This is a genomic window from Saccharothrix sabaoui, from assembly GCF_051756985.1.
Lineage (GTDB): Bacteria > Actinomycetota > Actinomycetes > Mycobacteriales > Pseudonocardiaceae > Actinosynnema.
Map to the genome: position 1 here is coordinate 1 of NZ_JBPKJK010000077.1, position 41,315 is coordinate 41,315.

Genomic DNA, 41,315 nt, shown 5'->3' on the forward strand with positions numbered 1-41,315 from the left:
CCCGCGAACCCCGGTGCGAAGATCGCACCGGCGTACTCCTGGGGCGTGCGCACGTCGAGGATGTTCCCGGTGCCGATCGCGGCCAGCACGTCGTCGCGCGTGGCCCGGACCGACGGGTCGGGGACGCGCACCCGGTACTCGGTGGCCGGTCGCCCGGTGACCTCGGGGGACAGCGGGCGGTCCTCCGACTCCCACTTGCGGCGACCGCCGTCGAGCAGCCGCACCGACCGGTGCCCGTGCAGGGTGAAGTACCAGTAGGCGAGCGCGGCCAGCAGGCCGGCCGACGCCGAGCAGAGGACGACGGTGTCGTCCTCGCCGATGCCCTTGGCGGACATCAGCCCGGCGAACTCGTCCGGACCGACGACACCCAGTCGCACGTCGTCCTGGAACTCGTCCCACCCGATCCACACCGCGCCGGGCAGGTGCCCCTTCCGGTATTCGGTGTCCTCGTTGCCGGTTTCGACGAACACCACCCCGGGCGTGTCCAGGTTGCGCTCCGCCCAGTCGCCGTCCACCAGTGCCGTTTCACCGGTCATCGATCCTCCCAAGTGTCGTCATGCCGCGGGGACTTGCGAATCTCCGGCGCGCACGTCGGTGCGGTCGCGGTACCAGGCGAAGCAGCTCACGAGGATGCCCAGGCCGGTGACGGCGGCGGCGACGAGGTACACCTCGCGCAGCCCGACCCCGACGATGACGCGGCCGCCCAGCCACCCGGCGAAGGCGGCCGCGAGCTGGTAGGCGGACGCGTTCACGGCGATGGCCAGCGTCGGCGCCGTGCTGGCGGTCCGCAGGACCCGCGCCTGCATGCCGGGGACCACCGAGAAGCCCAGTGCCCCGACCACGAACACCATGATCCCGACGAACACGGTGCTGGAGCCGACCACCCACATCAGCACCAGCGCCCCCGCGAGCAGCGCGAGCAGCCCCACCTGGGACGGCATGAGCGCCCGGTCCGACAGCCAACCGCCCAGCAGGTTGCCGACCGTGGCGCCCACGCCGTACACCAGCAGCAGACCGGCGACCGTGCCCGCGGAGAAGCCCGCGACGTCGGTGACCAGCGGGGCGAAGTAGGTGAACACCATCAGCAAGCCGGCGTTGCCGATCGCCGTCACCAGGATCGCCAGTTGCACGTCCCTCCTGCGGAAGACCTTGAGCTCCGCCACGGCCGACGTGCCCGTGTTCGCGACCGCCGGCACCAGCTTCAGCACCATCAGCAGACCGACCGCGCAGATCACCCCGATGAGGATGAACGTGGCCCGCCAGCCGAAGTTGTTGCCCACGAACGTCCCCATCGGCGCGCCCAGGATCATCGCGATGTTCATGCCGAAGACCAGCTTGGACACCGTGGAACCCTGCTTTTCCGGCGGCACCGTCGAGGTCGCGATGACGATGGCGTTGGCGAAGAACGTGGACGTCACCAGCGCGGTCACCACCCGGGCGGGGAAGAGCACCTCGTAGGCCGGCGCGAACGCCGACGCGACGTTGCCGGCGACCGCCACCAGCAGCAGGATCAGGATGAGCGGTTTGCGCGGGAAGCGGGTGGTCATCGCGGTCAGCACCGGACCACCGATGATCATGCCGATGGCGTACGCGGTGACCAGCAGACCGGCCGCGGGGATGGAGACGCCCAGGTCGGTGGCGACGTCCGGCAGGATGCCGGCGATGACGAACTCGCCGGTGGTGATGCCGAAGACGCACACCATCAAGGCGATGAGTCTGAGACGCATGTTGTTCCTCGTTGAGCTGGGTGCTGTTTCTACGGGGTGGGGGCGGGCCCGGCGTAGCCGTAGCCGTACTCGCCACCGAGTTCGATGAGCCGGTCCAGGTCGGGACCGGCTTCCGGACCGAGGTCCTCGGTCGGTAGCGTGAGCGCCTTGGCGCGAGGGATCTCCGCGGCCAGGAACCGGTCGAACTGCGGGCGTTCACCCGGTGTGGGGGTCGAGTGGATCGTCAGGAACCTGATGTCCGGTGACACCGCGACGAACCCGTGCGGAACCGCCTTGGGGATGATCATCGTCGTGCCCGCCTCGGCGATGAGCTCACGGCCGCCGGACACCATCCGCAGCCGGCCGTCCAGCACGATGAACACCTCGTCCTCGATCGTGTGGTAGTGCAGCGGCGTGGTGTAGCCGCGCTTTCCCGTGTGCTGCACGACGGTGAAGCTGTCCCTGGTCACCTCACCGGGTACGAGGACCTGGGCGAGCCCGCCGAGGAGCCACACCGCCGTCTGGTCCGCCTCGGGGATCAGCACGCCCCGTGCGTCGATGTCGATTCCCAGGTTCGTCATCGGGCTCCTTCGAGGAAGTCTGCGAGGAAGGACCTCACGCCGTCGGGACCGTTCAGGGTCCGCCACATGGCGACGGGGTCGTGGAACATGTTCACGAAGGCGTCCGCGATCCGCTTGTCCTCGGCCGCCTTCCCCAACAGCTCCACGACGTGCGGAGGCGGCGGGGCCAGGAACGCGTTGCTCCACTCGACCACGTGCCGCGCGTGCTCCCAGAGCCGCTCGGCGGCCCTCCCGCAGAACTCCTCGTCCAGGCGCCCGGACGCGCCGGCGATCAGCCCGGCGAGCGCGAAGGCCGAGTGGGAGCCGAGGTTGGCCCCCTGCGCGGTCAAGGGGTCATTGGTGATCCACGCGTCGCCGATGGCGATCGCGCACCTGCCGCCGTCCAACCGCGTCCACTGCCGGCGCACGACCGGGGTGACGCCGCCCTGTGCCACCTCGCCCGGGCCGATGAGCCCGAAGTCGCCCACGTCGACGCGGTCGCGGAGGTCCGGCGCGAACTCGGCCACCAGGGCGAGCACATCGCGGTGGAACGTCGCCGGGTCGCCATCGGCGTCGACGTGGCTGACGGCTTCGAGCGGACCACCCGGCACGGCCTCGAAGGCGAGCACGTCGGCGCGGCCCCGGGGCGACAGGAAGGGGATGCGGAAGATCTCGCCGATCCCCGGCAGGAAGTACAGGTCCAAGGAGTGCGGTACGTCCTCGCGGATGCCGTGGTACAGACCGCTGCACAGGATGCGCTGCGGCTCCCGGTACGGGCTGCGCGCGTCGTCGCGGGGAAACAGCTCGCGCACGGAGCGGTCGCCGTTCGCCACCACCACCAGGTCGTGCCGCCGCGCGACGTCGTCGACCCGGCTCGGCCCGAACCGCACGTCGCCGCCTCGCTCGACGAAGACCTCCAGCAGGTGGGGCAGGTAGACCCGGAAGTCCACCACGCTGGACGGCGGGTCCAGGTCGGCCAGGAACCGCTGGGGCGGTCCGTCGACGCCGATGGCGACCGACCAGGCGCGCACCTGCGCGTCCGCCGACCGCCAGGCCACCGTGCCGAGCTGCTCCTCCCGCCGCTGGGTGGGACCGAACCTCGCCGGGAAGTTGCGCGGGCGACCCGAGGCCAGTTCTGTCGCGGACTGCGCGGAGTACACCGTCGCCGGCAGGCCCAACTGCTGCAGCCGCAGTGCGAGCTGCAGGCCGGAGATGCCGGAGCCGACGATGCCGATGCCGGTCACGCCGTCACGCTCCCGGCAGGCGCTCCCGCGCGCAGCTCGGCGCTGAGCCAGGCCAGCGACTCGACGGTGAACCGCGCGGCTTCCGGTGACGCCAGCGCGGACACCGGGATCAGCACCGGGTGCCTCATACCGGCGTCGACCAGGTCGCCGATCCGGTCCAGGACGGTCTGCCTGCTGCCGACGAGGGCCTGCGCGGCCACCACGTCGTCGGGCACCGCCGCCAGCGCACGCGTCACCTCCTCGCGGGTGAGCCGGTGGGGCAGCAGTTCCTTGAGGCCCCGGTACCCCTCGCCGAACGGGTGGACCGCGCCGTGCTCCCGCCACGCCGCCGCGCTCGCGTGCAGCGCGGTGAAGCGGATGGCGTCGGCGCGCAGCAGTTCGCGCGCCTCCGCGTCGGTGTCGGCCACGACGATCGGCACGCCACCGGCGGCGACGATCGCGTCGGGGTCCCGGCCGGCCTCCGCGGCAGCCGTTCGCACCACGGCCAGTCGCCGCGCGTACTCGGCGGCCGGCACCAGCTCCGACGGCACCCACCCGTCCGCGTACCGGCCGGTGAGGGTGAGCATCCGCGAGCGGTTCGCGCCCACCCAGATCTCGGGTGCGCGCCCCTCGGGCGCCCGGAGCCCCATGAGGGCCTTGTCCAGAGAGAAGAACCTCCCGCTGAAGTCGTGCGGCCCGGGGCCGCCGAAGAGCAGCCGCAGCACCTGCAGCGCTTCCTCGACCCGGTCGACCTGGCGGTCGTGGGCCACGCCGTACGGCTGGAGGTTCTCCAGCGCGCCGGCGCCGATGCCGAGCACCGGGGGCCGCTCGGTCAGCTGCGCCAGGGTCAGCGCGGTCTGGGCGAGCACCGCGGGGTGCCGCCGGTTCGGGTCGGTGACGCCGATGACCAACTGCACCGGTCCGGCCTGCGGGGCGAAGTTGCCGAGGACCGTGGCGAAGTCCAGGCACTGGTCCGGTGTGGGCAGCACGGTCGCCAGGTAGCTGAAGTCCGCGTCCCACGCCTGCGTCGGGAAGACGTTGATCAGGTGGTCGAAGACCAGGAAGGCGTCCATGCCGGCGGCGCGCGCCAGGGCGAGCAGGTCACGGCCGCCGTCGATCGGGCCGACCGCGTCCCAGGCCAGTCCCACCTTCACCCTCATGCCCCACCCCCGGTGGAACGCGCCGCGGTGATGAACCGCTCGGTGTCCTCAGGTCGCTCGATGCTGTGCCACATCCGGTCCGGGCGGTCGAGGTTGGCGATGAACGCGTCCGCGACGCGCTGGTCCTCGGCCGCGGCGGTCAACAGGGACAGCACCTGCGGCGGGGGTTGTCCGAGGAAGGTGTTCGTCCAGTCGACCACGGGGCGCGCCTCGGACCACAACCGCTCCGAGAGCTGTCGGCAGAACTCCCCGTCATGGGGGCCGGTGTGCTCCGACAGCGCGTCGGCCACCTGGAACGCCTGCCGGGAGCCGAGGTTGGCCCCCTGCGCGGTGAGCGGGTCGTTGGTGATCCAGGCATCCCCGATCGCCAGGGCGAACCGCCCGTCGGCCAGTTCCGCCCAGCCCCGCCGGACCGTCGGCACGACCGCCCCCTGGAGCACGTCGTCGGGTCGGACGAGTTGGAACTCCCGCTCGTCCACGCGTTCCCTCAACGAGGGCGCGTGTTCGGTGATCAGGCCCAGGACCTGTTTGGCCACGAGGTGGGGATCACCCCGGTGGTCGCCGCGGGTCACCGCCTCGAACGGACCGCCGGGCACGCCCTCCACCAGCACCGCGTGCACCCGGCCGCCGAACGAGTGGTAGGTCGGCGCGTGGATCTCGCCCACCCCGGCGATCATGTCCATGGTCATCCCGGGAGGGTCCGGCGGGCGGATGCCGTGGAACAGCCCGCCCAGCAACGCCCTCGGCGCCTCGCGGTACGGCGAGCGCGCCTCGTCGCGCGGGAAGACGTCGGCCAACTCGCCCCGCCCGGCCGCGACGACCAGCAGGTCGTGCCGCTCCGCCAGCCGGGCGAGCTGCGCCCGGTCGGCCGGTCGGTGCCGCACCACCGTCCCGCCGCGGGCGTTCAGCTCCTCCAGCAGCGACGCCAGGTACATCCGGAAGTCGACCGAACTGGCCGGGCTCGGCAGCCGCCCCCGGAAGGACAGCCCCTCCCCGCCCTCCAGGCGCATGTGCATCCAGCTGTTGTCGAACTCGCCCGACAGCCACCGGGTGACGCCGAGCTCGCGCTCCCGCTCCCTGGTCGAGGCGAAGCGGGTCACCAGGTTGACCAGGGGGCCGCTCCGGATCTCCTCCGGGTCGCCGGGCGTGTACAGCGTGCAGTCGATCCCGCGCTGGTGCAGCCGCAGCGCCAGGTGCAGGCCCGAGATGCCTGCACCGACGATGCCGATCCCCGCCCCCATCAAATGACCTCGACCCGCTGCAGGTGGCGCGTGGTGGGGCCGGTGAAGGCGTTGCGCCCGTGGACCAGGGAGAAGTTGTCCGCGATCAGGATGTCACCGGCCTGCCACGGGTGGTCGTAGCAGTACTCGCGCCGGTGCAGCCGCTCGGCCATCGACCGCAGGAAGGTGTCGACCTGTCCCTGCTCGACGCCGTCCACCGTGACGTGCACCGGGTTCTTGTAGACCGCCGGGTCCAGCGGCTCGGCGAACCTGAGGACCGGGACACCGGTCGCCGGGTGCTGCGAGATCAGCCGCTCGGTCACCTGACCGCCGTAGTGCGCCAGCTTCTCCGTCTCGTAGGTGACGCTGATCCGCGACCACTGCTCGCGGGTCTCGGCCTCCGCGTCCCGGTACACCGCCGTGGTGTCGCAGAAGACCGTCTCGCCACCGGCTTCCTCGGCGGCGTCCAGGCACTGGAAGAAGAACCAGCGCGGGTCGGCCTCGACGAAGGCCCCGTCCCAGTGGAACGGCACGTCACCGCTGGCGAACAGGTAGTTCTTCGGGTCCTCCTGCACGACCAGGTCGACCACCTCGCCGGGCTCCCACTTGAGCACCTCGCCCCACTGGCGGCAGTAGTCGGCGAACTCCTGCTTCGCCATCAGGTCGAACCCGCGCAGCACCAGGACGCGGGACTCGATGGTCCAGGTGGCGAGCGTCTCCACCGGGATGTCGGCGACCCGCGCCCCACCGGGGGCCTGGACGATGCGGCCGAACGGGCGCAGCGGGGTGTGGATCAGCGTCTCTGCCGGTGATGTCATGTCGGAGCCCGCCCTTTCAGGAGTTGATGGTCAGGTGAGGGGCGACGAAGTGGCTGGGGCGGCCGTCCCGCCAGATGACCGAGGCGTCGACCTCCTCGGCTTCCCAGCGCTTGACCAGCGACAGGTTCGTGCCGTCGTCGAGCACCACGCCGTGCCACGGGGTCAACCACTGGTCGCGCGCCCGCATGAGGTTGATCCCGAACTTCTCCGAGTGCGGCGCCTGCGGGTGGATGGACAACCTCATGGCGTCCGGGAACTTCTCCGAGACGACCCTGCTCCACGCGTTGCTCCGGCGGATGGTCTGGTAGGCGCTGTCCTTCGACTCGGCGCGCAGCTTGGTCTTCGAGACCACGTCCTCCCTCATGCCCAGCGCGTCCTCGAACATGAAGCGGTGGATGCCGTTGAACAGCGAGCGCGTGGCGTCGTCCTCGCGGATCTTCCCCTTCAGCTGCGCGAGCGTGTCGGAGTAGTCGCGTTCGAGCACCGCCCGCAGCTTCGGGTAGCCCGCGTCGCCGAAGGCGTCGTCCAGGCCGAAGAGGTCGAGCGACGTCCAGCTCTCCCGCCTGATCATCTCTTCGAGGGCTTTGCGGTACGCCGTCACCGTGCCGTCGTCGACACCGATCACATCGCTGAAGACGTGCCCGTCCGAACAGATGGTGATGTGCGCTCCGGGCGCGTAGAAGTGGCGGACGTAATCGCAGAGCGACTGGAGGAAGTCCAGTGCGGCGTGCTCACCGAGGTCCGGCAGCGCGCCGAGCACCTTCTTCCGGTTCGGCGACTTGGCGGGGAAGGCCGGGATGACGAAGCGGATCGCCTTGTGGTGCTTCACGAACTTTTCAATCTTGGCCTGGAACGCCTCGAAGCAGGCAACGCAGCCCGAGTCGTCGAAGGATTGCTTCTTGTCCAACTGCACCGACGTGTCGACGCGCCGGTAACGGTAGAGGGTTTCCAATACTTTTCGCGACACTTCCGCTGGAGCTAAAGCATCAGTCGAGTTAGTACTCAACTTCTCCTCCTGGTGAAGTTGCGCCCCCACGCAGCCGGGACGGCAGACATTGGAAACCACCCCAGTTCTGAGATCAGTCTGCCAGCGACAGAACCGCGAGTGCAACCGGAGATCGATTAGTATCTGCGGTACACTGATAATTCAGGGATTATGGATCGGGGGAGGCGTATTCATGACCAACGGCGACGAGCCGACGGCCCAGCATCTGAGGCAACTGCTGGTGCTCGCCGAAGAGCTCCACTTCGGACGTGCGGCCAACCGGCTCTACCTGTCGCAACCGGCGCTCAGCCAGCGGGTGCGCGCACTGGAGTTGAAACTAGGGGTGCAACTGTTCGACCGGACGAGCAGACGGGTCGAACTGACCGCACAGGGGCAGGCACTGCTGCCGCTCGCCCGACGGGTGGTCGACTCCGTGGACGACCTGCTCAGGGCGGCGGAACGCGCTTCGAACGACACCCCCGTGCTGCGGTTGGGGGTGTGCGAGAGCTTCGCCGCGCTCGACGCCACCAGGGGGGTGATCTCGATGCTCTCGACCGACCACCCGGAACTGGGCCCGGAGGTCCGGGTGGTCGACTCCTTCACCGAGCAGTTGGCCGAACTGCGCAAAGGCGAGATCGACGCGGCGTTCGTCCACCTTCCCGTGCCGGACGACCTGGGCGCACAGCCCTTGGTGACCGAGCCGCGGGTGGCGTGCATCGCCGCCCACGACCCGCTCGCCGAGCGCGACGTGATCCGCCTGTCGGACCTGGCCGATCACCCGGTGCTCGGCCTCAACCCGGAGGGCTTCCCGGAGGGGCGCCGGTTCTGGGCGGTGGACCCCCGGCCGGACGGGACCCGGGTCCGCCACGCCACGCACAAGGTCACGGGATTCGAGTCGCTTTTGTCCACAGTGGCGCTCGGCGGCGCGATCGCGTTCGTCCCGGTCACCGCGGCGCGGCTCTACGTGCGACCGGATGTCCGCTACCTGCAAGTCGCGGACCTGCCGGAGTGCGAGTTCGGCGTGATCTGGCAAGTAGCGGAAAAGGACAAACCGCACATCGAGGTCCTGCGGTCGGTGTGCCACCGGTTCACCTCCGCGCACGAAACCACGATGCCCTCCCTCACCTCCGCCTGAGGGATTCGGAACACCTCCTCGGGATTACCACCGACCGCGAATAACAACCCTTCCCGGCCGGTCCGGCGCGAAATCCAATCCATATTGAGTGGAATATCCGACAAAGCGTCGGACATCCGCTCGCGACGCGTGACCCGCGACCGGCCGACCAGCCCGTCACGCTTCGGCAAGCCGAAGCTCTCTCGCTTGCCGGAGCTGGCGGGCCGGCCATTGTTGACCACTCCGCGAGATCCCGTGCCGATTTTTCCACTGCGGGAAACTTCCCGGCGTGCCGAAATTCCTGCACAACAGCGGCTCACGGTCCGCGCGAGGAAATCGCGGCACGGACCAGGTGGCCCCGCGGGCCGCACGGGAATTCGACGCCACCGGGCGGACGAGAACGCGGTTCTCCACCGGCAACCGGCAGGCCCGCCACGGGACCGCGGACAGGTCCCCGTTCGCCGTTCCGCCCGGGGCGGCGGATCGTCGACTCAGCGTTGGCGCGGGAGGGCACCGGGACCAATCGTCCGCGAGGGCGGCGTTTCCCGCCCTCGCGGACGCTGTGGCGCTGGGCCGTCTGCCGCATCCTGGTGGTGTGATCCATCGAGGGGACGACAGGCTCGACCGCACCGGGCAACACCCCGGGCAGCGTGCGCGACCGTTGACGCCCCACGCTGCGGTGGGCTTGCACCAGGCGATCGGCAACGCGGCGTTCTCCCGCGTGGTCGCCGTGCAGCGCGTCGTCGACTCGGGGCTCGTCCAGGCGAGGACCCTCGCGGACCTCAAGCACATCGGCGCCGACGTGCCGGGGTTCTTCTCCATGTCGCAGAAGACCAAGAAGGAGAAGTTCGGCAACAACAAGAGGGAGTGGGCGGAGAAGCTGGCGGCCCACCAGGCCGCGCTGCAAGCCTGCCTGGTCGAGATGCTGAGCTCGGACGAGGTCTTCGCGGTCGGGCCGACCCCGGACAGCCTCAAGAACAAGGTCAGGGAGTACCAGCTCTACCGGCAGCAGGAGGAGCGGAGGACCAGCGCGGCCGGCACCCCGCCGAGGGAAGGTGAACTCTCCCCGGAGGTGGCCGGGCTGTACCACCTCCTGCGGACGAGCAACCGGGTGTTCCCGCTGGACGAGCTGGACCGCAAGGCCCGCAAGGCCGATGCCCCCGGCACCGGCTTCCTCTTCGAGCTCCGCCTCGCCGCCGCCGAGATCAAGCGCAACGAGCGCTCCCTGGTGCAGGTCGAGAAGCTCGGTCGAGTTCTCCTCACCGATCACCTGAAAGGCTCCCCGACCCGTTACGAGAAGCACCGCGACGGCCCGGTCGGCGCAGACCTCGTCTTCTGGCGACCCCGGGAAGAGGAGGACACCGGCGAGAAGGGGGCCGACCACGGGACCAGGGAGTACGACGGCGAGTTCGTGCAGGCCAAGTCCTTCAAGTTCAGCAACTTGGCGCACAACGTCGAAACCGCCACCAACCAGCTGGCGGGTCTCAACGCCTCCGGGCAGGGCAGAGTGGCGAAGGACCGCGAGATCTCCCTGCTCGGCAGCGGTCACCGGGGTGTCATCGCGCTGGAGATCTGGGACGGCATCGCCGACGAGCGGAGGTTGGCCGGCCAGGCGACGAAGGCGCTCAGTAGCGCCTTCGTTCACCTGGTACGAGCCGTCGACGGGCGGGACGGGCAGGTCTACGAGTACCGCAAGTGAGCCCGAGGCCACGTCGCGGCACCGGGGTCCACCGAGCGACGGACCCCGGTGACCGACGGGGTGACGCGGCTCAGGCGCGCGGGAGGGTGAAGATCAGACCTTGGCTGAAGGTCGACCGGATGCCCTGCACGTCCACGGTGACGACCTTCGCCCGGTGCTGCCTGTCGGGGGTCAGCCCGGTCAGCGTGACCTGCTCCTCGGTGACGAGGCCGGTGTTCCCGCCGTCCAGGTGCACCTCGTAGCCCCGGGTGGGGTTCCACCAGGAGTAGCCCTCCCAGGACAGCGTCACGGACGTCGGGGTCGTCGAGACCACCTGCAACCAGCTCGGGCGCGGGGGCCGCTCGAAGTGGGCCCCCTGCGACAGCACGGTGCCCAGCAGGTCGTCCTGCGCCGGGTCGTGCGAGCAGGACGCGGTGACCGTGCCGAGGGACGTGCCGTCGGCGCGCTCGGGGCGCAGGGTCAACGTCAGGTCGTCCACGCGCAGCTCGTAGGAGCCCGGCGTGCCCAGCCGCTGCACCGGGAAGGCGCCCGCGGCCCGCACCGCGGTCCTCTCGGTGGTCGTCAACCACGTGGGCGCGAGGGTGAACGCGGCCCGGGTGGTCCGCGTCCCGTCCGGGCCGACGATCCTCGCGTCGAGCGTCGCGGTGCTGTCGCCGTCCAGGCGAATCCCCTCGGCGAAGGACAGGGCCGGGCGCAGCTCGCGCAGGTCCAGGTCCACGTCGATGTGGGCGTAGTCGTGGCTGGCAACGGTGTTCAGGCCGGCCCCTTCGTCCGGCAGACCGCCGACGACCCACACGGTCAGCTCGACGCTCGGCCCGGGAGAGGTGGTGCAGGCATAACTCATCCGCACCGCGGTCGTCTGCGCCGACGCCGTACCCGCGGCCCCCGCCAGCGCCCCGGCGGCCACCACTGTCGAGACCAGGGACAACGCGGTGACGCGGAAGGCATTCCATTTCTTGCGCAACTTTGCGTCCTCTCCGTGTTCACTCGCCCACGGACAGTGTTCCGCAATTCCACGCGGGCGCGTGTAGACCATTCAGTCCCAGTGAGGTGGAACCGGGGTTGAGCCGTTCGACGCGTTCGCGCTGCTGCGCCCGGCGCGAGGTCGCGGGAAAATTACCGCGAATTCCTGTTCGACCGGAATGCCCTCGCCGGACCATTGGTCTTCGCACACTTCGTCCCCGAATCGCACGAAGCGCATCCGGCGACCGATGATCACCGCCGAAAAGCGGAATCGGATGACGGCACATCGTCCGGTCGAGTGGACCTGTACGACCGAACGAGCGACGGGTACGCGAAATGCGCGGAACCCGCCCACACCGGTCGGTAGAACCGAATCTCGTCGACGCAGTGCACGGTCCACTCCCGGGGGTTGAGATGGCGATACACGTTCGCGCGGTGCGGTACCCGCCACGACAAGGGGTCTGACGATGTAGCCGCACATTCCCGGACTCGGGGTCTCTGCTGATCGATCCGGAACAGGAAGGTCACGGGTGTGAGTGGGTACGGAGTCGAGATCGGTCAACTGCGGGCTGCGTCGAAAGCGGCGGCTTCAGCCGCGGACCAGGCCAGGGAGGTGCGCCCGGGCACCGACTTGGGCGCGATCGCGACGGCGATGCCGGGCGGGGAGTCGGCGAAGGGCGCGCCGGCCCTGGCCTCGGCGTTCGACGAACGCGCGGCGGGGTGGGCGGGCGAGATCGACCGGTGGAGCGAGTCGGTCCTGTCGTCCTCGAAGACCTACGCGGAGAACGAGGACGCCGCCGAAAGAGCTTTCGGGGGATGACCGCCGGCTACGACGACGTCCGCAAGTGGGACGCTGAGGCGCTCGACGCGTCGGCCACCAACCTGGGCGGCAGGCGGGACAGGCTCGTCGGGTTGCAGGACGAACTCGACGGCGCGAGGAAATTGCCCGACTGGCACGGCTCCGCCGGCGAACTCGCGCGCGGTTCGCTGGGGAGCACGCGGGACAAGGCCGAGATCATGATCGCGGAGCTGTCCGCGGTCAAACGCGCACTGCAGAGCGCGTCCGACGACGTTTCCTCTTTGCAGTCCCGGGTTTCCAACAACGATGCCCTTGCCGACGCCTACGGGTTCCACATCTCCCCCGACGGCACGATCGTGGACAACAGGCCCGTCGACAACAGCCCACCGGGATCGTCGCACGAGGCCGACGAACGCATCGCGGCCCAGCAGCACCGCGAGAACATCAAGAGGCAACTGGAACAGGAGACCAAGGCGATACTGGCCACGGCGAACAGCATCGACGCCACCCTCGCGCGCGTGCTGCGACTCGCGCAGGACGGCAAGATCAGCGACGACGGCGCGACCACCCTGGCTGCCGCCGGGCAATCGGGTGAGATCGACGCCCAGGTCGTCAGGATGGAGCAGTCGCTCCGGGACGCCGGGCTGCTGACCGGGCCACCCGCGTCCGGCCACTACCGGCAGTGGCTCGAGAACGCCGTGCGCCGCGGCGTACCGATCGACACGATCGAGAAGATCGCCGCCGAACACCACATCACGCCGGAGGACTTCAAGGTCCTCGACGGGATGGAGGAGATCCGGGAGGACGAGGACGGCGACGGGACGTCCAAGTCGTACTTCATGATGCCGACCGACATCAGCGGCGACGACGCCGCCAAGGCGGTGCGGATGACCTACGTCATGAACGCGGGCACCGACTACGGCACCGAAGGGGAGAAAACCGACTTCCCGCAGACCCCCTACGGCTCGGGAGAGCTCAACCGCATCATCGAGCGGCAACGGGCGAACGACTGGAGCTACGACGAAGACGTGGCGTTCGTGCACGGCAACGGCGGACGGCTGGTGACCACCCCGAACGGCATGATGATGGGCCTGGGCGGGAACCTGGTCCAGGACCAGTTCAGCCAGCAGGGCGGAACGGCCTGGGGCGACACGTTCATGCTGAACATCGACGACCCGGAGGACGCCGCGCAGCAGCTCCGGGAGGTGGCCGGGTCGGGCCACGTGTGGTACGACGGCGAGGGCGGACCTCAGCGGGGCGATCTCGACCTGGACCGACTGCTCCACCACGAGGAGCGCCACTCGCAGCAGTGGGCGCGGGAGGGCTACACGGGCTTCCTCGCCTCCTACGTGTGGGAGCAGGTCACAGGCGGCAACGAGACCGAGGAAGACGCGGGGCTTTCCGATGGCGGGTATCGCTGACCGGCGGCGCGTCGCCTGCGCCGTCCTCCTCGCGATGTCGGTGACCGCTGCGTGCGGGACCAAGGCCCCGTTCGAACCGTCGCTGCCCACGGCGACCGGGTTCCGCGTCGACGGCGACGTCCTGAAGCTGTGGACCGGAACCCCCTGCAACGGCGTCACCGGCGTGACGGTGACCTTCGACTCGGGCACCACCAGGAGCGCGGAGCAGGCGTGGTCCGCACCCCCGCCGGGGGTGCTGTTGGAGCGCATGGACCTGCTGAGGACCTCCGGGGAACCACCTCCGGACACCGCTGAACCGCTTCGGGTGCGGAAAACCCTGGTCGAGGGTTACGACTGGACCAAGTCGGACTCGATCAACTTTTCCGTCGACGGCCCGAGCGCGTACGGCGCCAGGGTCGACGTCGGACGGGTGCTGGACGAGTCGGCCCGGCACCCGTCCGACAGCTACCTCTTCGGCGGGCGCGGCTGGATGGACGCGGCGGACGTGGAGCGGGAGAACCAGAAGTCGTTCCTGACCGTCTGCACCCCCGACTCCGGCTGATGAAGAGGTCGGACCGAACCACCTGCGGAGCCGAACATGGACGCACCGGACGGCACCACACGCAAGAGCGCTCTGCGAACAGCGCTGAGGCGCATCGTCCTCGCCGTGTTCAGCTGCGCGGTGGCCCTGATCGCCCTGCTCATCGGCGTGGGGCTGCTCAGCGTGACCGGGTTGTCCACCGACCCGCACGGTTACGGGGTGTTCGCAGCGATCCTGTTCGCGGCGCTGCTCACCCCGATCACCCTGGTGCTGTGGCTGCTGTACCGGTTCCTGCGACGAGACGGCAGGTAGCCGGCGGTACGACGCCCGAACCCGCGGCCTGGCGGGGAGATCCCGGCGTCGCGGCACCCGGACGCACCCCACGGCGACCTGGTCGACCTCCCTCCGCCCACTGGCCGAAGCTCTGCCGGCCTGCGACGCGGGCAGCTCCGCGCGGTTCCTGATCCGCGACCGGGACGAGAAGTGCCCGACACCGTTCGACACCGTCCTCGTCGGTGTCCGGTTACCGCGGACAGGCACGGTCGTAAAGCTGGGCCGACCGGGTGCTGCAGGAGTTGCACGTCCTCGTCGAGCACCACCCGACCGACGAACTCCTGCTCCTCGGCGTCCGCGCCCTGTTCGAACCCGGGCGCCACATCGCCATTCCTGCCTGGGCCGACCGCCTCACCACCCTGATGCGCCAGGTCTACGGCGCCGAACCGTCCGCGGACGCACTCGCCCACGCCCGCCGCACGACCGCCACGACCCGCCGTCCCCCACCACCCGCGCCCCACAGCCGACCGACCCGAGTCCACCGGCCGTCGAGCCGTGGCCGACGTCGTCCACGGCTGTCCCGAGGTCGCGGTTCAGGGCCGCACCGCCACCCCCGTGCCGACGGGCCCCGGCGCGGGGCCGACGGCACGAAGGGCACCGCGAGTCCGCGCCACGACCGACCGGTCCCGGGAATCGACCCGGTCGCACTCGGCCCGCTGTCGCACTCGGCCCGCTGTCGTACCGGCTGCGGGCGAGGCCGGAACCGGCCCTCGCGCGGGTCGCCTGGACCGGCGACCTGGCCTGGGAAAACGGGGTTCCACCACGCGCAACAGTGGATCAACGTCCCCGGTCGTGCGCGGCGATTGACTCGTTCGGCCCACCCGGGCACCGGTAGTAGCGATCAGGGGTGCCGCAAAGGACGAGGTTAGGCCTGTGGGCGTAAAAAACTGCTCCACAGTTCGACAACGCGTCACGATCCACGCGTCGACGCATCCTTCATAGGTAGGGGATGCCGTCGAACCACTGCCACGACAGGCACGTCGAGGTCGGCAGGCATCTCGCCACCCCCCGGAAGGAGCACCACGTGGAATCACGTCCCCGCCACCTCGCGCCGCGACGCGACGCGCGTGCCGCCCCCGACGAGGAGACGGACACCCCCGCGACGCATGACGGCGTTCGACAACCGGTTCTCGTCGAATTCCTGCACGAGGTCCTCGGCACCTGGGGGACCACCACCCGCGCGATCGTGCTCCTGGTGACGGTCGCGGCCCTGGTCGTGGGTGCCCTGGTCGTGTTGCCCCTGTCGATCGACCTCGGCCCGGTGCGACTACGCCCCTGACCGGGGCCCGGCCGGCGGGGACCTCGTGGTGGGTCGGGACCGCCGCCGGCGCGCGTCAACGCGTTGACCAGTCCGGCGACGACCAGGAGCACGCCGGCGGTGTGGGGCACGACCCGGTGGACGGTCACGCGGAACCTTTCAGGCGGGCGGCCGTCACACCGGGCGGCTCACGCGGACCGGGGGTGGGCGCTGATCCGGGCGGTCACCCGGCCACCGGTGCCGGAACCCACTTCGGGATCGGGTCGTAGGCGTGGACGTCGTGGGCGGGGACGACGTGCACGCGGTCGGCCAGTGCGATGACGCGCAGGAGGGCGTCCCGCACCCGCTCGGGCTGGACGTCCGCCAGCACCCGGAGCACCTTCGGGCGCTCGGCTCGCAGGGTCACGCCCTCCGACTGCCACGTCAGGTCGCCGATGAAGGCGAAGCGGCGCTCGTCGGGGAGGGTGACGAACACGATGACGGACCCGTCGGTGTGGCCACCGGCCTCCACGATGACGACCGAGCCGTCGCCGTGGACGTCGTGGCTGCCGGGGAAACCGAGGTACGGGGGTCCGTCGAAGGTGTAGTGGTGGATTTCGCGCCCGCTCGCGATGTCGCGGAAGACCGTCGCGTCCTTGGCGCGGTCGACGTAGCGCTGTTCCGCCGGGTTCATCCAGATCGGCACGTCGAGTTCGTCCAGACCGCTGACGTGGTCCCAGTGGGCGTGGGTGATGACGACGCCCCGCAACCGTCGCAGGTCGTAGTTCCCCAGCTGCTCCCGGACCGTCGCGCCGAGTTCGTGCGGGGTGCGGCGGTAGGCCGGCATGGCGGCGATGTGCGCCTCCACGTTCGCGCCGAACCCGGCGTCGACGAGGAGGTCGCCCGAAGGGTGCTGGATCAGCACGGCGGTCGCGGCGAACTCGCGCAGGTCGGAGAACGAGCCGCCGCGGTAGGCCAGGGCGGCGCGGTTCTGGTAGGTGCCGGTCGGCAGTTGGTGGAGCGCCATGCCCTCCGGGGGCGACGCCTCCGGCAGCGGGCCCGTCCACGGGGCCGGTGCGGGCAGGGGCGCGGGCCGGAACGACCGGACGGCGAGGAACGAGGCGGCGAGGACTGCGAGCGCCACGCCGATCAGGGCGTAGGTCATGGGGTGCCGTGCCTTTCCGGGGTGCGGAAGAAGTGGTGGATCTCCTCGGCCGCCACCGACGTGCGCGCTTGGCCCACGTACAGGGACAGCAGAACGGTGAGGACTTCGAGGCCGGGCCGCCCGCGCCGAGGATGGCCTCCTCGGCGAACCGGCTGCCGACGCGGTCCTCGAACACGCCCGGCAGCTCGCTCGTGCCGACGCCGAAGGTCTCGGCGCAGACCGCTGTGCCGCGGGCGGTTCGGTCGTGCGGGGTTTCCCCGTCGTGGCTCACCCTTCGATTGGACCCCGCCCGCGGGTCGGGCGGCCAACACCCGATCCGGCGGAGCCATACCGTCGGGGTATGGTTCGGGAGTGGTGGACCTGCGCGTTCTCGGCTACTTCGTCGCGGTGGCGGAGGAGCTGAACGTCGGTCGGGCGGCGGCCCGGTTGCACATGTCCCAGCCGCCTTTGAGCAGGGCGGTCCAGCGGCTCGAACGTGATCTCGGCGCGGAGCTGTTCACGCGTTCCGTTCGCGGGATGACCTTGACCGAGGCGGGGCACGCGCTGCTGCCGGAGGCACGGGAGGTGCTCGCCCGGGTCGGGGCGCTGCCGTCCCTGGTGTCGCGGGCGGCCGATGCGCGCACCATCACCATCGGGACGCTGGCCGACAGCGTGGACCGCGCGGGCCGTGACCTGATCGACCTGTTCCGCGCCCGTCACCCGGGTGTGGAGATCCGCATCGTGGAGGGCGACCTCACCGATCCCACCGTGGGGGTCGCCCTCGGCAAGGTCGACGTGGCGCTCACCCGCGGCCCGTTCCAGGCCCCCGGGGTGGTGATCGCCGAGATCCGCCGTGATCCCGTCGGGGTCGTCGTCCGCACGACCGACCCGCTGGCGTCCCTCGACCGGGTCCACGTGGACGACTTGCGGGACCGGCGCTGGTTCCGCCTCCCCGACACCGCCGACCCGCACTGGCGGGACTACTGGGCCGGCGGTCGAACCCCGGCGAACGACGCCGACACCACCGTGCGGACCGTCCGCGAGTGCATCCAGGCGGTTCTCTGGTCGAACGCGATCGGTCTGGCCCCCCTCACGATCAGCGAGGCCCCCGGCATCACCGTCGTCCCGGTGGACGGTGTCGCCCCCAGCCCGCTCGTCATCGCCTGGCGCCGCCGCGATCGAAGCGCACTGGTCCACGGTTTCGTGGACATCACCAGAACCGTCGCGCGGCGCACGCGGGAGAACCGCGGTTGACCCTGGTCTGAGCGCACCTCGGTGTCGGCCACCGGGGCCCCGGCACGGCGACCGGTCCGGCGCGGGCCGCTACCAGGTAGCCGGCCGCGCCCGCGGCGGTGCCGAAGATCGCCGGCGACCCCGGCGCGCTCACCCACCTCGTGGAGCACCACGTGGTGCGGGTACAGGCCCGGGACTCGTCCGGCTGAACCCCGGTACGGGTCACCGGCGGACCCAACGCCCGTGGGCGCGCGGGTCGACGTTGCCGCCGCAGATGACGGTGACGACGTGGCGGTCGCGGAAGCGGTCGCGGTCCTCCAGCACGGCGGCGACACCGAGCGCGGCCGAGGGCTCGACGACCAGACCGGCGTGCTCCCAGAGCAACCGGATGCCCGCGATGATCGACGACTCCCGGACGAGGACCGCGTCGTCGGCCACGACGAGGAGGTCGTCCAGGACCTCGGGAACGGGGTACCGCCCGGCGACGCCGTCGGCGATGGTGTCGGTCGGCCCGGTGGTCACGACGCGGCGCTCGTGCCAGGAGCGGGTCATCGCCGGCGCGCCCGCGGGCTGCACGCAGATCACCTCGACGCCGGGGGCCAGGCTCTTGAGCACGTAGCCGATCCCGGTGGCCATCGCACCGCCGCCCAGGGCGATCAGGACGGTGTCGAACCCGGGCCGCGCGTCCACCAGTTCCAGCCCGATCGTCGCGGCGCCCTCGCAGGTCTCGACGTCCAGGCTGTCCTCCAGCAGCCGGACGCCGCGCTCCCGCGCGATGCCCGCCGCCCGCTCGCGGGCCGTTTCGATGTCGCCGTCCACCAGTTCCAGCTCCGCCCCCAGCGCACGGATGCGGTCCAGCTTGGCGACGGACGCGTGCCGCGATGCCACGACCGTCACGTCGAGACCACGCCGCCGACCCGACCAGGCGAGCGCCTGACCGAGGTTCCCGGCGCTGGCGCACACCACGGCGGCCCGTCCCTGCTCGCCCAGCAGGCTCGTCACCAACTCGGTCGCCCGCCCCTTGAAGCTGCGGACGGGGTTCGCCGTCTCCACCTTGACGCTCACCGCGCAGCCGAGACGGCGTCCCAGCGCCTCGCACGGGTCCAGGGGGGTGTCCAGGAAGACCGGGTCGACCACCCGGCGGGCCGCGTGGACCCGGTCGAGGTCGAGCCGCGTCCTGAGCACGCCGGGACGATACACACCGACGACGCCGGTCGAGCGGGCCGAGGTGCGGGAACGGCGCGACCCGGCGGGGTTCCCCACTGCCCGGGCACGGCGTCGCGCGTCGTCCCCCGGCCACGTGCGACGCGTGGACGCCCCGGGATGAAGGCGGCGACGACCAGGGCGAGCAGCGCCGCCGCGCCGGCCAGCAGGACGGTGGTGAACGCGGCGGGGTCCGGGACCGCGCGCCCGCTCACCGTCGTGGTGCCGGCGGCGAGGAGCAGTCCGGTCACGGCACCGGCGGCGGACGTGCCCAACGACCGGCAGAGGTTGTTCAGGCCGTTGGCCGCCGCGGTCTGACCGGCGGGGACCGCGTCCATGACGAGCGAGGGCATCGCCCCGTGGGCGAGCCCGGTGCCGGCCCCGACGAGGGCGGTGCGGACGAGCAACTGCCAGAGCCGGGCGTGCCACAGCGCCGCGAAGCCGTAGCTGCACGCGAGGACCAGGGCACCGGCCACGAGCGCCACCTTCGGCCCGAAGCGGGTGGTCATCCTGGCCGACACCGGTGACGTGGCGATCATGCACACCCCGCCCGGCGCCTGCAGGAGGCCGGCGACGAGCATCGACTCGCCGAACCCGTACCCCGCCGTCGCGGGCACCTGCAGGAGCTGGGTGAACACCAGCGAGTTCGTCAGCACGGCGAAGCCGAAGGCCACCGAGGCGGTGTTGGTGAGCAGGACCTGCGGCCGGCGGCTCACCCGCAGGTCGATCAACGGTTGCGGGGTGCGCAGCTCCCACGCGCCGAACAGGACCAGCAGCGCGGCAGCGCCCGCGAACGACCCGAGGGTGAGGCCGCTCGTCCACCCCCATCCACCGCCGCGGGAGACGGCGAGGAGGAGGCAGACCAGCGCTCCCGAGAGCAGCAACGCCCCCAGCGGGTCGAACCGGCCGTCCCGCGGCCGCGACGCGCGGGGCACGACGAGCAGGACGAGGACACCCACCGCGGCGGCCGGCCCGCCCGCGGTCCAGAACAGGACCCGCCAGTCGGTGCACTGCGCGAGCAACGCCGACAGCGGGATGCCCGGTGACGCCCCGACGCCGAGCGACGTGCCCATCACCGACGTCGCGGAGGCCAGCCGGCGCGCCGGCAGGTGGTCGCGGAGCAGGCTGATGCCCAGGGACACCACACCGGCGGCGGTGCCCTCCAGGGCGCGACCGGTGACGAACCAGCCCAGCGAGGTGCTGAGCGCCGTCACCGCGGAACCCGTGACCAGCAAGGAGAGGCAGCACAGCAGGACGCGTCGCTTGCCCTGCACGTCGGCGAGCCGGCCTGCGATCGGGATGGACACCGCCCCCGCGACCAACGTGGCCGTCACGGCCCACGAGGCTTCGCCGGGGGTCGTGCGCAGCAGCGCCGGCAGGTGCGGGGGCAAGGGGATGACGAAGGTCTGCTGCAACGACACCGTGGTCCCCGCGAGGGCCGGCACGGCGATGAGCGCCCTCGGTGGCGTTGTCACGGGTTCTTCGGGAGCAACCGCTTGGTGCTGCGCCGGCGACGAACGCACTCGGCACGGCCGTCCACGACCGCGAGCGCGCACCACGCGTCGCGGAGGCACGATCGCGGGCGTGGCGCCCGGTGCTACGCCCTGGCCTGCCGGACGCCCCGCCGCCACACTTCCCTGATCGACAGGGAGTCGCCGATGTTCCTCGTCGGGTCACCGTCGACCAGCAGCAGGTCCGCACGAGCCCCCTGGACGATGCGGCCCCGGTCGGACAGGCCGAACCGGCGCGCCGGCACGGAGGTCGCCGCACGCAGCGCCGCGACGGGGCTGAGACCTGCTTTCACCAGCAGTTGCATCTCGTGGTGGACGCTCGCGCCGTGCGCCATCCCGCCCAGTTCCGGCCACGCCACGGACACGTCGGTGCCCACCAGGAGGTCCACCCCGGCGGCGTGCAACGCCCCGACCGTCGCGAGGACCGCGTCGAAGTCGCCCTCCGGGTACCTGTCGAGACTGCCGTTGAGGGTGTCGCGCCACTCGGGGCTCAGCCTGGGCCCCACCCGTTCGTCGGCCGCGAGTTCGGCGCCGGTCCGGCCCATGATCGAGGCGTTGAGGCACAGGCACGGCGTGATGAACACCCCGGAACGCACGATGCCCTCGACGAGTTCGGGCGTGTGCGGGCGGTCGATGAACAGGTGGGCGAGACCGCTCATGCCCGCCGCGATGGCCTGCTCGGTCGCCGCGACGGTCAACGTGTGCGCGACGGCCAACTTGCCGAGCCGCCGCGCCTCCAGCACCGCGGCCCTGATCGTCTCGTCGCTCATCACCGGCAGGTTCGGCGCACCCAGGACGTGCCCGTCCTCGATCATGATCTTGATGAAGTCCGAGCCGCCCCCGACCCGCAGGCGAACGGCGGCGACGGCCTGTTCGGGGGTCGTGACCTCGGACTCGGCGGGGTTGGGCCCGGACCCGCCCTCGGGCGGCCCCTCCCCCGCACCCTCGGCCCCGGGCGGCGGGCCGTCGGGCACCAGCTCGCTGGGGTGACCCCCCGGCGCGGTCAGGCCGAACCCCGCGGACCGGACGTCGGCCAGGTCGTCGCGGTCCGCGATGGACTCCCGCCCTTTCGCGTCGAACCCGCCCTGCATCTCCAGCTCGGTGGTGACACCGAATAGCAGCGCGTTGCGCAGGCCGTCCTCGGAGGTGTGCACGTGCGCGTCGATCAGCCCGGGCAGCAACGTGGCGCCGAGGGCGTCGACGACCCGGGCGTTCGACGGCGCATCCCCGGTGATGCCGACCACGGACCCGCCCTCGATCAGGACGGTGTGCTGGTCGAGCACCCGCTCGCCGTCGAAGACCCGTGCGTTGGTGATGGCGGTCAGCCCGGAGGACGGTTGCTCCGGACCGCCGGTGGAGCACGCGGTGACCAGGGCCGACGACCCGGCCGCCACCGCGGCGGCACCGACCGACCCCAGCAGGGCACGACGAGTGACAGGACACATCGGGGCATCTCCGTTCAGGATGAGCGACGATCAGACATATGCATGTTGCTTACATGTGCAACTTACACACATTTGCTCGTACGGTGTGCCCTTCCTGAGAGAACCCTCAGCCAACGGCCCCGGCGCACCGGGGCGCACTCACCCCTTGATCGCCTCGGCCGCCGAGTCGACGTACTTGATGATCAACCGCGCGAGCTCCCGGCGCTCGGCCTCGGGCCAGTCACGGGTGATGTGCTCGAACGCCTGGCGCTGCTGCGAGCGGAAGCGGTCCCGAAGGCCGAGCCCCGTCTCGGTGAGCTGGAGCACCGCCCGGCGGCCGTCCACCTGCGAGGGCAGGCGCAGGACGTAACCGTGGGAGATGCAGTCGGCGACCATCCTGCTGGCCACGGAGGGGTCGACGCCCAGGACGTCCGCCACGTCCCCGACGCCGATCTCCCCCTCGGCCTCGTCGATGACGTTCAGCACCAGGTTCCGGTTCAGGTCCTTGCGCTCGACCGGCGGATCGACGGCCACCTGCGTCGTACGCCTGCGCAGCCGTGCGAACGCGGGACCGATCAAGTCCAACAGGTCGGCATCCGCAGCGTCTCGGGACTGGTCGTCGTTCGTCACGTGCCGACTCTAGAACATCGTGGACAAAACACACATGCTCGACGTCACGCATACAACCGCGCGTGGTGAGGTTGTCCCAAGCCGCAGCCGTCGACCACGGAGTCGTGCGGAAGCGGCTCACGACCCCTCGGCGCGACCCCGCCTCGGCACGCCCAGGGCGAGGACCGCGGCGAAGGCACCGCACAGCACCACCTGGTAGCCGAACGAGATCGGCACGCTGGACGCGAGGTGGAGCGCGCCCGCGAAGCCGGCCGCCCACCACCCCGCCAGCGCGCCCAGCGCGAAGCCGTGCCAGAGCAGGAACACGGCGCAGAAGACCAAGACCGCCACACCCGGGGCGGCCCGGCGCCGCACCCGGCGCACCATCGGCACGAGCGCGGCCAGGTTGACCGGCAGGCTCAACACGACCAGCACACCCAGGGCGGCCTGGTCGAACCTGGTGACCCCACCGGGCGGACCGCCGAACAGCAGCAGGGCGGACGCCGCCTGGACACCGGTCGCGACGACCGCGAGCAGGCTCGCCCACCAGCCTCGGGACTTCTCCATCCGACTCCACTCCGCTGCTCACGCGACGACGACCGGGTCAACGGCGCGCCCGTCGTGGCGGACGACAGCGCCCACCACCGCGGACAATCATGCCCGGCCGGCAGCAGCGGACCTCGACCTGCCCGAACGGGCCGTGCTCACCACGCCGCGTGAACTCGCACCGCCTGCAGGACAACCGCGTCGTCACCTCGGCGAACGACAGCAGGGCGTTCACCAAACCCGTCCACACAGGTGAGGAGCGCGATCAGGACAAGGGCTCGGGATGACCGCGGGGAGCTCGTGTTCCGCAAACGGCGCCCGCCTGTGCGTACTCGCGGTCTCAGGCCGGCGGTTGTCGGTCGAGCAGCCCGGCGGGGTCGGTGCTGTAGGCGACCATCCAGCTGGGGTCGATGCGGTACCAGACGTTCTCGTCCCAGAACGGGTCGTCGCCGTCGCCGTCGTAGTGGTTGACGAGGTGGTCGCGGACGGCCGGCCAGGTCGGGTCGCCGCTCGTCCCCTCGGGGTTGAGCGGGACGGCGTGTCCGTGCGTGAAGATGCCGAGCTGCTCGCCGCACAGGAAGGTCGCGCTGATGCCGGGCCGTGCCGCGAGATGACGGGCTTTGGCGGCCTGGCGGTGGGTGCCGAAGATCCAGCGGCCGTGCAGGAAGTGCCCGTCGACGCCGCTGATGCGCGGCTCGCCGCGCCGGGTGACCGTGGCGACGGCCAGGGTGCACATGCCGCGGCAGACCCGGACGACCTGCTCGGCATTCAAGGTGCTGTCACCTGGCCGGATGATGGATTTGAGGTGGCTGCCGGAGCCGGCCAGGGACGTGTCGAGCAGGACCTGGAGGCTGCGGATCTCGTCAGGGGTTTCGAACACCCGGCCAGTCAACCAACTCCCACCGACAGTGTCGGCTCGGTGCAGTCGCCGACCGGGCGTGGGCGAGTCGGTAGGAGGTGGGTGCCGGTCCCGAGGATGTCGCCGGCGAAGGCGAGTCGGCACCGTCAGGCGCGAAGTCACGACCGACTGCTCATCATCAATGGGCAACGCCCCGATACGCCGCCGACCAGTCCTCGGCGGCTTGACCAACGAGTACGAACCACAGCAGCGTGAAGCGCAGTTCAGATGGCATGGCCGACTTCTGGAACCCCACAGGATCCGCAACTGCCGACGCGCACTCCTCGACCGCACCCTCATCCGGAACCAGCGATACCTGCTCCACGCCCCATGCGAGTACGAGAAGTTCTGCAACACCCACAGGCCGCATCAAGGCATCATCGTCCCCGACCGCTACAACCGCTGCCACAGCCGGCCGCCGGTCAAACAGCCGTCACCCCCTTGACGTTCGCCGACGACAACGACCGGGGGACGCCTCAACGAATATCGTCATGCTGCCTGACCAGCGTGGATGAGGTTTCGACAGGCACAGCCCTCTGGCTCGCCCTCCGGGCGGTGACGATTGATACCCTTCACCTCGACATGCGCCGCATGTCAAGGTGAAGGGTTCAGCAGATGAAGATCCGCAGCGCGGACGGCCAGGAATACCACTTAAACGACTACCACTTCATCCACCGCTACCGGTTCGTGAAGAAGGTTGGCACCTCGGTCGGCACGCACGTCGTCCTGCTGGAAGATTTTCGGCAGTGGAACGAACTGGCCACAGCCGCCGCCGCGGCGCCGCGGGCGTTGTTCAAGTGTGGCGGGTACGCGTGGGAGAAGCGCAACGGCGAGATCTTCCCGACCTCGCAGGGCCAGGCGGTCGACCTCACCGGCGAGGAGATCAACGCCCTGGCCGCCGTGATCCTGAGGGACGTCGACCCGTCGTCCACGCTCAAGCGCACCGAGTTCACCACCGCGCTGCGGAAACTGCGCAGGCTCGCGAGCATCCCGGTCACGCAGGAGCTGGACATCCAGTTGCCGCAGGTACTGCCTCCAGGCGTCGGGTACGACCGGCGCACCTGGAATTCGCCGGTGCGGGACCGCTACATCTGGGGAGCGGACGGCAGCGTCGAATACCCCCACATCCACTGCTTCCTCGAAGACGGCTACATCACCTCGGCTCAGGCGACGGTGTCCCCGGCCCCGGGCTCGCAGCACAAACGCGGGTTCAAGTTCCAGAGCGACCTCACTGTGATCCGCAAGGGCTCGTCGGCGGACGATCAGAACGTTCTGGACGAACTCGAACGGGTGCTGAGAGCGGTCGTGACCGGTGAAGCGCTGCCGACGACCGCAACCGGGAAGAAGGACAAGCCGGCACTGGACCTGCCGAAGGTGAAGGCGGAGGTCTACGACGCTGCGTTCGTTGACTACGCGGCCACCAACGACGTCCCGGTGGGCTGGGTGCACGCCGCCGCGACCGCTTGTGACATCAAGCCCGAGGAGATCGCCGGTTACCCCCTGGAGTTGCTGGTGGAGATGGCGTCGCAGGAAGGCGTGGTGCAGACCGAGTACGCCCAGAACAAGGAAACGGCCCCTGAGGAGCGCAAGTAGCCCTTCGGCACGACCGGTTCCGAACGCCGCGGGCGGTCCGGGAGCGCACCACGGCAGCCCAACCGCAGGTCACGAACTCTGGAACCCCACAGGGCGACACGGCGGCCGGACGCGACCAGATCGAGGACCTCGCGCCGGAACCCGGGTGGGTACCGCTTGCGCATCGCGGGCGGTCCTCCGGGCTGCCGAGACGAGTGATCACCCAGTAACCGACTCCGTACGACCAGAGGAGGATCAGTGACCTGCGGTTGCCCTTCGTGTTCAGGACACAGCAGGTCCTGAGCACGACGCGGACACCATCGCCCTGATCTGCGTGTCGACCTCGCGCAGCCGCTGCCCGGATCGCGCGTTGCCCACCGCCACCACCTCGGCGAGGATCGACAGGGCGGTCTCGGCGAGTGACGCCCCGCCGAGGTCGAGGCCCGCCGGGCCGCTCAGGCGGTTCAGACCGGGGGTGCCGGCCAATCGTCGCAGCCGCTGGGCATGGGTGGTCCGACTGCCCAGCGCGGCGACGTGCCCCGCTCCGCTCTCCAGCGCCGCGCGGATGGCGCGGTCGTCGATGCGGGGGTCGTGCGTCAAGGTGACGACGGCGTCCTCGGCCCGGAGCCGGTTGCCGACGATCCACTCGTCCGGCCACGCGCGAACGACCTCGCAGGTGGCGGGAAACGCTCCGGACGTCACGTGTTCGGGGCGCGGGTCCAGGACGACCACTCTGCGGTGCAGGGGTTCCGCCATCCTCGCCGTGGTTGCGGCGAGGTCGGTGGCGCCGACCAGGACGAGCGTGCTGCGCGGCCTCAACTCCTCCACGAACGCGGACCCGCCATCACCGGACGGCGGCCACGCGGCGGTGGTCGCCACCGACCACGAGTACGGCGGTTCGAGCTCGATGCGCACCGCCAGCAGCCGGTCATCCGCCAGTGCGGAGGTGATCGCGGCCCGCACCGGGGCGTCGGGGGCGCGGGTGAGCAGCACCCGGAGCTGACCCGCGCACGCCGGGGTTTCCTCCCACGGCATCAGGTGCGCGGTCGGGGAGACCGTCGCCACCCGGGGCGCGGCGCCGTCGAGCACGGCGCGCGCCGCGTCGAGGACGATGCCCTCGACGCAACCGCCCGATACCGAGCCGCGCCACGTGCCGTCCTCGGCGATCGCCATCGTGGCGCCCAGGGGCCGGGCACCCGTGCCGTCGCGACCCACCAGGCGGGCCAGTACGACCTCCTGACCCGCGTCGTACTTGACCTGTGCGAACGGCCAAACCTCCCGCAGCACGGCTGTCAGTCCTCGATGACGCGGTCGAGCCGGATCGGCAGCTCCCGGTGGCGTTTGCCGGTGGCGTGCCAGACGGCGTTCGCGATGGCCGCGGCGACGGCCACCGTGCCGATCTCGCCCGGCCCCTTCATCCCGAGCGGGTCGTCGGGCTCGTGGTCCTCGACGAAGTCGGCGTCGATGAACGGCACGTCCGCGTTCGCCGCGAAGTGGTAGCCGGCGAAGTCCGCGTTCACCTGCCTGCCGCTGACCTCGTCGCGCACGACCTCCTCCTGCAGCGCGATGGACAGGCCCATGACCATGCCGCCGGTGAGCTGGCTGCGGACCATCAGCGGGTTCACCACGCGCCCGACCGCGAACCGCCCGACCAGCCTGCGCACCCGCACCTCTCCGGTGGCGGGGTCGACGGCCACCTCGGCGAACACGGCGCTGTAGGAGTGCCGTTCACGGTGCGGCCGCGACATGATCTCCTCGGTGGTGTCGGAAGTGACGGACACCGGCAGCGCGGGCCCCGGCTCGAGCTGCTCGAGCAGCTCCCTCGCCGCCGCGACGATCGCCCAGCCCCACGAGGTCGTGCCCAGCGATCCACCGGCCTGCCACGCCGGGCCGATGGCACTGTCGCCGATCCTCAGCCGGATCCTGTCCCAGCCGACGCGGAGCGCGTCGGCGGCGATCGCCTGCAACGCCGTGCGCGCGCCCGTGCCGATGTCGATCGCCGCGATGGCCACGGTGAACGTGCCGTCCTGCTCGGCGGTGATCGTCGCCGACGACGGGAAGGCGGTGGTGAGGAACGACGTGCCGGCCATGCCGGTACCGATCAGCAGGTGGCCTTCCCCACGACGGCGCGGCCGGTGGTCCCGGCCGGTCCACCCGAACCGGCGCGCGCCCTCGGACAGGCAGAGCTGGAAGTTCCGGCTGGTGAACGGCAGGCCGGACACCGGCCCGACCTCCGGTTCGTTGCGTCGCCGCAGTTCCAGCGGGTCCATGTCCAGCCGCTCCGCCAGCTCGTCCATCGCGGACTCCAGCGCGAAGGACCCCGGCGCGGTCCCGGGCGCGCGCACCGAGGCGACCGGCAGGATGTTCAGCGGCACCACGTTGAGCCTGGTGCGGATCGCGTTGGCGGCGTAGAGGGTCTTGGCGATCTCCACGCAGTTCTCGATGAACTCGGACCTGCCGGAGATCTCGAAGGCGGCCTCGTGGCCGATCGCCCGCAGCCTGCCGTCGCGGTCGGCGCCCAGCCGCACGCGCTGGTCGGTGCGCGGGCGCGCGGACGTCGCCAGGAACACCTCCTCCCTCGTCAAGGTGACGCGCACCGGGCGGTGGAAGAGCATGGTGGCCATTGTCGCGAGGATCAGTTGCGGACCGAGCCCTGTCTTCGACCCGAAGCCGCCGCCGACCTGCTCGGCCTGGACGCGAACGTCGGACAGCGGCTTGCCGAACAGCGTCGCGAGCTGCGCCGCGATGCCGTACGGCGCCTGGTTCGAGTCGATCGCGCGCAGCACAGCGCCTTCCAGCCAGGCCGTCGCCACGTGCGGTTCCATCGCACAGGCGTGCTGGGCGGGCGTGGTGTAGCTCTCGTCCACCACCACCGCGGACGCGGCCAGCTCGGCGTCCAGATCGCCCTTGTCCGCGTCCGGGCCGAACGCGGGCAGTGCGGGCCGCGCCGCCGGGTGACCCGCGGAGAACGCGATGTCGTGCGGCTCTTCCGCGTAGGACACGCGCAGCCGCTCGGCCCCGGCACGGGCCTGCTCGTGGGTCTCCGCCACGACGAGCGCGACCGGCCAGCCACCGTGGGTGATCCGGTCGTCCTGCAGCAGCTGCAACTGGCCGTCCGGACCGAAGAAGGGCGAGCCGGCCCTCGGGTCGACCCGCGGCGCGTTGCGGTGGTCGATCACACCGATCACACCGGGTGACGCGAGTGTCGCGCTGATGTCGACGGCTGCGACACGACCGCCGGCGATCGTCGCGGTGACAACCGCGCCGTGAGCGAGCCGGTCGATCGGGATGTCGCCGGCGTAGCGCGCCTTGCCGCTCACCTTGTCGCGGCCTTCGACCCTGGTGCGCGGCGTGCCGATCGCGGGCGCGGACGACTCGGAAATCTCGGCACCCGTGCTGTCGAGCACCTGGTGGTGTGGGTTCACCTTGTCGCTCCCATCCGGTCAGTGGAGGATCTCGGTCAGTACGGACTGGATGAGGTTGCGTGCCAGCCTGAGCTTGTACTCGTTGTGCGGCAGCGGTTCTGCCGCACCGAGCTCCGCCTCGGCCGCGGCGCGGAACCGCTCGGGGGTGGCCGGTCCACCGTGCAGTTCCTCCTCGGCGATCCTCGCTCGCCACGGGTGCGAGGCGACGCCGCCCAGCGCGATGCGCACCTCGCGCACCTGGCCCGAGCGCACGACGAGATCGGCGGCGACGGACAGGGTGGCGAAGGCGTAGGACGAGCGTTCGCGGACCTTGCGGTACCGCGACCGTTCTCCCGCGGCGACGCCGGGAAGCGTCACGGAGGTGATCAGGGCGCCGTCGGGGAGCGTCGTCTCCAGGTGCGGCGTGTCGCCGACCGGGCGGTAGAACCGCGAGAGCGGGATCTCCCCTTCGCCGTCCAGCGTCTCGTGGTGCACGACCGCGTCGAACAGCATCATCGCCACCGCCATGTCCGACGGGCTCGTGGCGACGCAGGCCGGTGACGCGCCGAGGACGGCGTGGTTGTGGTGCACGCCGGCCAGTGCGGCGCAGCCACTGCCGGGCACCCGCTTGTTGCACGCCGACGACAGGTCGGCGAAATACGCACACCTGGTGCGCTGCAACAGGTTTCCCGCTACCGTCGCCATGTTGCGCAGCTGCCCGGACGCGCCGGCCAGCACCGCCTGGGACAGTGCCGGGTAGCGGCGCCGGATCTCGGGATGAGCGGCGACGTCGCTGTTCGTCGTCGTCGCACCGATCACCAGGTCACCGTTGCGGGCCTCGTGGACCCCCGCGAGCGGCAGGGCGCGCACGTCGACCAGGCGATCGGGTACCTCGACACCGCGCTTCATCAGGTCGACGAGGTTCGTGCCGCCCGCCAGGAACCGGGTGTTCCCCTGTCCCACCGCGGAGGCCAGCGCATCGTGGACCGTGGTCGCGCGGCTGTAGGCGAACTCCTTCACCTGTTCACCTCTTCACGTTCGGCGGCCTCGAGAACGGCGCGCACGATCGACGGGTAAGCGCCGCAGCGGCACAGGTTCCCGCTCATCCGCTCGCGCACCTCATCGGCGTCGAGGGGGCGGTGCGGCTGGTCAGGTGAGAGGTCGGGGGTAACGGCGCTCGGCCATCCCGCCGCGTGCTCGGCCAGCACCCCGACGGCCGAGCACAGTTGCCCGGGAGTGCAGAACCCGCACTGGAGCCCGTCGAGCCGCACGAACGCCTCCTGGACCGGCCGCAGCTCGTCGTTCACGGCGAGCCCTTCGACCGTGGTGACCTCAGCCCCCTCCGCGGCGACCGCGAGCGTCAGGCACGACACCACGCGCCTGCCGTTCACCAGCACCGTGCACGCACCGCACTGGCCGAAGTCACACCCCTTCTTCGGACCGGTGTGCCGCGTGTCCTCCCGCAACGCGTCAAGCAGCGTTCGGCGGTTGTCCACGGTGAACCGGTGCGTGGTTCCGTTGACGTGCAGCGATATCTCACTTCGAGCGTCGTTCGCCATCGCGCTCTTCCCTTCTTCTGGCCCGATCAGGACAACAGGCGAGGCCCGAGAGGAGCCTGATGTCCGCGAACTCTCGCCCGGGACACGCTGGATCCGGCCGCGCCGAGATCGCCGCGGCTGCGGCACCCGTTCGACCCGACGAGCAGCAGCGCGGCGTCGTAGACCAAGAGGACGTCCGGAGGCGCACCGGCCCCTCATCACCTCACGCGCCCGTCGTTGCCTGCCGGTCACCAGCCGGCCGCGGACCGTCTTCAGGTGCCTCTGCCCGGGGAGGCTATAGCGAGTCCCCCGCGGCAGGGTCCGTCAGCGGAGGACTCGGGCAGGATCGAGCAAGAAGTCGCGAGTTCTGGTCAACCGTCGCGAGAAGTGCCGGATGTGCCGGTTCGGACGTTCGCGCCCAGGCGGACCGCGTCCCGGCGCGGCGGGTCCCCGAACTGCCGGCGGTACTCGCGGCTGAACTGGGCAGGGCTCTCGTAGCCGACCTGACGGCTGATCCCGGCGATGTCGCCGGGATTCGCGGCGAGCAGCAGCCTGGCCTGCTGCAGGCGGATCTGCTTCTGGTACTGGATGGGGCTCATCGAGGTGACGGCCTGGAAGTTGCGGTGGAACGCGGAGACGCTCATGCCCGCCCTCTGCGCCACCTCCTCGACGCGGAAGGTCAGCGCGTGGTTGTCGCGGATCCACTGGACGGCCCTGGCGATGTGGCTGAGATTGCTGTCGGGCAGGCCGAACTGCCGCAGGACGTTGCGCTGCTCACCGGTGAGCAGCCGCCAGATGATCTCCCGCTTGATCATGGGCGCGAGCACGGGGATGTCCCGGGGCTGGTCGAGCAGCCGCAGAAGACGGACGACGGCATCGAGCAGCTCGGCGGAGGCGGTGCTGACCGCCAGCCCGGCCGGCGCACCGGCCGGGGGTCCCGGCAGTTCCCCGGCGTCCGCGGCCAGCAGCACCTCGGCGACGGCGGACGGCCGCAGGTCCAGGCCGAAGCCGAGCGCGGGCTCCCCCGGGCTGGCTCGGATGAACTGCGCGGTCACCGGTAGGTCGACCGAGGCGATGACGTAGTCCCCGGCGCGGTACTCGTACAGGCGGTTGCCCAGCGCGAACCGCTTGGTGCCCTGGGCGACGAGGGCCAGCACCTTGCCGTAGGTGGTCGGCGTTGGCGGGCTGGGCCGATCGGCGCGGAAGATGCGCACGGCATCGATGTCCGTGCTCAGATCGGGGCGAGCATGCCGGGTCAGCAAGGCACGCAACTCGTCGAGGGGCATGGTCGTCATTGAAGCAGCACACAGCCCCATGAACCCGGGGAGCGACAGGGGCGGGGTTCAGCGGAGACGGGCTGAACCCCGCAGGACCATCACGACCGGGATCTTCCCCACCGTGGGCTTTCCGGTCGACGAGGCAGCCGGCCTGCGGTCCCCGGGCGGGACTTCACCCCGGATGTTGGACACGGGGTTATGCGGCGGGGGGCAACGTAACCGGTGTCGAAGTGAGGCTGTTCTCGTGGTCGATCGGGGATGTCCGGCCGAGGTGGGAGTGGCGGCGTCGGGTGTTGCAGCGGTGCGCCCAGCCGAACACCGCCAGGCGTGCTTCCCTTGCGCTGTCCCAATTCCGGGCACCTTGGAGGGTTTCGCGTTCGAAGGAGGCGTTGAGGCTTTCGGCGGCGGCGTTGTCAGTTGAGCTGCCCACCGCGCCCGTGGACCGGGTCACCCCGGCGGCGCGGCAGGCGTCGGCGGAGGATTTGGCTCCGTACTGGGTGGATTCAACCGGGGAGAGGCGTTCCGCCAGTATCGGCCCCGCCGACCGCAACGCGTCCAGACCACCCTCACGCCAGGACCGGCGCCACTTCTCCACCTGCCGCACACCCACCCGCGGCTCCGCGGCGCACGAATTCAACCTTCGCAATGCCGATGAGAGGGCGGGTGGGCGGCTGTCCGAGTCGTAGACCGGTTCCCGGCCGAGAACTCCGTCATGTTCCCCCTGCGGTCGGCCCGCCGGCCCGCACGAACCGGGTGCCCCATTCGAGCAGGTGCGCGGTGAACTCAGGTGGCCCGAGCACCTCGAAGTCTGCGCCGACGTTGCCCAGCGCCTGTGTCGGCCAGTCCAGACTGGCCGAGATCATGGTGAGGTGGCAGCGGTCCTCCCCCGCGGGCTCGACCGTCCCCCACTGGCCGACCACCTGCCGTACTCGCGCCTCGGGTGCGTGGACCAGGACCCGGACCGTGTGGGCAGCGGGAGCGCCGACGCTGGTGTGCACGAAGGCCGCCGCGTCCTCTGCCGGCAGCTTGCGCGGCAGGAACCGTGCCCCGGTCGGGTAGGGGTCGGTCAGCCGGTCCAGGCGGAAGCTGCGCCAGTCGTGCCGGGTCAGGTCGTAGGCGACCAGGTACCAGTGTCCGCCCTGCGCGACCAGCCGGTGCGGCTCGACATCGCGTTCGGTCGGCGCGGCACCTCGTGCCGCGTAACCGAACCGGAGACGTTCCTCGTCCCGGCATGCCCGGGCGACTGCGGTGAGGATGCCGGCCGCGACGATTGGTCCGGCCGAGGCCGGCGAGACGGTCATGGCGCGCAACGCGTCCACTCGTGCGCGCAGCCCGGGTGGCAGGACCTGCACGACCTTGGTGAGCGCCCTGACTGCGGCTTCCCCGATGCCGCCGATCCCGCTCTGCGCGGCATCGCCCATGCCGACCGCGAGCGCGACCGCCTCCTCGTCGTCCAGTACCAGCGGCGGCAGGACGGCGCCCGGCGCCAGCTGGTACCCGCCGTCGGTGCCCCGGGAGGCTTGGACGGGGTACCCCAGGTCGCGCAGCCGGTCGATGTCGCGGCGCAGGGTGCGCTCGGAAACGTCGAGCCGGTCGGCCAGTTCAGGTCCTGCCCAGTGCCGGTGGGTCTGCAAGAGCGACAGCAATCGCAGGGCGCGGGAGCTGGTGTTCGCCATGGCTTCCAGCTTGCCAGGACTTCAGGACAAGAAGTGACCGGAAGCCCGTCTAGCGTTCTTCCCGAAAGCCGAATCGACCGATGGGGAGAACGATGATCACCCGCGAGATCCAGTTGACCAGCCACGTCACCGGCGTTCCCGGCCTGGAGCACTTCACCGTCGCCGAGGCGGACATCGACGGCGAGGTGCTGGTGCGCACGGAGCAGGTGGGGCTGGCCGCCACCTACCTGGAGCTGATGCGCGCCGACTGCCACCTCCCCGTGCCGGCGTGGCAGCCGGGTCAGCGGGTGGGCGTGGCCGCGATCGGCACCGTCGTCCGCTCAGCCGGCGACGAGCTCCAAGTGGGCGACCTGGTCCAGTCGATGACGGGCTGGAGCGAGTACTCCGTCGGTCCCGCCCGGTCCTACGTCAAACTCGACCGCGACGCGTTCCCCAATCCCGGCTTCCACCTCGGTCAGGGCCCGACCGCCTTCTACGGCATGGCCGACATCGCGGAGGTGGGCACGGGAGATGTCGTGTTCGTGTCCGGCGCGGCGGGCGGTGTCGGTTCGCTGGCCGGCCAGATCGCCAAGCAGCTCGGCGCCGCGCGGGTGATCGGCAGCGCGGGCACCGCGGCGAAGGTCGACTACCTGGTCAACGACCTGGGCTTCGACGCCGCGTTCGACTACCACGACGATCCCGCCGCGCGGCTGGAGGAACTGGCACCCGAGGGCATCAGCGTGTTCTTCGACGTCGTCGGCGGCGCGCAGTACGACGCCGCGCTCCAGGCGGCACGGCCGGGCGCGCGGTTCGCGCTGTGCGGCTCGCTGTCCAGCCAGCTCGGCGACGCCGCCGAGCGGTTCCCGCAACCGGACCGCACCGAAGCGGGAGCCAGGGGCGTCGTGCTGTCGCCGTTCTCCTGCCACCACACGCCAGAGCAGGTCTCGGCCTGGCAGAAGCACTTCAGCGCCTGGCTGGACCAGGGACGATTCGTTTACCCGCAGACTGTGGTCGAGGGCTCGATCACCGACGTGCCACAGGCGTTCCTGGCCTTGCTCCAGGGCGCCTACCGCGGCAACGTCTCGGTGCGTTTGGCGTGAGCACGCCGGGCTCACCACCCTGCTGGGGGATCAGCGAGTCGTGCGATCGACCCTGTTGCGCAGCACTCAGCACCTCACCCGGGCCGACGACTTCGGGTCTGCTGCACGGATTGGTGACATCTGAGTTGGCTTGCCGTGATGGTGAGCTGGGAGGATGTCGCTGTGCCCAAGCCCTGCCCCCGGGAGTTCCGCGACGATGTCGTGCGGGTCGCCCGTGACCGTGAGCCCGGCGTGACCGTCGAACGGATCGCCAAGGACTTCGGGGTCCACCCGATGACCCGGGAAAAGGCTCTACCCGCTCGTGAACGAGCTCGCCGCCGACGGGACCCCCGTCTCGGTGACGTGCCGGGTACTCGACATCGCTCGACAGCCGTACTACCGATGGCGTGCCCGGCCGGTCACCGGGACAGAACGGGTCGACCATGCCCGCCCGGTACTTCGGGACCCGCTGGATGCGCTCCGGTGTGGCCGCGCGGGCGTAGCGCTTGACCGTGTTCATCGCCAATCCCAGGCGGCGCGAGCAGTCCGGCAGCCCGACCCCGGCCTCGCGCAGGGCATGGATCTGCCGCCGCCGATCGAGGGTGGTCTCGGCGAGCTTTCCCCGGCGCAGTCCCGTGGCCGAGGCCCGGCACGCGCTGTGGGCCGCGACCTCCCTGCCCGCGGCGTCGCACAGGCCGTGCCACAGATACCACCGGTCGGCGACCTGGACCGCGTGCGGCAGCGCGTCGCGCACGGCCTGCGCGTAGGCGGTGGAGCCGTCCCGGCACACCACCTCGACCCCCGGACGCGCCCGCAACCACCCGGCCACCACACCGGCGCCGCGTCCGGGCGGCACGTCGATCCAGGCACCGGTCTCGGCGTCGATCACCACGGTGACGTAGTCGTGACACCGACGCAGGGCGAAATCATCGATCCCCAATACCCGAGGCACCGCGCACCTGCTCATCGAGCCGGACGGTGCGTCGCCGGTACCGCCCGATCAGGCCCGGTACCTGCTCCCGGAACGTCCGACGCACGTACCCGGTGACAGGGCAACGCATCCGACGTATCCGCAACCTCACCAGCACCCGACGGCCATCGACCGGCACATTCGCGGGAATCCGCTCGCGGAGGGCATGAACCCGGGATGTCGGCGTCCCGCACGAAGGACACGGCACCTCATCGCCCCTGGTCGACGTCCGCACCACGATCACATCGCCGACGTCCTCGACATCCTCGACCGACAGCGCCGAAAGCCCTGAGAGCACCGCACCGACCAGCATCACCGCTTGAGCCATGAACGATCATGACAACCCTCGACGCCCGCCACGGCCCGGGCCCACCGCGTCACCACCGGAGGAAGTGTGCCAGAGCCGATCTCGCAACAGTCCCGATCTCACCGGTTCAGCAGGCCTGCCACGCGGGCGCGGACCTCCGGCAGGTGGGGGTGGAAGGCGTTGCCGGGGCACTCGGTGGCCAGCCAGTCGCGGTGGCCGGAGATGGTGTCCACGGTCGCCGTGGCACCGTTGACCGGGTTGACGTAGTCGGTCCGCCCCAGCGGGTCCAGGCCGCAGGCCATCGACAGCAGCGCCAGCACCTTGACCAAGGCGTCACCAGCGGCCCGGGTCGGCTCGCCGGAAGTGAAGTCGCCGAGCAGGCACACGCCGACGTTGCCCGCGTTGAACCCGCCGACGTGGGCGGCGTTGGACATCTGCGGCACGCCGTTCGGCAGGTCGGGACCGAACACCGGAACACCGTCGACACCCGAGTGCCGCCCTTCGTACACCCGACCGGCCGGGTCGATCAGCAGGTGGTAGCCGATGTCGCCGAACTCCTGGGTGATGGTGTGGTCGTGGTAGATCGCCCGCACGTCGGCGGCCGGGTCCGGGCCGACCTGGAGCGCCGTGTGGTGCACGGTCAACGTCTGCACCGGGAAGTAGGCGAGCGGGTAGCGCTCGGAGCCGTCCTCGGCGAAGCGCAGCGACTCGTTCGCGCCCCACGCGGCTCGCGACAGGTAGGTCCCGTGGAACCGCCGGCCGCGCAGCGACGTCCCCGCGGACCAAGGCGCCAGTCGGCCCAGGGCACGCCCCGCGACGGTGTTGAGCTCCGAGACCGATCCGGCCTCGGTCATGTCGAGTTCGTACTCCAGCGCACCCTCCGGAACGCGGACGAACGCGGTCCTCGACGCCTCGCTGCGGCCGCTGGGGCAGCTCGCGATCGAGCGCCACTCCCCCCACCCCGACGCGGTGCGCACCCGGAACCTGCTGTTCGCCGAACTGACGCTCAGGTGGGTGGGTGCCACCCCGCCGGTGGCGGCGCGGTGGCGGCCCGCGGCGAGCGACCTCGTGCGGTCGAGGGTTTCCGGCAGGACCTTCCCCGGCTGCGCGGTCGCGATCGCCGGTCCTGCCGCCAGGGTCACCGCCGCCGCGCCGAGCGCTCCTTTGAACACCGAACGGCGTGAGATCGAAGTCATGTCGTTCCTCCACTGCTTCCCGTTGTGCGGGGGCAATCCGGTCCCGCCGCTGGTCCGTCCTCGGTGGACGGACCGACTCCTGGATTACACGGCCGCACGTCCTCCGATCAACGCCGATCGCCCGGGACCGCCGGAACGCGGCCCCTTCGGGCACCGAACACGACTCCGGAACACGCGGAAACCACCGGGAAACGACGGTGCCGCTACGGCACGACGCATCCCGCCGGGATGTCGCACCCGTCCGCACCGCGTTCGGTCCGCGGTTATGCCGCGGAAACGTCCTCGTCCCTAACGTTCGCACGGTCGGTGATCGAGTGACCACGAGAGGTGTTGACGTTGGGACGACGAAGTTCGATGCAGGTGGTGGCAGCCGCGGTGGTGGCGGTCGGGGCGGTCGGGGCGGTCGTCACGCCCGTCACCGCGGCGGCGGAAGGGGACACCCGGACAGCGGGGGTCGGCCACCAGCACGTGCGGTGGCAGGCGTGCGACCTGGCGCCACCCCCCTACTACACGCAGGAGCAGTGGGACGCGCTGTTCACGGGGATCGACTGCGGCGAGATCACCGTGCCGGTGGACTACCGCAGTCCCCGCGGCGGAACGATGGAGATCACGGTGACGCGCCGCAAGGCGTCGAAGCCCGCCGAGCGCCGGGGGGTGCTGCTGCTCAACCCCGGCGGGCCCGGCCAGGAGGGCGTGACGATGCCCAAGACGTTCGAGGACCAGGCGATCGCGGACGTCTACGACCTGATCGGCTTCTCGCCGCGGGGTGTCGTGTACTCCGGCGAATTGTCGTGCGACACGCCGACCGCCGTCACGGAGGACAGCCGCCCGCCGGACGAGCTGTTCGCCGCCATCACCGAGGACGCCCGCAGGCTGGAGCAGGGGTGCGCGGCGGCCGGCGGGGAGGTGCGCGAGCACATCAGCACGGCGAACACCGCCCGGGACATGGACGTGCTGCGGGCGGCACTGGGCGAGCGGAAGATCAGCTACCTGGGGTTCTCCTACGGCACCTACCTCGGGGCGGTCTACGGCAGCCTGTTCCCGCACCGGCTGGACCGCAGCGTGCTGGACTCCTCGATGCACCCCGACTGGCTCTACTACGAGGCGACCAAGCAGCAGGCCGTCGGCGCGACCCGCAACGTCGAGGCGTTGGCGGCCTGGGCCGCCGAGCGTGACGGGACCTTCGGGCTCGGGAAGACCCCGGAGGAGGTCCTGCGGCGGTTCGACGCCCTGCGCGGTCGACTCCAGGAGAACCCGGTCCACCTGCCGGACGACCCGCCGGGTATCGAGCCCATCGACGGCACCGTCTTCGACATCATCATCGGCACCAGCGCCACCTACCGCCCGCTGTGGACCGAGATGGCGGAGCTGGTGCGGCTGCTCGATTCGCTGGCCGACGGCGCGCCCGTGACACCGGAGGCCGCCGAGGCGCTGGCGCTGCTGGTCGATCACTCGGAGACCGTCCTGCGACCGGGGAGCTACCAGGCGGTCACCTGCGAGGCCGACTGGCCGACCGACCTGAACGTCTACTACGAGCAGATGCGGATCTTCCGCGAGAAGTACCCGTACACGGCGGGCGCGATGGCCGCGGCTCCGAGCAACTGCACGTTCCGGTCGTTCACTCCGCCGGAGAAGCTGGTCGACCTCAAGCGCCGCGGTTACCCGCGCGGCCTCGTCGTGCAGGCCGAGGCGGATCCGATCACGCCGTACGAGGGCGGGGTGGCGATGGCCGCGGAGCTGGACGACCGCCTGGTCACCGTGACCGACGAAGGCGGTCACGGCCTGTACAGCCGCAACGCGTGCGTGACGGCGCTGGTCGATGCCTACCTCGTCCGCGGCACCGTGCCGGCGAGGGGAACGACGTGCGCCGGCCGCCCCAGGCCCGACGTCCCGGCCGACGGCGACGCCACCGCCGCGGCCCCGCGCGCCCCGGCCGCCGACCCCCTGGCGGACCGCATCCGCACGGTGCTCGACGCGTACGGGCCACTGCGGCCCTGACGGACGCCGCCCGCTCCGCGGACCGCCCCGGGGAGCGGGCGGCGTCGGCTCGCGGCGTCGGCTCCGGCAGCGGAAACGCGGTGGAAACACCCCACTGCCTATCCTGGACCGATGCGCGTGTTGCTGGCCGAGGACGAGGTGGAGTTGGCAGGCCTGGTGGCGATGGGTCTGCGCAAGCACGGGTTGGTGGTGGACGTGGTGCACGACGGGTTGGCCGCCGACGAACGGCTGACCTACCACGACTACGACGTCCTCGTGCTCGACCGCGACCTGCCGGGCAGGCACGGCGACGAGGTGTGCGCCGCCCTGGTCGCGCGGGGCGGGCGCACGAAGGTCCTGATGCTCACCGCCGCCGGTTCGCTGGAGGACCGGGTGGACGGTCTGCAACTGGGCGCGGACGACTACCTGGTCAAGCCCTTCGAGTACCCGGAACTGGTGGCGCGGGTCCACGCGCTGTGCCGACGCAGCCAACCTGCGCTGCCGCCGGTCCTGGAACGCAGGGGCGTGCGGCTCGACGTCGCCGACCGGACCGTCACCCGCGACGGCCGCCCCGTGGACCTCTCGCCCAAGGAGTTCACCGTGCTGGCCGTGCTGCTGCGCGCGCAGGGAGCCGTGCTCAGCCCGGAGCGGCTGCTCGAACTCGCCTGGGACGAGCACGCCGACCCGTTCACCAACGCGGTGCGCGTGGCGATGTCCAAGCTGCGCGCCAAGCTGGGCGACCCACCGGTGATCGAGACCGTGCCCGGCGCCGGCTACCGCCTCTGAGGGACGACGACGTGCGGATCACCATCCGGGTCAAGCTCACCCTGCTCTACGGCGGCCTCATCCTGGTCAGCGGCGCCCTGCTGCTCACCGCCGTGTACCTGGTCATGGACCAGCAGCTCGAACCGCAGCTGGCACAAGCGGTCCGGGGCACCCCCGCCGCACCGGTCGAGGGTATCCAGGTCTACTCGCGCGACAGCGACCAGGTCGTCGAGGTCGCCAGCACGACCGCCCTCGACACGCTGTTCGTCGTGTCGGCCCTGTGCCTGCTCGGCATCGCCGCGCTGTCGCTGCTGGGCGGCTGGTGGCTGTCCGGCCGCGTGCTCCGCCCGCTGCACACCATCACCGCCACCGCCCGGCGGCTCTCGGCCGGCACCCTGCACGAACGGCTCTCCCTCGGCGGACCGCGCGACGAGCTGATCGAGCTCGCCGACACCATCGACAGGATGCTCGACCGCCTCGAATCCGCTTTCCGGAGCCAGCGCCGCTTCGTCGCCCACGCCTCCCACGAGCTGCGCACCCCGCTCGCGCTGCAACGCGCGGCGCTCCAGATCGGCCTCGACGACAACCCGGACCCCGACGTGGTCAGGACCCGGGACCACCTGCTGACCACCAACCGCCGCATCGAGCGCATCATCGACGGCCTGCTGCTCCTGGCACGCAGCGACCGCGGCCTGGAGCACCGGGAACCGGTGGACCTGCGCGAGGTCGTCACCGAGGTCGTCGACCAGCACCGCGACCTCGCCGCGGAACACCGGGTCGAACTCGACGTCGAGGCGACGGACGCCGCCGTATTGGGCGACCGCGTCCTGCTCGTCCAGCTCACCGCCAACCTGGTGGCCAACGCCATCCGCCACAACGCGCCCGGCGGCACCGCGTGGGTGCGCACCGACGACCACGGCCGACTCAGCGTGGCCAACACCGGCCGCCACCTCCCCGAGGACCAGCTCCCCCGGCTGTTCGAACCGTTCCACACCACCGGCACCGGCGCCGGTCTCGGCCTGTCCATCGTGGACTCGATCGCGCGGGCGCACGACGGCGTGGTCACCGCCACTTCCCGCCCCGGCGGTGGCCTGCGGATCGAGGTCGTGCTACCGACCGGCTCGTGACCGGGGAGCGACGGGGTGCGCCCCGTCGGGGATCGGGAGGATGTCGCGCAGTGAGGTGAGGACCGTCTTGTCCGGGTCTACCTGCGCCGCGACCGGGGTCGCGGCGACCGGTGCGAGCGGCG

Annotated in this window: 39 protein-coding genes and 3 pseudogenes; 14 read left to right on the plus strand and 28 right to left on the minus strand. The window is 71.0% G+C overall.

What is annotated here, in order from left to right; genetic code table 11:
* From ACR807_RS23285 to ACR807_RS23320, 8 genes are all read right to left on the minus strand, one after another.
* A partial coding sequence (locus ACR807_RS23285) for a sulfurtransferase (RefSeq protein WP_438923509.1) occupies positions 1-536 on the minus strand: 536 nt, incomplete at its 3' end.
* A gap of 18 nt (positions 537-554) precedes the next feature.
* Complete coding sequence (locus ACR807_RS23290) at positions 555-1,727, minus strand: MFS transporter (protein WP_438923510.1); 1,173 nt, start codon at positions 1,725-1,727, stop codon at positions 555-557.
* A 29-nt stretch (positions 1,728-1,756) separates the two neighbouring features.
* Positions 1,757-2,287, minus strand: a complete 531-nt coding sequence (locus ACR807_RS23295; RefSeq protein ID WP_438923511.1) for a cupin domain-containing protein — start codon at positions 2,285-2,287, stop codon at positions 1,757-1,759.
* Positions 2,284-3,510, minus strand: a complete 1,227-nt coding sequence (locus ACR807_RS23300; protein WP_438923512.1) for a styrene monooxygenase/indole monooxygenase family protein — start codon at positions 3,508-3,510, stop codon at positions 2,284-2,286. The genes ACR807_RS23295 and ACR807_RS23300 overlap by 4 nt, the downstream gene beginning before the upstream one ends.
* Positions 3,507-4,649 (minus strand): LLM class flavin-dependent oxidoreductase, encoded by a 1,143-nt coding sequence (locus tag ACR807_RS23305; RefSeq protein WP_438923513.1) that lies wholly within the window; start codon positions 4,647-4,649, stop codon positions 3,507-3,509. The genes ACR807_RS23300 and ACR807_RS23305 overlap by 4 nt, the downstream gene beginning before the upstream one ends.
* Positions 4,646-5,890, minus strand: coding sequence for a styrene monooxygenase/indole monooxygenase family protein (locus ACR807_RS23310; protein ID WP_438923514.1), 1,245 nt, complete (start codon positions 5,888-5,890; stop codon positions 4,646-4,648). Before ACR807_RS23310 ends, ACR807_RS23305 begins: the two co-directional genes overlap by 4 nt.
* Positions 5,890-6,687: a TauD/TfdA family dioxygenase gene (locus tag ACR807_RS23315; RefSeq protein ID WP_438923515.1), complete on the minus strand. Its 798-nt coding sequence runs from the start codon at positions 6,685-6,687 to the stop codon at positions 5,890-5,892. The genes ACR807_RS23310 and ACR807_RS23315 overlap by 1 nt, the downstream gene beginning before the upstream one ends.
* 16 nt (positions 6,688-6,703) lie before the next feature.
* Positions 6,704-7,594 (minus strand): L-tyrosine/L-tryptophan isonitrile synthase family protein, encoded by an 891-nt coding sequence (locus tag ACR807_RS23320; RefSeq protein WP_438923516.1) that lies wholly within the window; start codon positions 7,592-7,594, stop codon positions 6,704-6,706.
* A gap of 148 nt (positions 7,595-7,742) precedes the next feature.
* Here ACR807_RS23320 and ACR807_RS23325 point away from each other — a divergent pair, with 148 nt between their 5' ends.
* Together ACR807_RS23325 and ACR807_RS23330 are read left to right on the plus strand one after the other, a co-directional pair.
* Positions 7,743-8,807, plus strand: a complete 1,065-nt coding sequence (locus ACR807_RS23325) for a LysR family transcriptional regulator (RefSeq protein WP_438923517.1) — start codon at positions 7,743-7,745, stop codon at positions 8,805-8,807.
* A gap of 664 nt (positions 8,808-9,471) precedes the next feature.
* Positions 9,472-10,485, plus strand: coding sequence for a hypothetical protein (locus ACR807_RS23330; protein ID WP_438923518.1), 1,014 nt, complete (start codon positions 9,472-9,474; stop codon positions 10,483-10,485).
* A gap of 70 nt (positions 10,486-10,555) precedes the next feature.
* Here the strand turns inward: ACR807_RS23330 and ACR807_RS23335 are convergent, their stop codons facing one another.
* Positions 10,556-11,449, minus strand: coding sequence for a DUF6801 domain-containing protein (locus ACR807_RS23335; protein WP_438923519.1), 894 nt, complete (start codon positions 11,447-11,449; stop codon positions 10,556-10,558).
* A 531-nt stretch (positions 11,450-11,980) separates the two neighbouring features.
* Between ACR807_RS23335 and ACR807_RS23340 the strand changes: the two genes are divergently transcribed.
* From ACR807_RS23340 to ACR807_RS23360, 5 genes are all read left to right on the plus strand, one after another.
* Positions 11,981-12,268: a hypothetical protein gene (locus ACR807_RS23340; protein WP_438923520.1), complete on the plus strand. Its 288-nt coding sequence runs from the start codon at positions 11,981-11,983 to the stop codon at positions 12,266-12,268.
* Positions 12,265-13,668: a WXG100 family type VII secretion target gene (locus ACR807_RS23345; RefSeq protein ID WP_438923521.1), complete on the plus strand. Its 1,404-nt coding sequence runs from the start codon at positions 12,265-12,267 to the stop codon at positions 13,666-13,668. The genes ACR807_RS23340 and ACR807_RS23345 overlap by 4 nt, the downstream gene beginning before the upstream one ends.
* Positions 13,652-14,209 carry a hypothetical protein gene (locus ACR807_RS23350; RefSeq protein WP_438923522.1) on the plus strand — a complete coding sequence of 186 codons (558 nt, stop codon included), beginning with the start codon at positions 13,652-13,654 and terminating at the stop codon, positions 14,207-14,209. The genes ACR807_RS23345 and ACR807_RS23350 overlap by 17 nt, the downstream gene beginning before the upstream one ends.
* A 36-nt stretch (positions 14,210-14,245) precedes the next feature.
* Positions 14,246-14,500 (plus strand): hypothetical protein, encoded by a 255-nt coding sequence (locus ACR807_RS23355; protein WP_438923523.1) that lies wholly within the window; start codon positions 14,246-14,248, stop codon positions 14,498-14,500.
* Positions 14,501-15,545: 1,045 nt separating this feature from the next.
* Positions 15,546-15,800, plus strand: a complete 255-nt coding sequence (locus ACR807_RS23360) for a hypothetical protein (protein WP_438923524.1) — start codon at positions 15,546-15,548, stop codon at positions 15,798-15,800.
* Between the two features lie 202 nt (positions 15,801-16,002).
* Here the strand turns inward: ACR807_RS23360 and ACR807_RS23365 are convergent, their stop codons facing one another.
* Positions 16,003-16,923 (minus strand): MBL fold metallo-hydrolase, encoded by a 921-nt coding sequence (locus ACR807_RS23365; RefSeq protein ID WP_438923525.1) that lies wholly within the window; start codon positions 16,921-16,923, stop codon positions 16,003-16,005.
* A gap of 351 nt (positions 16,924-17,274) precedes the next feature.
* Between ACR807_RS23365 and ACR807_RS23370 the strand changes: the two genes are divergently transcribed.
* Positions 17,275-18,156, plus strand: coding sequence for a LysR family transcriptional regulator (locus ACR807_RS23370; RefSeq protein ID WP_438923526.1), 882 nt, complete (start codon positions 17,275-17,277; stop codon positions 18,154-18,156).
* Between the two features lie 201 nt (positions 18,157-18,357).
* On the opposite strand, the gene ACR807_RS23375 is transcribed toward ACR807_RS23370, so the two are convergent.
* From ACR807_RS23375 to ACR807_RS23405, 7 genes are all read right to left on the minus strand, one after another.
* On the minus strand, positions 18,358-19,272 hold the full coding sequence (locus tag ACR807_RS23375) for a threonine ammonia-lyase (protein ID WP_438923545.1): 915 nt from the start codon (positions 19,270-19,272) through the stop codon (positions 18,358-18,360).
* Entirely contained in the window at positions 19,197-20,813 is a 1,617-nt protein-coding gene (locus ACR807_RS23380; protein WP_438923527.1) for an MFS transporter, read from the minus strand. Before ACR807_RS23380 ends, ACR807_RS23375 begins: the two co-directional genes overlap by 76 nt.
* Before the next feature lie 122 nt (positions 20,814-20,935).
* Entirely contained in the window at positions 20,936-22,294 is a 1,359-nt protein-coding gene (locus ACR807_RS23385; protein WP_438923528.1) for an amidohydrolase family protein, read from the minus strand.
* A gap of 138 nt (positions 22,295-22,432) precedes the next feature.
* Positions 22,433-22,903 carry a MarR family winged helix-turn-helix transcriptional regulator gene (locus tag ACR807_RS23390; protein ID WP_438923529.1) on the minus strand — a complete coding sequence of 157 codons (471 nt, stop codon included), beginning with the start codon at positions 22,901-22,903 and terminating at the stop codon, positions 22,433-22,435.
* Between the two features lie 117 nt (positions 22,904-23,020).
* A complete protein-coding gene (locus ACR807_RS23395) occupies positions 23,021-23,449 on the minus strand; it encodes a hypothetical protein (RefSeq protein ID WP_438923530.1) in 429 nt (142 codons plus the stop codon).
* 319 nt (positions 23,450-23,768) lie between these two features.
* The gene (locus ACR807_RS23400) at positions 23,769-24,308 is read right to left on the minus strand and encodes a pyridoxamine 5'-phosphate oxidase family protein (RefSeq protein WP_438923531.1); all 540 of its coding nucleotides are present in this window, start codon (positions 24,306-24,308) and stop codon (positions 23,769-23,771) included.
* 157 nt (positions 24,309-24,465) lie between these two features.
* Positions 24,466-24,651 (minus strand): hypothetical protein, encoded by a 186-nt coding sequence (locus tag ACR807_RS23405; protein WP_438923532.1) that lies wholly within the window; start codon positions 24,649-24,651, stop codon positions 24,466-24,468.
* A gap of 290 nt (positions 24,652-24,941) precedes the next feature.
* Here ACR807_RS23405 and ACR807_RS23410 point away from each other — a divergent pair, with 290 nt between their 5' ends.
* A complete protein-coding gene (locus ACR807_RS23410) occupies positions 24,942-25,919 on the plus strand; it encodes a hypothetical protein (protein ID WP_438923533.1) in 978 nt (325 codons plus the stop codon).
* Between the two features lie 261 nt (positions 25,920-26,180).
* On the opposite strand, the gene ACR807_RS23415 is transcribed toward ACR807_RS23410, so the two are convergent.
* The 8 genes and pseudogenes from ACR807_RS23415 to ACR807_RS23450 all read right to left on the minus strand — a co-directional run bounded on the left by ACR807_RS23415 (position 26,181) and on the right by ACR807_RS23450 (position 33,793).
* Positions 26,181-27,185, minus strand: a complete 1,005-nt coding sequence (locus tag ACR807_RS23415) for an XdhC family protein (RefSeq protein ID WP_438923534.1) — start codon at positions 27,183-27,185, stop codon at positions 26,181-26,183.
* Between the two features lie 5 nt (positions 27,186-27,190).
* Positions 27,191-29,323: a xanthine dehydrogenase family protein molybdopterin-binding subunit gene (locus tag ACR807_RS23420; protein WP_438923535.1), complete on the minus strand. Its 2,133-nt coding sequence runs from the start codon at positions 29,321-29,323 to the stop codon at positions 27,191-27,193.
* An 18-nt stretch (positions 29,324-29,341) separates the two neighbouring features.
* The gene (locus ACR807_RS23425) at positions 29,342-30,322 is read right to left on the minus strand and encodes an FAD binding domain-containing protein (RefSeq protein ID WP_438923536.1); all 981 of its coding nucleotides are present in this window, start codon (positions 30,320-30,322) and stop codon (positions 29,342-29,344) included.
* On the minus strand, positions 30,319-30,861 hold the full coding sequence (locus ACR807_RS23430) for a (2Fe-2S)-binding protein (protein WP_438923546.1): 543 nt from the start codon (positions 30,859-30,861) through the stop codon (positions 30,319-30,321). The genes ACR807_RS23425 and ACR807_RS23430 overlap by 4 nt, the downstream gene beginning before the upstream one ends.
* 350 nt (positions 30,862-31,211) lie before the next feature.
* Complete coding sequence (locus ACR807_RS23435; RefSeq protein ID WP_438923537.1) at positions 31,212-32,135, minus strand: AraC family transcriptional regulator; 924 nt, start codon at positions 32,133-32,135, stop codon at positions 31,212-31,214.
* A gap of 178 nt (positions 32,136-32,313) precedes the next feature.
* Positions 32,314-32,568, minus strand: coding sequence for an integrase core domain-containing protein (locus ACR807_RS23440; RefSeq protein WP_438923547.1), 255 nt, complete (start codon positions 32,566-32,568; stop codon positions 32,314-32,316).
* Between the two features lie 51 nt (positions 32,569-32,619).
* Positions 32,620-32,748: pseudogene (locus ACR807_RS23445) on the minus strand (IS630 family transposase); the annotation flags it as partial.
* Positions 32,749-32,827: 79 nt separating this feature from the next.
* Positions 32,828-33,793, minus strand: a complete 966-nt coding sequence (locus tag ACR807_RS23450) for a helix-turn-helix transcriptional regulator (protein ID WP_438923538.1) — start codon at positions 33,791-33,793, stop codon at positions 32,828-32,830.
* Between the two features lie 92 nt (positions 33,794-33,885).
* On the opposite strand from ACR807_RS23450, the gene ACR807_RS23455 reads away from it, so the two are divergent.
* Both ACR807_RS23455 and ACR807_RS23460 read left to right on the plus strand, forming a co-directional pair.
* Positions 33,886-34,872: a zinc-binding dehydrogenase gene (locus ACR807_RS23455; protein WP_438923539.1), complete on the plus strand. Its 987-nt coding sequence runs from the start codon at positions 33,886-33,888 to the stop codon at positions 34,870-34,872.
* Between the two features lie 283 nt (positions 34,873-35,155).
* Positions 35,156-35,275, plus strand: a pseudogene (locus ACR807_RS23460) (IS3 family transposase); the annotation flags it as partial.
* Between the two features lie 339 nt (positions 35,276-35,614).
* Here ACR807_RS23460 and ACR807_RS23465 read toward each other — a convergent pair.
* The 3 genes and pseudogenes from ACR807_RS23465 to ACR807_RS23475 form a co-directional block, all read right to left on the minus strand.
* A pseudogene (locus ACR807_RS23465) lies at positions 35,615-35,818 on the minus strand (transposase); the annotation flags it as partial.
* Complete coding sequence (locus ACR807_RS23470; protein ID WP_438923540.1) at positions 35,778-36,149, minus strand: transposase family protein; 372 nt, start codon at positions 36,147-36,149, stop codon at positions 35,778-35,780. The gene ACR807_RS23470 and the pseudogene ACR807_RS23465, both read right to left, overlap by 41 nt.
* 98 nt (positions 36,150-36,247) lie before the next feature.
* Positions 36,248-37,324, minus strand: coding sequence for a peptidoglycan recognition protein family protein (locus ACR807_RS23475; protein ID WP_438923541.1), 1,077 nt, complete (start codon positions 37,322-37,324; stop codon positions 36,248-36,250).
* A 354-nt stretch (positions 37,325-37,678) separates the two neighbouring features.
* Between ACR807_RS23475 and ACR807_RS23480 the strand changes: the two genes are divergently transcribed.
* The 3 genes from ACR807_RS23480 (at position 37,679) to ACR807_RS23490 (ending at position 41,193) form a co-directional block, all read left to right on the plus strand.
* Positions 37,679-39,322: an alpha/beta hydrolase gene (locus ACR807_RS23480; RefSeq protein WP_438923542.1), complete on the plus strand. Its 1,644-nt coding sequence runs from the start codon at positions 37,679-37,681 to the stop codon at positions 39,320-39,322.
* Between the two features lie 111 nt (positions 39,323-39,433).
* Complete coding sequence (locus ACR807_RS23485; protein WP_438923543.1) at positions 39,434-40,087, plus strand: response regulator transcription factor; 654 nt, start codon at positions 39,434-39,436, stop codon at positions 40,085-40,087.
* A gap of 11 nt (positions 40,088-40,098) precedes the next feature.
* Positions 40,099-41,193 (plus strand): sensor histidine kinase, encoded by a 1,095-nt coding sequence (locus ACR807_RS23490; RefSeq protein ID WP_438923544.1) that lies wholly within the window; start codon positions 40,099-40,101, stop codon positions 41,191-41,193.
* The last annotated feature ends 122 nt before the right edge of the window (positions 41,194-41,315 follow it).

What these genes read in the sequence shown, in the direction of transcription:
- ACR807_RS23290 (WP_438923510.1), bottom strand. Translation starts at nt 1,727, where the DNA reads ATGCGTCTCAGACTCATCGCCTTGATGGTGTGCGTCTTCGGCATCACC.
- ACR807_RS23295 (WP_438923511.1), bottom strand. Translation starts at nt 2,287, where the DNA reads ATGACGAACCTGGGAATCGACATCGACGCACGGGGCGTGCTGATCCCC.
- ACR807_RS23305 (WP_438923513.1), bottom strand. Translation starts at nt 4,649, where the DNA reads ATGAGGGTGAAGGTGGGACTGGCCTGGGACGCGGTCGGCCCGATCGAC.
- ACR807_RS23310 (WP_438923514.1), bottom strand. Translation starts at nt 5,890, where the DNA reads ATGGGGGCGGGGATCGGCATCGTCGGTGCAGGCATCTCGGGCCTGCAC.
- ACR807_RS23315 (WP_438923515.1), bottom strand. Translation starts at nt 6,687, where the DNA reads ATGACATCACCGGCAGAGACGCTGATCCACACCCCGCTGCGCCCGTTC.
- ACR807_RS23345 (WP_438923521.1), top strand. Translation starts at nt 12,265, where the DNA reads ATGACCGCCGGCTACGACGACGTCCGCAAGTGGGACGCTGAGGCGCTC.
- ACR807_RS23350 (WP_438923522.1), top strand. Translation starts at nt 13,652, where the DNA reads ATGGCGGGTATCGCTGACCGGCGGCGCGTCGCCTGCGCCGTCCTCCTC.
- ACR807_RS23355 (WP_438923523.1), top strand. Translation starts at nt 14,246, where the DNA reads ATGGACGCACCGGACGGCACCACACGCAAGAGCGCTCTGCGAACAGCG.
- ACR807_RS23365 (WP_438923525.1), bottom strand. Translation starts at nt 16,923, where the DNA reads ATGACCTACGCCCTGATCGGCGTGGCGCTCGCAGTCCTCGCCGCCTCG.
- ACR807_RS23385 (WP_438923528.1), bottom strand. Translation starts at nt 22,294, where the DNA reads ATGTGTCCTGTCACTCGTCGTGCCCTGCTGGGGTCGGTCGGTGCCGCC.
- ACR807_RS23395 (WP_438923530.1), bottom strand. Translation starts at nt 23,449, where the DNA reads ATGGAGAAGTCCCGAGGCTGGTGGGCGAGCCTGCTCGCGGTCGTCGCG.
- ACR807_RS23410 (WP_438923533.1), top strand. Translation starts at nt 24,942, where the DNA reads ATGAAGATCCGCAGCGCGGACGGCCAGGAATACCACTTAAACGACTAC.
- ACR807_RS23430 (WP_438923546.1), bottom strand. Translation starts at nt 30,861, where the DNA reads ATGGCGAACGACGCTCGAAGTGAGATATCGCTGCACGTCAACGGAACC.
- ACR807_RS23435 (WP_438923537.1), bottom strand. Translation starts at nt 32,135, where the DNA reads ATGACGACCATGCCCCTCGACGAGTTGCGTGCCTTGCTGACCCGGCAT.
- ACR807_RS23450 (WP_438923538.1), bottom strand. Translation starts at nt 33,793, where the DNA reads ATGGCGAACACCAGCTCCCGCGCCCTGCGATTGCTGTCGCTCTTGCAG.
- ACR807_RS23455 (WP_438923539.1), top strand. Translation starts at nt 33,886, where the DNA reads ATGATCACCCGCGAGATCCAGTTGACCAGCCACGTCACCGGCGTTCCC.
- ACR807_RS23470 (WP_438923540.1), bottom strand. Translation starts at nt 36,149, where the DNA reads ATGGCTCAAGCGGTGATGCTGGTCGGTGCGGTGCTCTCAGGGCTTTCG.
- ACR807_RS23475 (WP_438923541.1), bottom strand. Translation starts at nt 37,324, where the DNA reads ATGACTTCGATCTCACGCCGTTCGGTGTTCAAAGGAGCGCTCGGCGCG.
- ACR807_RS23480 (WP_438923542.1), top strand. Translation starts at nt 37,679, where the DNA reads ATGCAGGTGGTGGCAGCCGCGGTGGTGGCGGTCGGGGCGGTCGGGGCG.
- ACR807_RS23485 (WP_438923543.1), top strand. Translation starts at nt 39,434, where the DNA reads ATGCGCGTGTTGCTGGCCGAGGACGAGGTGGAGTTGGCAGGCCTGGTG.